Raw genomic sequence first — 57671 nt, 5'->3', positions numbered from 1 at the left:
GATGAAATGACGGTCGATCTTGACGAAGTCCGGCTGCACCGACGACCACAGCTTGAGGCTGGCATAGCCCTCCCCGAGGTCATCCAGCGCGATGGCGAAGCCCATCGATTGATAATGGCTGACAGCTTCCCGCATCAGCGCCGAATCCAGCCCCGGTGTCTGCTCGGTGAGCTCGATCACCACCTGATGCGGACGCAGGCCGAAGCGCCGCAGCAGGCGTCGCGTCAGGCCGGGCGAGTGGGCGCCATCCAGCAGCACATCGGGTGACACGTTGATGAACAGCCGCTCCGTCAGGCCCAGCGTCGACCATTGCTCGAGCGCACGCTCGCGACACAGGCTGTCGAGCTCCACCAGTCGGCCGTGTTCGCGCGCCGCCGAGAACATCGTCAGCGGTGAGGCCAGTGGCCCTGCGGCACTCCCGCGCGCCAGCGCCTCATAGGCGAAGACCTCACGGCCATTGGATGACACGATGGGCTGGAAATGCATGCTCACCTGGCGCAGACGCAGCAACGCCTCCAGTGCATGACGGGATTCGACGACAGGCTGGCCATGAGCGGCTTGCAGGGACGGGGATGGGAGCATGTCAGAATCTGAACATGCTGATATGACAGAGGGATGACAAAGGTGACGCGCGGCGCATGAGGCGCCTCATCCGGCAGAGGGGATGCCAGACGCCAGTTCGACTAACTCGATGTGCCGACTATCTCGACGTACCGCCTATCTCGATCAAAACAGGATCACGCCATGTCGGCCTGGCAGCCGGCATGGCGTGATCCTCATGCGCCAGGGTGACGCTTACAGCGAGTTGGGGTCGATGGCCTTGCCGAGGGAGTTGCGGTCGATCCACTTGCCCGCCTTGGTCTCCTTGTAGCGGAAGACGACCATATCACCGGCCACCACCGGCACTTCGCTGTCTTCGGTCTGGTAGCTGTAGCTCTCACCTTCCACGACCAGCGTGAAGCGGTAGAGGTCCGGCATGCCCAGCCATTCCTTGAAGGGTCCTTCACGCTCCAGGCTCTCCAGCGTGCCGCGGCCCTGCAGCTTGGGGGTACGTGCGCGTCCGCGCCCAAATCCACCTGCCATGCTATCTCCTCCCCGTCAGTGCGGGTCTTGCGAGGCAACGGCGATGCCGCCGCCCGGGTACATGATTGACGCGCGTACGCATCACGTTATTCAGCGAAGGCCTGGCCATAACTGTCGGGCGCCAGGTCCTCGAAACGGGTGTACTTGCCGATGAAGGCCATGTGAACGGTACCGATGGGGCCGTTACGCTGCTTGCCGATGATCAGCTCGGCCAGTCCCTTGTTGTCGGGATTGTCCTTGTTGTAGACCTCATCACGGTAGACGAAGGCGATGACATCGGCATCCTGCTCGATGGCGCCGGATTCACGCAGATCCGACATCACCGGACGCTTGTTGGGGCGCTGCTCAAGCGAGCGGTTCAGCTGCGAGAGCGCCACGACCGGGCAGGCGAACTCCTTGGCCAGGCCCTTCAGCGAGCGCGAGATCTCGGAGATCTCGGCGGTACGGTTCTCGGAAAGCCCCGGCACCTGCATCAGCTGAAGGTAATCGATCATGATCAGGCCGATGCCGCCGTGCTCACGCGCCATGCGTCGACAGCGCGAGCGCATCTCGTTGGGCGACAGCGCCGCGGTGTCATCGACGAACAGCTGTTTGTCCTTGAGCAGGTTGACCGCCGAGGTCAGACGCGGCCAGTCCTCGTCTTCCAGCTGGCCGGTACGCACCTTGGTCTGGTCGATGCGGCCCAGCGAGGAGATCATGCGCAACATCAGCGATTCGGCGGGCATCTCCATCGAGAACACGGCGACCGGCTTGTCGCCGGAGACCACGGCATGCTCGACCAGGTTCATGGCGAAGGTGGTCTTGCCCATCGAGGGACGGCCGGCAATGATCACCAGATCCGACGGCTGCAGACCGGAGGTCATGTCATCGAGATCGCGGAAGCCGGTCGACAGGCCCGTCATCTGGCCCTTGAGATTGAACAGCTCATCGATGCGGTCCACCGCGCCGGTCAGCAGCTGACTCATGCCCTTGGGGCCGCCGCTCTTGGGCCGCGACTCGCTGATCTGGAACACCAGGCGTTCGGCCTCGTTGACCAGCTCATCGGCATCACGACCCTGCGGGCTGAAGGAGCTCTCGGCGATCTGGTTGGCCGCCTGGATGAGCTTGCGCAGCGTGGCGCGCTCGCGAACGATGTCGGCATAGGCCTTGATGTTGCTGGCCGAGGGCGTGTTGCGCGCCAGCTCGGCGAGGGTCGCCAGCCCGCCGACCGACTCGAGCTGGTCACGACTTTCCAGCAGCTCGGACAGCGTCACCACATCCAGCGGGCGACTGCCGCCGACCAGCTGAGACATGGCGTTGTAGATGAGACGATGCTCATAGCGATAGAAGTCGTCGGCCACCAGCCGCTCGGAGACGGTGTCCCAGGCGCTGTTGTCCAGCATCAAGCCGCCAAGCACCGACTGCTCGGCCTCCAGCGAATTGGGCGGCACCTTGAGCGCTGCCGTCTCGCGATCCTGATCCTGAATCTCGCTCATGCCTGGCTGACTCCTGCTGATGACTGACATGCCCGCGGGGGCTTCTAGTTTCACGCATTGACGCAAGCCTGCCAACCGCCGCGCCCACGCCGAAGCCTCTTCCTGACGGGGGCAGGCATTCTACCGGATTTTGTGCGTCATCGCCTCGCCGGCGACCAGGCAAATGCCACAGCGATGACAAATCGCGCCCATGAAAAAACCGCCTTCGCATCGAGGATGCAAAGGCGGCTTGGGTACCGCAGCAGTCGCTACACCGGATCACCGGCCAGCCACTGCAAATCAGCGATTACTCGCCGACCACGACCACACGGACAGTGGCAGTCACTTCAGCGTGCAGCTGCAGCACGATGTCGTATTCGCCAGTGTTGCGCAGCGGGCCTTCCGGCATGCGGACTTCGCTCTTGGCGATGTCGATGCCAGACTGGGCGATAGCTTCGGCCAGATCACGCGGACCGATGGAACCGAACAGCTTGCCTTCTTCGCCAGCTTTGGCGACCAGGGACAGTTCGATTTCGTTCAGCTGAGCGGCACGCGCTTCAGCTTCGGTCTTGCGCTCTGCAACCTGTGCTTCCAGCTCAGCGCGCTGAGCTTCGAAAGCTGCCTGGTTTTCAGCAGTGGCCGGAACTGCCAGGCCGTACGGCAGCAGGTAGTTGCGACCGAAGCCAGCCTTGACGGAAACCTGGTCACCCAGGTTGCCCAGCTTGCCAATCTTGTCGAGCAGAATGACTTGCATCTCGTAAACCTCTTATCGATGACTGCCGGCGAGACGTGCGCGAAAATCCGCAAAGACGTCCACAAGCGCCAACAGCAGCAAAATCAGAATCGTGGGCCAGGTGGTCAGCATCATGAAATAGACGCCGACGAGCCATAACCCGCTCATCCCCTTTAACCCGATGTAACCATGTACCAGGGCAATGCCCGCCACCAGCAGCGGTATCCAGATCAGCAGGAGCACTGCAGGCACATTGAGCAGTACGCCAATGATCCCGCAGGCTGCCAGTATCAGGATTTCGGGCAAACTCAGCCGAAAGGCATGGAATTCACTGCGAAACCCACCCGGATTGTAGAGCCCGGACTGCCAACTGCGCGCCAGGGCCAGACAGCCCGTGGCGGCCAGCAGGACCACCAACCCGGTAATACCACCGATGACCAGCCCTGCGAGCTGTTCAGTCGGCACACCTTGAGCGGCAAAGTCGTTCAAGCGTGCGTCAAGCTCAGGGGCATTCTTGCGAATGCTCTCAAGCAGTGGACCGGCTCCGCCTGGTGGCAGGAATATCCCGGACTGCACCATCAGTGCCGCCGTCAGGCTGGCGCCTATCAGCGCCTCACCCCATCGCACGCGAGCGCGCAACAGGGTTGCCATCAGGGTGACCAGCAATACGGTTGCCAGAGGCACCGGATCGCCTTGTACCCACCACCAACCGGCCGGAACGGCGGCGGCGATGACTACGGGTGCGGCAGGCGCAAGGCCACGCCGAAGCGTGACCAGCGCACTGATGGCGGCACTGAACCAGAAGAACCAGGGCACGATTCCCGTCAGCAATGCAATCGCGATGCATTGCAGGGGGCCGCGCATGGCCCAGCGTGCCAGTGCCAGCATCATGGTGTCGCCTTACTGGTGGCTGTCGCTGTACGGCAGCAGAGCCAGGTAGCGAGCACGCTTGATGGCAGTCGCCAGCTGACGCTGGTAGCGTGCCTTGGTGCCAGTGATACGGCTCGGGACGATCTTGCCGGTCTCGGTGATGTAAGACTTCAGGACTTCGATGTCCTTGTAGTCGATCTGCTTCACGCCTTCAGCGGTGAAGCGGCAGAACTTGCGACGACGGAAAAAACGTGCCATTGCAATGACCTCCTGGGGGTGCGGTATCAGTTAGCGTCTTGAGCTTCGGATTCGTCACGCTTGTCTTCGCGACGCGGACGCTTCTCTTCAGCCGGCTTCATCATCGGAGACGGCTCGATGGCCGCTTCCTTTGAACGCACAACCAGGTTACGGATGACGGCGTCGTTGAAACGGAAGATGGTTTCGAGTTCTTCGACCACCTCACCGGTAGTTTCGACGTTCATCAGCACGTAGTGGGCCTTGTGAATCTTGTTGATCGGGTAGGCCAGGTGACGGCGGCCCCAATCTTCCAGACGATGCACAGTACCACCGGCTTCGGTCACGATGGAGGTGTAACGCTCGATCATGGCCGGAACCTGTTCGCTCTGGTCCGGGTGGACCATGAACACGATCTCGTAGTGACGCATGGCTTGGCTCCTTTCGGTTTGACAGCCCCCACGGCGCGTCTCGGGCCGGGAAGCAAGGAGTGGAGTGATTACTACGGTTGTGCCATTCAGACCCGAAGGCCACGAAAGACGCGCGCGGGCGAGGACAGGTGCCCCCATGCCGCGCATTCACTGCAGACTGCACTTCACAGAACCGCAGTATTGTAGAGAGGAGTCAAGGGCTTGGCAAGCGGCCCGTGAAAGACAGCCGGCCCAGTTCCGCCGACCGTCTCTCTCTTGCCACTCTCTTGCCTCTACCCTGACTATCCCCTGCCGACAATTGCCTCAGCCGCGGCGCTGACGCACGGCCTCGAACAGGCAGATGCCCGCGGCAACCGAGACATTGAGGCTGGAGACGCTGCCCGCCATCGGCAGCTTGATCAGGCTGTCGCAATGCTCGCGGGTCAGACGGCGCATGCCCTTGCCCTCGGCGCCCATCACGATGGCGACCGGGCCGGTGAAGTCGGCTTCGAAGGCCATGGATTCGGCTTCGCCCGCCGTGCCCAGCACCCAGACACCGGCTCCCTTCATGGCGTCCAGCGTGCGGACCAGGTTGGTGACCTGATAGACCGGCACCACTTCCGCGGCCCCACAGGCCACCTTGCGCACGGTCGCGTTCAGTGAGGCCGACTTGTCCTTGGGCACGATGACACCATGGGCGCCCGCGGCATCGGCACTGCGCAGGCAGGCACCGAGGTTGTGCGGATCCGTGACGGAGTCCAGCACCAGAAACAGCGGAGCTTCTGCGTGGGACCAGCCATCGAGACGCAGCTTGAGGCCGGTCTCGTTCTCGGTGGCCAGCGGCGCGCACAGCGCGACCAGCCCCTGATGGGCGCCACCGCCGACGGCCAGTGCATCCAGCTCCTCGCGCCCCTTGAGGGTGACGCGCGAGCCGGCGGCACGCGCCTGCTCGATGATCTCGCTCAGGCGCAGCTCGGCCTCACCCGCCTGCACCCACAGCTCGCTGGGTGCGCGGTCACGTGCCAGCAAGGCTTCCACGGCGTGCACGCCATAGACGGCTTCCAGGCCACCGGGAATCTTCGGTGCGGCGGCGCGAGCGCCACCCTTGCGCGCCCCGCCACGCTCATGACGCTGAGCGCCGCTGCGCTCGCCTCGGGATTGCTCACTTCTGGCGTGGCTAGCACGCTCGCCGGCGGGCTTGCCGCGGCCGGGCTTGCGCCCCTTGTCCTGACTCATTGTGCCTTCCTGACTGATGACCCGACGGGCCCTGTCACATTGACGGAAACTGAGCTGCCGCCGACGCGACAGCCTTGAAATCGTGCAGCCTGACGACTGCCCAACGCATCAGCCCCGACCGGAGCCGGGGCTGATGCAGTGACGCGCGAGGAGCAGAGCCGAAATCAGCTACGGCCGTTACCGCGACGCCCGCGCGAGCGCGAACCCCGCTTGCGCGACGGGTCGTCCTTGCCTGCGACACCCATCGGCGCGACCGGCGCGAACGGGCTGTCGGCGGCTTCCGGACCACTCGGCACGGCTGGACGCGCCGCAGCGGGCGCCTCTGCGGTGGGCTGCTGCTCATTGCCAGCGGCGGCCTTGCGCTCTCCACGGCCCGAGCGATCACTGCGCTCACCGCGCGGCTTGCGCGGCGGACGCTCACCTGCCGGCTTTTCGGCCGCAGCCGCGTTGCCATTGCCTTCCTGACTGACTTCCTCGGTCAGGGACTTGAGGCGTTCGCGCTCACGCTTGCCGGGACGCCCCTTGGCAGCGGCTTCCTTGCTGGCGGCGGAACCGCTCTTGCCGGCTGTCGGCTTGTCGCCCTCGCTGCTGCGTGCCTTGCGCGGCTTGCGCTTGGGACGCGGCGTCGGGTCGCTGAGCATGAAGTCGATCTTGCGCTCATCCATGTCGACACGGGCCACCTGGACGGTGACGCCATCGCCGAGACCATAGCTGACGCCGGCACGCTCACCCTTGAGGCGATGCTTCTCGGCCTCGTAGTGATAGTAGTCGGACGGCAGCGAGGAGATGTGCAGCAGGCCTTCGACGTAGTAGGCATCCAGACGCACGAACAGGCCGAACTGGGTGACTGCTGCGACGGTGCCTTCCAGCACTTCCCCGACCTTGTCCTTCATGAACTCGCACTTGAGCCAGTCGTTGACGTCACGCGTCGCCTCATCGGCGCGGCGCTCGGTCATCGAGCAGTGCTCACCCAGCTCGAGCATCTGCTCGAAGGTGTACGGGCACCACTTGGTCGGGCGTTCGGTCACGGCATCTTCAGCACGCAGCACGGTGTCGGTCTTGCGCGGACCACGGATGACGGAGCGAATCGCACGGTGCACCAGCAGATCCGGATAACGACGGATCGGCGAGGTGAAGTGCGCGTAGGCATCGTAGGCCAGACCGAAGTGACCTTCGTTCTGCGGCGAGTAGACCGCCTGGGTCATGCTGCGCAGCATCACGGTCTGGATGATGTCGAGGTCCGGTCGCTCGGCGATCGAGGCACGCAGTGCCTGGAAGTCCTTGGGTGCCGGCTCGTCGCCACCTTCCAGCGTCAGACCCAGCTCGCCCAGGAAGGCGCGCAGGTTGTTCAGACGCTCCGGTGCCGGCTGCTTGTGGACACGATAGAGGGCCGGGAGATCGTGCTCATCCAGGAAGCGTGCCGTCGCGACGTTGGCCGCCAGCATGCATTCCTCGATCAGCTTGTGCGCATCGTTGCGGGTACGCGGCACGATCTGCTCGATCTTGCGCTCATCGTTGAACAGGATCTGCGTTTCGGTGGTCTCGAAGTCGATGGCACCGCGCTTGTCACGCGCCTTGCGCAGCACGCCGTACAGCGCGTGCAGGTTGTGCAGCGACGGCAGCAGTTCGTTGTACTGCTGGCACAGTGCCTGACCTTCCTCACTTTCCGGGTCGGTCAGCATGGTGCCGACCTTCTCGTAGGTCAGGCGAGCATGTGAACGGATCACGGCTTCAAAGAAGCGATAGTCGAGCATCTCGCCACTGCTGGCAGAGATGGTCAGCTCACAGACCAGCGTCAGACGATCGACATGCGGGTTGAGCGAGCACAGACCGTTGGAGAGCAGCTCCGGCAGCATCGGCACGACCTGACCCGGGAAATACACCGAGTTGCCGCGCACATAGCCTTCCTGATCCAGCGGGCTGCCGCCACGCACGTAGTGGGAGACGTCGGCGATGGCGACCAGCAGCTTCCAGTTGCCATTGTCGTCCTGCCAGGCACAGACGGCGTCATCGAAGTCCTTCGCGTCTTCGCCATCGATGGTGACCAGCGGCGTCTCGCGCAGGTCGATGCGGCCCTTCTTGTCTTCTTCCAGCACCTCGGCGGAAATGGTCGAGATCTGGTCTTCGACTTCCGGCGGGAATTCACTGGGGATATCGTGGGAACGGATCGCGATATCGATTTCCATGCCCGGGTCCATGCGCTCACCGAGCACCTCGACCACTTCACCCACCGGCTGCACGCGTGTGGCGGGCTGCTGAGTGATGCGTACGGACACCACCTGACCGTCCTTGGCACCATTGGCCACGCGGTTGGGGATGATGACTTCCTGCGCGATGCGCGAGTTCTCGGGAATCAGCACACCGAAGTCCGGCTCGGACTGACGATAGATGCCGACCAGGGTCTGGGTATTGCGCGCCAGCACCTCGACGATGGTGATCTCGTCGCGGCCACGACGATCACGGCCGCTGACGCGAGCCAGCACCTGATCGCCATGGAAGACGCGACGCATCTGGCGCGGCGGCACGGCGAGGTCCGGCTTGACGCCATCTTCGCGCGCCAGGAAGCCGAAGCCATCGCGGTGACCGACGACGCGGCCACGGATCAGGTCCAGCTTGTCGATCAGGGCATAGGCACCGCGACGATTGCGCAGCACCTGACCATCACGCTCCATGGCATTGAGGCGACGGCGCACAGCTTCCTGTTGCTCCTCGTCCTCGAAACCGAGCATGCGGCTCATGTTCTCGTGGGTAATGGGCTTGCCATACTCTTCCAGCTTGTCGAGCAAGAACTCTCGGCTGGGGATGGGCTTGTCGTACTTATGGGCTTCGCGTTCCGCGTGCGGGTCGTCGCTGAGCGTCCATTGGGTCATTAATCAGGATTCCTTGACGATGAATTCGAGACGGGCAGCGATCGCGGCACGGAATGACAGGTTGTCTCTCATCCGCGCATTATAGCCTCTACCCTTGGGCCGACCCAACCATTCCCCGCCACTCATCACGGCGGAGGGGCCATTCAGTGCTCTCAATGGCGGCCCGGGGCCAGACTCTCAAGTCTGAAAGCTCGTCAATTGATGAGCTTCACCTGTCTGTCCTCTGCCTGTCTTCTGTCTGTCCTCATCAAGCGAGAGAGGCTTTCTGCGGCTAGCTCAGCAAGACATGAAAGAAAAAGCTTGCATTCCCGCAGTACATCCGTATTATTCGGCACCACTTGCCCAGATGGCGGAATTGGTAGACGCGCTAGCTTCAGGTGCTAGTGTCCGTATGGACGTGGAGGTTCAAGTCCTCTTCTGGGCACCAATTTCAGGTTTCATGTTGGCGTAACACACGTTAAGATGGATACCAGAAAACGGGTAAAGCATTTAAGTTTCAACAACTTGACTGCTGATCCGGGTCTGCGGACCGAAACGAGTTCTGATGTCTGCCCAGGTGGCGGAATTGGTAGACGCGCTAGCTTCAGGTGCTAGTATCCGTAAGGATGTGGAGGTTCAAGTCCTCTCCTGGGCACCACGGACGTCAGACTCACAACGAACGACCCCTGTATCGCGCTTCGCCCAGATGGCGGAATTGGTAGACGCGCTAGCTTCAGGTGCTAGTATCCGTAAGGATGTGGAGGTTCAAGTCCTCTTCTGGGCACCACGATGCGCACTCGAACAGGGAACATGGCATCCACTACCAAGGATTTCATGCTCGTTCAGCTGCAAGACTCAGCTCTTGAGACTTCAGCACACAACTTGATGCCCAGATGGCGGAATTGGTAGACGCGCTAGCTTCAGGTGCTAGTGTCCGTATGGACGTGGAGGTTCAAGTCCTCTTCTGGGCACCATCAAGTTGATATCCGATGCATCCTCGCAGCGCCTGCTGCTCACATCGCGATACTCCCTCTCGCAATATCCTGACTGACTTACCCTCTTGTTTTGCCCAGACCCACAGCGCCCTGCGTTGTCTTTCGCATGTCTCAAAGAAAATACCGCTCGCCTCATACGCAACTTGTCCACACCCATTACTACGCCTGGCATTGTGGATAACTCTTTTCAGCTGCACCCCTTCAGTCGGCACCTGTCCGCCGAACTCCTTCAGTACATTCCTGTCAGTCGGACCTTGGCTATACGCTCAATAACGTGATGGCGTACGACTGAAACTGTCGACCTGCCAGCCATCGCGCACGACTTGCGCCTCGAGGCGCTGCTCGACGTCATCGGGGAGCTCATGGAAGAAGTCCAGCCCTGTCAGAGACTCGATGCGATCGATGCTGACCAGAAAACGATCCAGCGGCTCATCTCCCCTCACCTGCTGCGGGAAGAGAAATGCCAGCGCGCGCGGTGCCTGCCGACCCGAGCCGGGCGAGATGATGATCTTGTAGAAGGCATCGGGAATCTCGATCAGATTGGGCAGCCGCTCGATACTGCCGCTGAAGACCGGCCCTGCCGTGATCCACAGCGCGCCTTCGCGCGGCAGGATGCTGTCCATGATGGCGGCTTCCAGACGTTGCCAGAGCTTGCGATTGAGCGCCGGTGTCTGTGGCGAGATATTCGTCATGCGAAAGGTCTGATGCTGCGCCTTGACGCCGTAGATCTTGCCGATGGCGTAGTTGGGCGCCAGGTGCCCACGGTCGTAGCCACTGTTGCGATAGCTATCCGGCGTGACGGGCCACAGCGAGCGCCAGTCGCGCTCGAACTCGTCAGGACGCTCCCCCAGCCGCGACCCTTGAGTATTCTCGAGCCGCCATGTCACCCACAGCGGGTTGGCGCGCAGATCAGACCAGCCCACCAGATAGGCATCGCTGCGCAAGCCGCGCGCCAGCGTCTTCCAATCCAGTGCACGCGCCTGCGGCACGCCCTGCCAGACGTAGAATTGCTGGTAGTCGCGCTCCTGCCACCACCAGAGCCCACCCCCTACCAGTGCAAACACCACGCTGACCCCGAAGCCCCGCCACAGCTTGCGGCCGGCCGAGCGAATATCGTCCATCACATCCAGCATCCCGCCATTTCCTTCTTGTCGTTGCAGTTACCTCGGCAAGGCATGCATCCATCATTTCGCCATGGCTCGCGGGCCACAGCGACGTCATTCACGTTCCTGCGTCGATTCCATCATGCCAGAGTTCTGCCAGCGAGGCTGACGGTTGCCCCAACTCAAGCCACAATAAGCAGGTAGCACCCGCTTGATGCACCATCGGCGAGCAGATACCTCCTGACAAATCTGCCCGAACACCGATGGCGCAGAACCTGACCACATGTTCAGTATCTGGCATGCCACCTGCATCCATGAATGCCAGCAAGCGGTCAGCAATGTCACGCAGAGCACCCATCAAGGTGCCGGTGGCACCCGCGACACTGCAACGACTGACATGCAAGCGCCTCCTGACAGGCGAGCCGTGACCGCAGCACATCCCGACGGTTGTGCTCCATTGATGAGAAGGAATCCGACCATGGCCAATCAGAGCCGCCGTAACTTCATGCGCAATAGCCTGCTGGGGCTCGCTGCCCTGCCGCTGGGCGCCGCCATACTCTCACCCCGCGCCCTTGCCGCCGACCTGCCGCGACTGGATACCTCCAATCCGCAAGCCAAGGCGCTCAACTACGTGGAAGTCGCCAGTGAAGCCAAGGACCACCCCGCCTTCAAGCCGGGTTCGGACTGCGCCAACTGCATGTTCTACAAGCCCGAGAACGAAGGCTGCCAGCTTTTCCCAAGCCATAGCGTCGAGCCGAAGGGCTGGTGTCAGTCCTGGACCAAGCGCCCGGCCTGAGACGCTCAACTGGAACCCTCTGGCTGAGAGCACGAGCACGAGCACGAGAGACGATTGAGACAAGAAAACCGCCGCGAGGGTATCCTCACGGCGGTTTTTTCATGCCTGCCTTTTGGCGATTGCGCGCCGATCAGGTCAGGCATCCTTCGACACCTACTCGATCCGCCATGAGCGTCACCTGACGCCCTGTCAGCCGGGATTGGCGTCCTCCGGCAGTGGCCACTGGTAGCGCCTTGCCACCTCATCGTTCTCCATCGACTCCAGATGGACAGGGAAGCCCCACAGCTGATGCAGATAGCGCATCACGGGGTAGACGCTGCGCGCCAGCGGGCGCCGATCATCCTGCACATGGCGCAGGGTCAGCGAGCGATCACCGCGAATGTTGGCGGCCCACACCTGGATATTCGGCTCACGGTGGCTCAGTGCGTATTGCACGCACAGCGCCTCACGAATGCGCTTGTAACCACGACTGTCGTGAATGGCGTCGATGACGAGATGCTCATCGCTGTCGTCATCGACCAGCGAGAACAGCTTGAGATCCCGGATCACCTTGGGCGACAGGAATTGCTGGATGAAGGACTCATCCTTGAAGTTGCGCATCGCGAAGTGCACCGTTTCCAGCCAGTCGCTGCCGGCGATATCCGGGAACCACTCACGATCCTCATCGTCGGGGTGCTCACAGATACGCTTGATATCGGTGAACATCGCGAAGCCCAGCGCATAGGGGTTGATGCCGTTGTAGTGCGGGTGATCGAAGCCGGGCTGCTGCACCACCGAGGTATGCGACTGCAGGAACTCGAGAATCACGCCCTCGCCGATCAACCCCTCATCGTAGAGCTGATTCATGATGGTGTAGTGCCAGAAACACGCCCAGCCCTCATTCATCACCTGCGTCTGGCGCTGCGGGTAGAAGTACTGTGCCAGCTTGCGCACGATACGCACCAGCTCGCGCTGCCAGGGCTCCAGCAACGGGGCATTCTTCTCGATGAAATAGAGCAGGTTCTCCTGCGGTTCCGGCGGATAGCGGCCGCGACGATGCAGACCGAGAGGATCATTGACCTCATCGACCACCTCATCCTCTTCGCCCGCCTGGGGAATCGTGGTCCACAGCGCATTCACCTGGGCCTGCAGGTAGGCTTCACGCTCCTGCTGACGCTGGACCTCCTCTTCCGGCGAGATGGCTGAAGGACGCTTGTAGCGATCCACGCCATAGTTCTGCAGCGCATGGCAGGCATCGAGCAGCTGCTCGACGGCGTCCACGCCATGACGCTCCTCGCACTCGGACACGTATTTCCGCGCGAAGACGAGGTAGTCGATGATCGCCGAGGCATCCGTCCAGGTGCGGAACAGATAATTGCCCTTGAAGAAGCTGTTGTGGCCATAGCAGGCATGCGCCATGACCAGAATCTGCATCATCAGGGTGTTCTCTTCCATCAGATAGGCGATGCACGGGTCGGAGTTGATCACCAGCTCATAGGCCAGCCCCATCTGCCCTCGCCGATACGCCTGCTCCACCGACAGGAACTGCTTGCCGAACGACCAGTGATGATAGCCGACCGGCATGCCGATGCTGGCGTAGGCATCCATCATCTGCTCGGACGTGATCACCTCGATCTGGTTGGGGTAGATTTCCAGCTTGTACTGCGCGGCGATGCGCGCGATCTCGCTTTCGAAATGCTCGAGCAATTCGAAGGTCCAATCCGACCCGCTGGCCGGCTGGGTATCTTCCAGCCGGCTATCGATGCGCTTGCTCATTCGGTCATCAAGACCGCCATCAAGACCATGACTCATGAGGCCTCCTGGCCCGGCGCGACTGCCGGGCACGTCGCATGATGTGATCAGGCGCTGATGCGGCGCTTGAACAGCTCGCGGAATACCGGGTAGATATCGCCTGCCTCGACGATCTGCTGCATGGCAAAGCGTTCCGGAAATTCCGCCTCGACCCGCTCGTACTCCTCCCATAGCGCCTGATGGGCATGCGGCGTGATCTCCACATAGGCGTAGTACTGCAGGCGCGGCATCAACTTCTTGATCATCAGTTCGCGACAGTTGGTGGAATCGTCGTCCCAGTTGTCGCCATCCGAGGCCTGCGCCACGTAGAGATTCCACTCACCGGCCGGATAGCGTGATTCGATCACCTCATCGAGCAGCGTGAGGGCACTGGACACGATGGTGCCGCCGGTCTCGCGGGAGTAGAAGAACTCCTCCTCGTCGACTTCCTTGGCAGCGGTGTGGTGACGGATGAAGACCAGCTCGACCTTCTCGTAGTTGCGCTCCAGAAACAGATACAGCAACAGGAAGAAACGCTTGCCGATGTCCTTGTGCGCCTGGGTCATCGACCCCGAGACATCCATCACGCAGAACATCACCGCCTTGTTGGACGGCATCGGCTGATTGATGAGGTGGTTGTAGCGCAGATCATAGGTATCGAGGAACGGCACCGCCTTGAGGCGCGCCTCGAGCCGCTCGATTTCCGCCTTGAGCTCACTGATGCGCACCTTGTTGCGCAGCACCGGGTCCTTGCGCTCCTCCTGCTCCAGCGCTTCGACAGCCTCCTTCAGCGCCCGCTTGATCGGGGAGCGCATCGCGATGCGCCGCGCCTGTGCTGAACGCATCGAGCGCACGATGTTGATACGTGCTGGTGTGCCGTCACGCGCGATCCCCGCGCGCACCGGGCGCACCTCTTCCATGTCCGCGATCTGCTTGCGCTCCAGATGCGGCAGCTCCAGCCCGTCGAAGACGAACTCGAGAAATTCCTCACGCGACAGGGTGAAGGCAAAGTCGTCTTCCCCCTCGCCCTGGTTGGAGGCCTGGCCCTCGCCACTGCCGCCTCCCCCACCACCGCCGCTGGGACGGCGCATGCGGTCCCCTTCGACAAATTCCTTGTTGCCGGGATTGATCACACGCCGCTTGCCGCCCTGTCCGTGCTGGAAGACCGGCTCGGAAATGTCACGCGTCGGAATGGAGACTTCCTCGCCGCGCTCCATGTCGGTGATGGAGCGCCGATTGACGGCATCCTCCACCGCCCGCTTGATATGACTGCGATAGCGCCGAATGAAACGCTGTCGATTCACTGCACTCTTGTTGCGTGCATTGCTGCGTCGATCAATGAAATAACTCATTCGCCCTCCTTGCCGGCCCCGCCCTCAGCGGATGGCCGGATGGCAAGTGCCGGCGGCAATCGTGCCCGCCGGCAGGCCTGTCGTCAGTCGGCAGGGCTTACTGCGACTTGCGTACGCGCAGGTACCATTCAGACAACAGGCGCACCTGCTTCTCGGTGTAGCCGCGATCCACCATGCGCGCCACGAAGTCCTCGTGCTTGCGCTGGTCGGATGCCGAGGCCTTGGCATTGAAGGAGATGACCGGCAGCAGCTCTTCGGTATTGGCGAACATCTTCTTCTCGATCACCGCACGCAGCTTCTCGTAGGACTGCCAGCTCGGGTTGGTACCGTTGTTCTGCGCCCGTGCGCGCAGCACGAAGTTGACCACCTCGTGACGGAAATCCTTCGGGTTGGAGATGCCCGCGGGCTTCTCGATCTTCTCCAGCTCCTCGTTGAGTGACTGACGGTCCAGCAGTTCGCCGGTCTCGGGATCGCGATACTCCTGCTCCTGGATCCAGAAGTCGGCATAGGTCACATAGCGATCGAAGATGTTCTGCCCATACTCGGAATAGGACTCGAGATAGGCGGTCTGGATCTCCTTGCCGATGAAGTCGACGTAGCGGGGCGCCAGATATTCCTTGATATAGCGCAGGTAGCGCTCATGGGTTTCCTTGGGCAGCTGCTCCTGATCGAGGCGCTGCTCCAGCACGTAGAGCAGATGGACCGGATTGGCCGCGACCTCACTGGCATCGAAGTTGAAGACCTTGGAGAGAATCTTGAAGGCAAAGCGTGTCGAGAGCCCATCCATCCCCTCATCGACACCGGCGCTGTCGCGGTATTCCTGGATCGACTTGGCGCGCGGATCGGTATCCTTGAGGTTCTCGCCGTCATAGATGCGCATCTTCGAGTAGACGCTGGAATTCTCCGGCTCACGCAGACGTGACAGCACGATGAACTGCGACAGCATGCGCAGCGTATCCGGGGCACAGGGCGCCTGATTCAGCGACGAATGCTCCAGCAGCTTGGCGTAGATCTTGACCTCCTCGGAAGCGCGCAGGCAGTAAGGCACCTTGACGATATAGACGCGATCGAGGAAGGCCTCGTTGTTGCGGTTGTTGCGAAATGCCTGCCACTCGCTTTCGTTGGAGTGCGCCAGCACCACACCATCGAAGGGAATCGCACCCATGCCTTCCGTCGGGTTGTAATTGCCCTCCTGGGTCGCGGTCAGCAGCGGGTGCAGCACCTTGATCGGCGCCTTAAACATCTCGACGAATTCCATCAGCCCCTGGTTGGCCTTGCACAGCCCGCCGGAGAAGCTGTAGGCATCCGGGTCGTCCTGGGCATAGAGCTCCAGCTGACGGATATCGACCTTGCCGACCAGCGCGGAAATGTCCTGGTTGTTGTCATCGCCCGGCTCGGTCTTGGAGATACCGATCTGATTGAGGCGCGAGGGATAGAGCTTGACCACGCGGAACTTGCTGATATCACCGCCATATTCCTTGAGACGCTTGGCGGCCCACGGTGACATGGCACTGCGCATGCAGCGCTGGGGAATGCCGTACTCCTTCTCGATCAGCTCGCCATCTTCCTCCGGCGAGAACAGCCCCAGCGGAGACTCGAAGACCGGCGATCCCTTGATGGCATAGAAGGGAATCTGCTCCATCAGCAGCTTGAGACGCTCCGCCAGAGACGACTTGCCGCCGCCCACCGGACCGAGCAGATACAGGATCTGCTTGCGCTCCTCCAGTCCCTGCGCCGCATGCCGGAAGTAGGAAACGATCTGCTCGATAGCCTCTTCCATGCCATAGAACTCGGCAAAGCTTGGATAACGGCGGATCAGCTTGTTGGAAAAGATACGGGAAAGACTGGGGTCCTTGGCGGTATCGATGACCTCCGGTTCACCGATGGCCGCCAGCATGCGCTCGGCAGCGCTGGCGTAGGCAGTAGTGTCCTGCCGGCACAACTCCAGGTACTCCTGGAGACTCATCTCTTCTTGCTGAATCCGCTCGTAGCGGCTCTGCACGTGATCGAAGATGCTCATGGAAGCCTCCTTGTCGCGACATCAGTCGCTGGGACCATCGCCGGGCCCACTCAGGTAAGACCGCAAAATTCGTTCGTCCGCTCAGCCTGGATAGCGTACGCAGGACGACTGCCTCGGCGTGTTTATCAGCATAGGTCGATATAGGGTGCTGGTGTCCAATACAGTGAATGAATGCATTCAACGAACTTTCCGCCGGCGGAGCCAGTTCTGCCAAGCACCGCAGGATCTACGGCAGCCAGTGGGTCAGCAGACACTACGATGGCGCCTGAACGCCCCTGACAACGCGTTGAAGAAAGCTGCGAAAGACGCGAAAACTCGACCAATGCTTCTGCTGTCGCGGGTGATTCACTCATGCCATGTTGCACCGCAGCACACCTTGAGCATAGGAACAGACTGACGGTTGACGCCAGTCACTCCCACGCCCAGGCGACGCTGCACACCAGCCCACCAAGCAAGAATGGCCGCGGCCACACTCCACACCCGACCACCTCCGCCATGCTTCACGCAGCCTCCTGGCTCACCACAAAGACCATGAAAACAACGACTGGCGACGAAGTGGCTACCAACCTGATCAGACTCTTGCCTCAATCACGCATGACGTTGACAAGACCGGACAACCGGCCACAAAAAAATCCCCACCGCCGGGGCGATGGGGATCTCGAGGGAGGCGCTCACGCCTTCGGGACTGCCTGAATCAAGAGACTCACAGCACGTCGCGAATATCCTTGAGCAAGGCGTCGAGCAACTCGGTGGTGGTATTCCAGGAGCAGACGAAGCGCGCGCCACCCGCACCGATGAAGGTATAGAAGGTCCAGCCACGCTCACGCAGCGCCGCCAGCACATGCTCGGGGAAGCTGGCGAACACGCTGTTGGCCTCGCTGGGGAACAGCAGCTCGATGCCCTCCAGCGCCTCGAGACGCTCGGCCAGATACTGCGCCATGCCGTTCGCATGGCGGGCATTGTTCAGCCAGATATCATTTTCCAGCAGCCCCATCCAGGGCGCCGCGATGAAGCGCATCTTGGAGGCCAGCTGACCGGCCTGCTTGCAGCGATAATCGAAATCGCGCGCCAGCTTGCGATCGAAGAAGATCACCGCCTCCCCCATGGCCAGACCATTCTTGGTGCCGGAGAAGCACAGCACGTCCACACCCGCCTTCCAGGTCAGCTCGGCCGGTGAGACATTCAGCGCGGCGCAGGCATTGGCGAAACGGGCGCCATCCATATGGATCTGCAGATCATGACGGTCCGCCACTTCACGAATCGCCTGCAGCTCTTCCAGGCTGTAGACGGTGCCGACCTCGGTGCACTGGGTCAGGGAGATCACGCGCGGACGCGGATAGTGGATATCGCTGCGCTTGGTGACCAGCTGCTCGATGCCTTCCGGCGTCAGCTTGCCGTCGGGGCCCGGCGCGTTGAGCAACTTGGAACCGTTGGAGAAGAACTCCGGCCCACCGCATTCATCGGTCTCGATATGGGCCAGTTCGTGACAGATGACACTGTGGTAGGACTGGCACAGGTGGGCCAGCGACAGGGAGTTGGCGGCGGTGCCATTGAAGACGAAAAACACCTCGCACTCGGTCTCGAACAGCTGACGGAAGCTGTCGGTGACCTGCTGTGTCCAGCGGTCATTGCCGTAGGCGAGATCGTCATCACGATTGGCCTGCATCATGTACGCCATCGCCTCGGGACAGATACCGGACGTGTTGTCACTGGCCAGAAAGCGTGAAGTGCACGCTTCATCGGCAGCAGAGGTCGCAGCGGGGGTCGGGGCAATGGCATCAGTCGTCATGGGGATTTCCAGAGCGGGACAGGGGATCACCCTATCCGGTGAAACAGACACGGCTCCCGGATGGCAGGAGCCGCTGCAGAAACTCCATCATAACAGCGCTGCACGCCGCCGCCAGTGGCAGGTGAAGGCTGCACGCAAGCCGCTGGATGGCGCCTCACAGGAAGTCACAAGCCAGACGACACTCGCCTCGCCAGCACCCTCAGATGGTCTGCAACGCCGGATAACCTCGCCGCCCCTGCAAGCCACCGCCGTGCAGCACGCGAATGCGCGTACCGCGTGCGATCAGACCATTGGCCAGATGGTGCGCCAGCGCCGCGAACAGCTTGGCGGTGTAGACCGGCTCCACCGCAACGCCGGTCTCGGCCTCGAAGCGCTGAATGAACTGGATCAACCAGTCAGGCGCCTTGGCAAAGCCGCCGGCCTGCGCTCCCAGCCACAGGCCCCACTCCGGCGTCTTCTGCTGGCTGCCGCCACTCTCTGCCAGCAGGCGACGCACACGATGATAGAGCTGATCGCCATGATTCATGGTCGGCACCCCGATGACCCGAAGCCCATCGCGCTCGCCCAGCGCACTCAGCACCCCGGCAAGCGTCGTGCCGCTGCCACAGGCCAGCAGCACCAGCTGCGGCGCAGGTTCGCCCGGCACCGGCTCGGCCAGCGCCTGGGCCAACGGCGCCAGCCCGGCGACGCCCTCCACGCAACCGCCACCCTCGGGAATCCATACTCCCTCGCCATGGCGCCTGGCAAAATCAGGCTGATCGCGCTGCCGGTACTCGGCTCGCGAGACGAAACTCAAGCGCATGCCATTGTCGCGCGCATCGGCGAGCGTGGGCGTCAGCGGCGCTTCGGGATGCCCGCGCACCAGGCCATGCGTCTCGATGCCCAATCTGGCCCCCGCCGCCGCCAGCGCATGCAGATGGTTCGACCAACCACCCCCACAGCTGATGATGCCCCGCTTCTCGCTCAACGCCCTGGCCAGCGGCAGGCGCAACTTCCAGGCCTTGTTGCCGGAAATCTCGCTGTCCAGCGTGTCGGCGCGCAGGCACTCGACGATCACACCGGCCTCATCGGCCAGCGGCCACGCCAGGCGCTCGACCGCTGGCGGCGTGAAGAGATCCAGCAGGCTGTCCAGTGTCTCGGCTACCGGTGGGGAGGCGGCCAGCGATGATGAAGCCCGAGCACCCTCCCTGTGTGGCGGCAAAGGACTGTCCTCGGTGTCCGGCATCAGAGCCTCAGCGGTGGCATGGCGTGAGGCGGCAGCGTGCGGTGACATGAGCAGATCCCATCGTGGCGGCAAGGCAGAGATCAGAGCGCATCGAGCCGCTGGCGCGGCGCCCGAGGCAAACTCTGAAGACGACAAAGCCACCACGAAGGCACATGCAGCAAAGGCACGGCGTCCGCGGTGGCTTCCATCAGTCTAGGCAGTGGTCAGGCTCAGCTCAACGCTGAATATCCCCATGCGTGATCGCGGTCAACTCAAAGCGCAGCGGCCGCCATGGTGCCCTGCGCGATCGCGCGCTTGGCATCCAGCTCTGCCGCCTTGTCGGCGCCACCGATGATATGCAGCTCCACCCCCGCCGCCTCCAGAGGCGCCTTGAGCTCCAGCACCGAATCCTGCCCGGCGCACAGCACGATGCTGTCCAGCGCCAGATGCTGCTCTTCGCCATTGAGGCTGACGATCAGGCCTTCGCTGTCGATCGAGCGATACTCACAGCCGGCGACCATCTTGACGCCACGCTGCTTGAGGGTCGCGCGATGCACCCAGCCAGTGGTCTTGCCCAGCCCCTTGCCGGGCTTGGAAGTCTTGCGCTGCAGCAGCCACACCTCACGAGGCGCCTGCGGCACCACGGGTGCCTTGAGGCCGCCAGGCGTGCTGACCGAGAGATCCACCCCCCACTCCTCGCACCACAGCTCACCATCCAGCGAGGGCGACGGCTCGACGTGAGTCATCAGCTCCGCGACATCGAAGCCGATCCCGCCAGCCCCGATCAACGCCACGCGACGCCCGACCCGATCCGGCGCACTGATCGCCTCGGCATAGCTGAGCACCTGACCCCGCTCGATGCCGGCTTCGACACCCTCGATATCCGGCGTCCGCGCCTTCACGCCCGAGGCCAGAATCACGGCATCGAATTCCGCCAGCATCTCGGCGGTGGCGCGGGTATTGAGGCGCACCTCGACCCCACAACGCACCAGCTTCTCGTTGAAGTAACGCAGCGTCTCGTCGAACTCTTCCTTGCCGGGGATGCGACGCGCGAAATTGAACTGGCCACCTACCTCGGACTGCGCCTCGAACAGCACCACGTCGTGACCACGCTCTGCCGCCGTCACGGCGGCAGACAGTCCCGCAGGACCTGCGCCCACTACTGCCACGCGGCGCTCATGTCGCGCAGGCTCGATCACCATCTCGGTTTCATGGCAGGCACGCGGATTGACCAGGCACGAGGTCAGCTTCATCTGGAAGGTGTGATCGAGACACGCCTGATTGCAGGCGATGCAGGTATTGATGATGGCAGCATCGTCCGCTCTGGCCTTGCTGATCCATTGCGGGTCCGCCAGGAACGGCCGCGCCATCGACACCATGTCGGCATGGCCCTCGGCCAGCACCGACTCGGCAACCTCGGGCATGTTGATGCGATTGGTGGTGATCAGCGGCAGGCTGAGCTCCTGCTTCATGCGCTGGGTCAGCCCCGTGAAGACAGCGCGCGGCACGCTGGTGACGATGGTCGGCACACGCGCCTCATGCCAGCCGATGCCGGTATTGATCAGGCTCGCCCCTGCCTCCTCGATGGCCTTGCCGAGCGCGACCACTTCCTCCCAGGTGCTGCCCTCATCGACCAGATCCAGCATCGAGAGGCGATAGATGATCAGGAAGTCCTCGCCCAGCGCGGCACGGATACCGGCGACGATCTCCACCGCCAGGCGGATGCGATTCTCGAAGCTGCCCCCGTACTCATCCTCGCGCTGATTGGTGCGCCGACAGATGAACTGGTTGATGAAATAGCCTTCCGAGCCCATCACCTCGACGCCGTCATAGCCGGCCTCGCGGGCCAGGCTGGCGCAGCGCACGTAGTCGGCGATCTGCTCCTTGACCTCTGACGTGCTCAGCGCGCGTGGCGTGAAGGGATTGATCGGCGCCTGAATCGCCGAGGGCGCGACCTGATCCGGCGAGTAGGCATAGCGCCCCGCATGCAGAATCTGCAGACAGATGCGCCCATCCTCGGCGTGCACCGCCTCGGTGACCTCGCGATGGTGCTCCGCCTCTTCCGGGGTGGTCAGCTTCGCGGCCCCCTGCATGACAGCCCCTTCCGCGTTCGGCGCGATACCGCCCGTGACGATCAGCGCCACCCCGTGGCGCGCACGCTCACGATAGAACGCCGCCAGGCGCGCGAAGCCATTGGGAGTCTCCTCAAGCCCCGTGTGCATAGAGCCCATCAGCACACGATTCTTGAGCGTGATGTGGCCCAACGTCAGCGGACGGAAGATATTCGGATAGGCAGTCATTGCGGTCTCTCCTTGGCTGTCTCGAGCACCTCGGACAATCATTGTTATATCGCGCCGCCGCCACTCTCATCAGCAACACTCACTCAGTCATGGTCGTCAGTAACAGGTTGTCAGGACATCAACGACTGATGACAGATGGTAAACGGTCGTATGAAACGAGTGATCCCAGTGTAGAGCATCGCGCCATGGGCTCAATACTCCCAAAGGCCACATTGCGAATGACATCAGTGACGACAACAGAGAGGTGAGCAACCGAGCAGGACACCCATCAACGGGCAAGAACGAAATGTCGTGATGTGCCCAGGGAAGACCGACAAGCCTGGAACATGACCAGGTCGAGAAGAGAGAAGAGAAAAGAGAAAAGAGGAAAGGACAGGGGGACAAGCGGGCCGGGCCAGTACTGAAGACTTTCCGACAGCCAGAAACGCAAAAACCCGAGCTCGAAAGCTCGGGTTTCACGAATTCTATGAGATCGAATGGCGGACCGGACGGGACTCGAACCCGCGACCTCCGGCGTGACAGGCCGGCATTCTAACCAACTGAACTACCGGTCCGCATTGGTGGGTGATACTGGATTCGAACCAGTGACCCCAAGCATGTGAAGCTTGTGCTCTAACCAACTGAGCTAATCACCCAACACAAACGATCTTTGCTGCAAGCAGCGATGATATCTCGCGATTCTGATGGCGGACCGGACGGGACTCGAACCCGCGACCTCCGGCGTGACAGGCCGGCATTCTAACCAACTGAACTACCGGTCCACTTCAGAACAACTCAACATCGGGCGCATGACAAACGATAATGGCGGACCGGACGGGACTCGAACCCGCGACCTCCGGCGTGACAGGCCGGCATTCTAACCAACTGAACTACCGGTCCACGACAATCGCTTGCTTCTGCTAACGAACCAGGCCATTTAATCAAGTAACGCTTTGAAAAGCAATGACTTTTTTCAAATGGTGGGTGGTACTGGGTTCGAACCAGTGACCCCCAGCTTGTAAGGCTGGTGCTCTACCAACTGAGCTAACCACCCCTGTCTCGTTGGCGCTGCATTCTACGGAATCCGGCCCATGAGTCAATACTTTTTTTGCGCGCAATTTCAGCAATCGTCCGCGACAGAGTATTGATAAGACAGGACTTTCCCACTGCATCTCGCCTGCAGGCCAGTAAACATCAGCGTTGCGTCATCATTCTGACATGCCGCTGTCGCCGTCGAAGGCCAGGGTAATGCCCCTCGCATGGTAACGATTCACTGCCGTTTTCCGCCCAGCGCCGGGTGATTGGCCAAGGCCTGCGCCGCACGCGAAATCAGTCCTTCACGTGTCTCGCCACTCGCTTTTCGTGGCTTGAAATCATGTTCGCCATCATTCAGCCAAAGCAATGTAAGGCTTTCCGGCAACGGATATGCCGTCACTTCCTCGCGAGTTCCGAAGGGATCGCGGCTGCCCTGACAGATCAAGCCGGCCATCGGGATATCCGGCAGATGGTCGATGCGCAACTTGTCGGGCTTGCCCGTGGGATGAAACGGATAGCCCAGCGCGTACCACCCGACCGGCAACGGCGCATGCGCCGCCCGGGTCAACTCCACCAGCAGATGGGAGGCCACACGACTGCCCATCGACTTGCCGCCGACCAGCCAGGGCAGCGATCGCAAGGAGTCGACGGCCTCCACACACGCCATCAGCGCCTGACACCAGCGCGCCATCTCCTCGATCAGCCCGGGCAGCCGGGGCGGCGGTCGGCGGCGGCTTTCGCAGCGCATCCTGACGAGATAGCCGAAATCGAATGCCAGCCACGCCATGTCTTGCATCAGGCAGGCAGCGCCGAACTGTTGATGGAAGTCGGTCTCACGCCCGGCGCCGGCTCCATGCGCATGCAACAGCAGGGCACGCCCCGGTCGCCCATGGATCTCAAGCGGGCCCAGTTCCGCCAACCAGCCTCGCCACGGCCCTCGCGCGGCCAGCGCGTCGTGGGACATGGTCTGGCGAGCAGCAAGCTCCGCGGCGACGTCGGCCAGGCTGGCGACACGAAAGCCTTCCTCGGCGTAAGGGCTGGGAACCTCAGCCGTATTGGACGCATTGGCATCTTCGTCCGATGATGAAGTGACGGCGGGCAAGCGAAATTCTCCTGTTGATCTCGTACGGCTCGCGCCAGACAACGCTGGAACCGATGAGGGGTAAACGCTGCATTCCAGCGCGAGGGATGGCCTGTCAGTCGGCCATGGTCGCGCGTGATATCGGTCAGCGCCAGCCCTGCCGCCCTGACAGGGGCGTCGATGACATGACCGCTCCCGCAGCGCCGCTTCCAGCACCGTCACCACCAGCACTGCGCTTTCGCCCACTGCCGACGAGGTCGTGATATGCGTACAGCTCTTGAGGCTTCGGCCTGTCATCCCCGCGTGAACCATCATCATCACGTAAGCCATGATTTTTCTCGCATGGCCGTCATCTGGGGCCTGCTCAGCCTCTGTCTGGCAGTGTGGCTCAACCTCATCTGGCTATGGCCATCACTGGGGCCGGAAGTGGCCTGGCTGAGCTACGGCCGCCTCGCTCCCTTGCAACATCACCTGCTGCTCTACGGTCTGGGCGGCTCGGCAGTGATCGCCGGTGGTTACTCCATCGCCATGCACAGCGTCCTGCAACGCGAATCACGCACGGACGCCGAGACGGCGATACCGGATATCGCACTGACTCCCTTCACGCTCAAGCTGATGCATTTCACCTTCCTCGGCTGGCAGGCCGTGGTCGCGCTCGGCGCACTGGCGATTGTCGCAGGCTACTCCTCGGGCCAATACATGGCCGAAGCGCCCTGGCTCGTCGATCTCCTGATGACCCTCGTCTGGCTGACCGTGGCGTGGGTCTTCTTCACGGTGCTGGAACAGCGCACGCTGCGCCGCCTGCCGGTGGCCTGCTGGTACTTCATCGCCGGCCTGATGCTGGTGTTGATTCAGCATGTGCTGATCTCGCTCAGCGTGCCGATCGGCCTGCTGGAATCGATACCGCTCTTCACGGGCAGCCTCGAGGCACTGATTCAGCGCTGGCAGGCAGGACCTCTCCCCGGCGGCATCTTCGCATTCGGCCTCATTGCCTTGCTCCATCACATGGTGACGAGCCGCTCGCGGCTGCCGCTCTACTCGCACCGGCTGGCCACCACCAGCTTCTGGATGCTGGTGCTGCTGGTGACATGGGGAGGTGCTCCGCTGCTGTTCGCGAGCGCCCTGCCGGCCTGGAGCCAGACGCTGGGCATGGCGATGGGCATCCTGCTGCTGGCGCCGGGGCTGGCACTCAGCCTCAATGGCCTGATGACACTCAAGGAGGATTGGCACTCATTGCGCCGGGATCCGCTGATCTGCCTGGTGGCGGCAACTCTGGTCAGCTTCGCCCTGGCGGTACTTGAGTACAGCCTGCTGTCACTGCCGACCCTCAATGCCCTGACCTTCAGTGCCGCCAACAGTCTGTCGCCGGCAGCAAGCCTGGGAGTGGTCGCGACAGTCGCCATCGTGATGGCCTATCACCTGCTGCCCCCGATGCGCTCCCTCGCGCTGCTCAAGACTCACGCCCTGCTGGCCATCATCGGCACCCTGCTGTGCGTTGCCGCCAGCTGGGCGACCACGCTGCTTCAAGGCAGCATGTGGCATGTACTGGCAGATGACGGCAGGCCGCTATACACCTTGAGCGAGGTGCTGGAAGTGGCCCGCATGCCGATGATGATCTCGCTGGGCGGGCTCGCCTGCTGGGCGCTCGGCTTGCTGCTGATGCTCCTCAATGTGACGCGCACCCTGGCTGATCAAAAGAGCGAACGCCAAGCCGCTCATGAGCGCCAGCGCCTGAGCTCCGGCTCGCACAAGGCATCATCAGAACCTGCCATGCACTCTGCGTCCCCCTCTACCACGCCCCCTGCCACATCCTCGGGAGGGCACTACGCATGAGACATGTCCTGCTCGAACGTCACGCCGGCCTGATGACGGCACTATGCCTGCTCACCATGAGCCTCGGCGCCCTTGCCCAGCTGGTGCCGCTCGGGGCTCACCCCAGCCTCGCCAGCGCGCCAGAAGACCTCAAACCGCTGAGCGCCCTGGCGCTGGAGGGCCAGCGCATCTACCAACGCGAGGGCTGTCAGCAGTGCCACACACGCATGGTGCGCGATCTACCTGGCGATACGGCGCGCCACGGCGATGCGACGATCGCCCGGGCGCGCTACTACGACCGTCCCTCGCTGTGGGGCGTCGAGCGTTGGGGGACGGATTTGAGCCAGCTGCCTGCGCAGCATGACGATGCCTGGCAGCGCCTGCATCTGAATGACCCGCGCAGTCAGGTGCCGGGCTCAGCGATGCCCGCCTACCCGTGGCTGTTCGAGCAGGCGTTGAGCGGCGAAGGCATCGCGGCCCGCATGCGAGCCCTGCAAGGCCTGGGCGTGCCCTACGCGGAAGACGAGATTCTCGCCGCCCCCAATGACGTACGTGGCACTGCCGAAATCACGGCTCTGCTCGCCTACCTGCAGCAGGCCGCCCCCGCGAGCGACATCGCTAGCCGTGGCCCATGACAGGACACCGCTCAGGAGACACGACATGAATCTGCTGGAGACAACTGGACTCCCCCTGTTCTGGAATCTCTGGGTGCTGGCCCTCACGCTGGGCAGCCTGGTGCTGTTCGCCATGCTGGCCCTGGGCAGTCTTTCGCGCGCTGCAAGCGCTGACAGCGACGAGCGCGAAGGCGATGGCCCCATGCAGGAACATCGCATCAACGGCGTACGTCAGCCTGACACGCCAGCGCCACGTGCCTGGGGCAGGCTGGCACTGGCGACGCTGGCCGCCGCACTGATCCTGCTGCTCGGCGCAGCTGGCTGAGGCAGGTCGTCGCGGTATGGTCACGCAGGGCCAACCAGGCCTAAAGTTCACACACCTTGCAACGCCCATGGGTTGGGCAGGATAATGAATTAATAAAATCTAATATTATGGCGTCACGAAATTGCACTGCCCCAGCCGATGAGCGCTCAGACCCTGGCCGCTCGACTCACTTCGGCTGGGCGGGGTAGCGGCGGGCGACAAGGCCCCGCCCCACCGTTCGTTGCGCCCGAAAGCCCCCTCCGCTGCCCTGCCCCAGGGGTAGCGGTGACATTCCTCAGGAGAGTCACCATGACGGCCAATGCACAGGCATCACACCGCTTGCGCGCCCATGAAGCCCGCTGCCAGACCTGTTCGCTGAGTTCACTGTGCCTGCCACTGGCACTGAACATGGAAGATATCGACCAGTTTGACGCCATCATCCGCCGTCGCGCGCCACTCAGAAAAGGGGAAGTGCTCTTCACCCAGGGCGATGCCTTCGATTGCGTCTTCACGGTGCGCTCCGGAAGTCTCAAGCAGATCACCAATGAAAACAGCGGCATGGAGCAGCTGACCGGCTTCTACCTGCCCAGCGAGCTGGCCGGGCTCGATGCCATCGACAGCAATTGCTATCCCGGCACCGCGGTGGCGCTGGAGACCACAACCGTCTGCGAGATCCCCTTCGACCGCCTCAATGCGCTCTCGGAGCAGATGCCGGAGCTGAGAACCCAGCTGTTCAAGAGCCTGAGCAAAGAGTTGCACGAAGATCGCCGCATGATGATGCTGCTGTCGCGCAAGACAGCCGATGAGCGGCTGGCGAGCTTCCTGGTCAACCTGTCACAGCGCTTCCGTCGCCGTGGCTATTCGCCGTACAGCTTCCGCCTCTCGATGGCACGCGCCGATATCGGCAACTATCTGGGGCTGGCCGTCGAAACCATCAGCCGTATCCTGACCCGCTTCCAGACCCAGGGGCTGGTCGACATTCGTGCCCGCGAGGTGCATATCCTGCATCTGGATGGCCTGATCGAACTGGCCGAAGGCGAGTGTCAGGGTGGTCGCTGATGACGCCTGCTGACAGCACATCACGCTGAGCGACACTGCGCTGATCCGCCGCCAGGGCGCCATGCCGGCACCACACAAGACAGAAGCCCGCCACGCAATTTGCGTGGCGGGCTTCTTCTTTCTGTCAGGCCAGTCGTCAGTCGTCCTGACAACTCTGACAACCCTGACAGTCCTGACAACAGGGCTTGTCTCGGCCTTCGCTGGCGATCAGCGGTTCTCGAGGCGGTTATAGTCCAGCAGGCCCGCTTCGACAGGGCGATCAGCATAGTTGGTGCGCAGCACGCTGTCGGAGAACTCCCAGAAGCGCGGATCAGTCCGGCGCACCCCGATATCGGCCTGCAGGGCGCGATAGTCCTCTTCGGTCTCGAGTGCCGCCACCCGCTCTGCCAGCCCCGTCAGGGTGTCAGGCGTCAGACGCCAGAAGGCATTCGGGTAATCGCCCGCCACGCCCCGCAAGACATCGAGAGTGTCTTCCTCAGGACGGCGATTTTTCTCTTCATCGAACAGGCTGGTGATGTTGGCGTGGGCGGAATTGCGCAGCACGCTGTAAAGGCGCGGCGAGTCATCAGTGCCATCCTCCAGCGCGACGATCGTCACCTCCGGCATCAGGCTGGCCGAGACTCCCTGCACCGCAGCGAGGGCCTGCAGCTCATGTCGCACGTGCTCGTCCTCGACATTGCTCAGGCTGCGCTCATGGCCGAGTTCCGGCGCGAGGCGCTCCTGCATGCGCCGCATCAGCCCAAGGCGAGCCTGGTTCGGGGATGACAGCTCCTGCGGTGTCCAGACGATGCCACTGGGCGCATCGAACTGCGGCGGCTTCTTGAACAGCAGCTCGACAAGCCCGGGGCTGACGTCGCGATACCAGCTGTCATGCACCGCCTGACGCTCACCTGCCGGCAACAGCACCAGCAGGTTGTTCTCGCCTTCCATGCGCAGGAAGTCCATGTACAGACGGGTGACAAGCTGATGGCCGAGATTGCCGTAGACATCGAAGCCGGCGACCAGCAGGTAGTGGATGCGCTCCAGCATCGGGTAATCGATGATCCAGCCCGTCTTGGGCACGCCACCGACCAGCCCCTTCATCACCGCCGCATTGTCGAAGTGGCGATAGATGGTCAGGGCCGCGTTGGGGTTGCGCCCCTGGCCAGGGCCGTCGGCCCAGCCGCTGCCGTCCCACAGCACTCGCTCATCCAGGCGCAGATCGCCATCGAGATAGGCCTGGGACATCAGGCGCTGCTTGGCCTTGAGGTAGGCGGTCTGCTTGCTCTCGAACTTGACCCAGGAGCTGATCGGCAACGCATTGCTGCTCTGCTCGGCGGGCAGGCTGAGATTCTTTCCTTCCTCGGCCAGGGTGCGTTCCACTTCCGGGTGGCTGAACATCTTCGGGTCAGTGAAACCGACCCAGAAGTGATCATTGATCACATCCACCGCGACCTGCCCGCGACAGACCGGCCCCTTGATGAAGCCCATGATGGTGTTCTGCGACTCATCCAGCATGAAGCGATAGCGTGACTCGGCCGGGATGGCCTCGAAGGTCAGGAAAGGATTCGAGGCCGTCTTGAGGTCGTAATCCGGCAGGTCATCCACCGGGTAATCCGGTGTCAGGAACAGCGCCTGCCAGCGCTTGAAGCGAGCATCATTGAGCGCATAGGGCAGATGATTCTTGGCCAGGATCGTCGCGCGCTCCTGCCACAGACGGTAATAGACCCGCGGGCGCCCGGCGTCATCGTGGGGCAGGCTCGCGCGCTCATCGGCGGTGTAGGAGGCGTAGGGTGCATCGTAGGGGCGGCGCGTGGAGATGCGCTTGATCGGCTCGCCCGGCGGGGTGCTGGAACGCACCAGCTTGAAGAAGATCGGCCGGCCGTCCGCGCCCTTGATGCCCGGGAAATACACATGGCTCAGGAAGAGATGCTCGTAGATGTAGCGATTCATCAGGCGCTGCTTGAGGCTGTCGCCATTGAAGAAGCGCTCGGCCTGCTCGATGTGCGGCATCAGCGCCTGGGGCAACGGCGCCGGACCGGTCATCGCGCCACCCTTGGCCAGCCAGTTCACCAGCGTGCGGTGCTCTTCATCGCTGACCTGTGGCAGGGCGTAGGGCATGCCCCAGTCAGGATGGTCTTCGGCGAACTTGTCGTAGCCCTCGACGGGGGCACACACCTGACTGCGATTGAGCGACAGGTCGAAGCGGTCTTCCGGTAGCAGGCCATCTTCCGTCACCGGCAGCGGCGCCTTGCGCTTCTGGCTGAGCGCACGGAACAGCACACTGCCCTCCAGATTGGCGGCCGGAGAGTCGAAGCGCTCATTGAGCACCGGCGAGAAGTCCATGCTGCGCCACTGCTCGGTGGTGTCCGCGTCCTCGAACATGCGCGTCAGATTGGCCGCCAGCAAGCGCGTGCCATCGTAGACCGGCGCCGGATTCATGCCGCGATCGATCCCCGCGGCCGATGACATCTTGAGCTGACAGGGAGCGTCGTAGCAGCCATGACAGACCACGCAGCGCGTCTCGATCACCGGCTTGACCTCATCCTCCCACTGACGCCCGGCAAGACTGTCGTGTGACACCACCCGCTCACGCGGTGACGCGGGGCCGAAACGCTCATCGAGCTGATGAATCGCGACGGCACTGCAGCCCCCCAACAGTAGAACGAGCACGATGCTCCAGCGCCAGCGCGGTATGCGCCACAGGCGTCGAAGTAGGTCCGGCATGGGGAACTCCAGCAAGAGGAAGGGATATCGGCAATCGGGCAGATGATGGCGAAAGCGTACCATAAGCAGGCTCACTAATTCGGCAAGACTGCCTTTCCAAGCATAGTGAACAATGATGTCAGATTTTTTTGGCGTTTCCGCATCCAACTTTATTTTGATGGCGTATGACGTCATGACCCGCCTGAACGAGCTGTCTGACGCAAGCGGGTGCCACGATGTTCCTGATCCATAATTCAAAAATACGGGCCCTGCCCGATAGGAAGCCATCATGACCATGAAGAAGACCGTTACTGCTGCCACCTTCGCCGCCGCTGCCGCCGCGCTGTTCTCCACTGCCGCCCTGACCTCGCTGCCGGTGCACGCCGGTGACAATGCCGTGAAGTGCTCCGGCATCAACTCCTGCAAGGGCACCTCCGAATGCGCGACCGCCAACAGCGCCTGCAAGGGCCACAACGCCTGCAAGGGCCAGGGCTGGTCGTACACTGCCAGCGCTGAATCCTGTGTCGGCGAAGGTGGTACTGTCGTCGAGGGCTGATCCTCAGGCACGCAGAGGCGTCTGCCCTGGCAGGCGCCTCTGGCGAATTCCCGACGGGAGGACGGCACACCGTCCTCCCGTTCCTGGTTCTGGCTCTAGCTCTGGTTCTGGCTCTGTTTCTGTCCGGGAACCCTGGCGGGTGTCTTTCAGCGCTCCTGACTCGCCCTCTGCCTCGCCCTTTTCCGCACCCTCTGCCTTCGCTCAGAAGAGGATTCACGCATGACGACAGCTGTCACCGCTCGCCTGCCCACGCCCGCCAGCGCCGGCATCGGTCAGGGGCTGGGGCTGCGCCCCGAGTACTACCACGAGATTCTGACGACGCTGCCGGACATCGACTGGTTCGAGGCCATCAGCGAGAACTACATGGGCCACGGCGCCAGCGAATCCGGTGGTCTGAGTACTGGTGGACTGAGTGCCGGCGGCAAGCCACTGCATCATCTCGAGCGAGTCCGCGAGCACTACCCCATCGCCTTGCATGGCGTCTCGCTGTCCATCGGTGGCAGCCATCCCATCGACAGCCATTACCTGCGCGAGCTGCGCGCCTTGTGTGAGCGCATCGAACCGCTGTGGGTTTCCGATCACCTGTGCTGGACGCGTACCGGCGCGCATCAGTTCCACGACCTGCTGCCGCTGCCCTATACCGATGCCACCATCGATCATCTGGCCGAACGCATCGATCAGGTCCAGAACGCGCTCGGCCGTCAGTTATTGCTGGAAAATGTCTCCAGCTATCTGACCTGGCGCCCTGACGAGATGAGCGAATGGGAGTTTCTGGCCGAGGTCAGCCGCCGCGCCGACTGCCTGATCCTGCTCGACCTGAACAACGTCATCGTCTCAAGCCACAATCATGGCTTCGACCCGCTGACCTATCTGGACGCCATGCCGGCAGAGCGCGTCTGGCAGCACCATCTGGCCGGGCATATCCGGCAGGAAGTCTCCGGCGGCGAGCTGTGCATCGACACCCATGACCAGCCCGTCCCGGACGCCGTGTGGTCGCTGTATGACGCCGCGCGGGAGCGCTTCGGCGATGTCGCCACCATGATCGAGCGCGACGACAACTTCCCGCCCTGGTCGGAGTTGATGCAGGAGTACGCCGAACTGCGCCGCCGCAGTGGCCGTCCGCTGACGGATGCCACGCGCGCGAATCAGACGGCAGACCACGGAGGGCTGCGCGCATGACGCAAGCGAGCCCCGCAGGCGGTGCTGATCGCAGTGCCCTGATGCAACTGCAGGAGACCACGGGCGCCTACCTCGCGACGCCGAGCCCTGACACCCGCAGCGCGGCGGCCGAGGCCGTCATCAGTGATCAGCTTGCCAGCGCCGAGGAGCGCCTCGACATCTACGCGATGGCCTATCGGCTGCGGCTCTTCGAGGTCTTCGGCGGGGATTTCGAGGCCGTGCACACCCTGATCGGCGATGACGCCTTCGGGCTGCTGTGTCGTGACTACCTCGCGGCCCACCCGCCGAGTCATTATTCGATTCGCTGGGCAGGCCAGCATTTCCCGGCCTTCGTCGCGGCGCGCGAACCCGAGCGCTCCCTGGTCACCGAGATGGCCGCCTTCGAGTGGGCATTGGGGCTGGCGCTGGATGTGGTGGACAGCGCCCCGCTGAGTGTCGAGGCCCTGCAGACGCTGCCCCCCGAGGAGTGGCCAGAGCTGCCCCTGGCAGCGCATCCGTCCCTCAAGCGCTTCTCGTTCCACTTCGATACGCCGGCCATCTGGAAGGCCATCGACAACGATGAGCCGCCACGCGCGCCGGTCGAGTCCGACACGCCCACGCCCTGGATCGTCTGGCGCCAGCCCACCGCTGGCGCGCCCGAGGTGCACTATCGCTCTCTCGAGCCGCTGGAAGACCTGGCTCTCGGCGCCATCCTCGCGACCGGTGCCGAGGGCCTGAGCTTCGGCCGGCTCGGTGAGCTGCTGACGACGCAGGTGGGGGCAGAGCAAGCCCCGGGCGTGGCGATCAACCTGCTGGTGCAGTGGCTCGCCGCCGGCCTGCTGATCAGGCCCTGACATCAGGCCCTGACATCAGGCAACCGCGCGCCCGACGCCACACCGGACATGACAGCCAGCGGCGAAAGCCGGACAATACACGCCGACCCTCATTGCGATGGTCGGCTTTCGTCTTCCTGCTGCCGTGATGCCCATGCCCTCTTCTCCTGATGCTCCGCACTCCGACGCGCCGACGGCGCCTCAGACACCTGCGCCGATGGCGGACACCACGCCCACGCCTCTCGAGGCCAAGTCTGCCGAGATGACTGAGCCTGTTGAGCTGACTGAACCCGCCGAGCCACTCGACATCCTGTTCCAGGATGAAGTGCTGGTGGTGGTCCACAAGCCATCGGGCCTGCTGGTGCACCGCAGCCCCATCGACAAGCACGAGACCGAGTTTCTGCTTCAGCGCCTGCGCGACCAGATCGGCCAGCATGTCTTCCCCGTGCATCGCCTCGACCGTCCGACCTCAGGCCTGATGGTGTTCGGCCTCTCGCCCCAGGCGGCGCGCAAGCTGAGCACCGCCTTCGAGGAGCAGCAGGTCAGCAAGCGCTATCTGGCGATAGTGCGCGGCGTCGCGCCCGAGCAGCAACGCCTCGATTACGGCCTGCGCAAGGAAGATGGCAAGCTGCCCAAGGCCGAGATGCCGGAGCAGGAAGCCATCACCGACACGCGCCGCCTGGCACAGGTCGAGCTGCCCATCGCCATCGATCGCTATCCGCAGTCGCGCTTCTCGCTGGTCGAGGCCCGTCCGCTGACCGGCCGCCGCCATCAGATTCGCCGTCACCTGTCACGCCGTGGCTACCCGATCATCGGCGACGCCAAGCACGGCAAGGGCAACTACAACCGCTACTTCGCCACGACACTGGAATGCCCCCGCCTGCTGCTGGCGGCTGTCGGGCTTGAGCTTCCTCACCCCGAGGGCGGCTGGCTGAGCCTGTCGTGTCCGCCAGAAGGTGCCTACGCGGCACTGATGGAGCGCTTCGGCTGGCTGGGCCATCTACCCGAACGCTACGCTGAACATCTGGCAGAGCGCCCGACCAGACACTGGCTCGATGCATCCGCCGACGACCTGGCTGACTGAGCGCGCCCCAGCCAACTGCCACCCGTTCCCCCGAGATTCGCGAGCTGCGCATGACCACCTCTTCCGACACCCCGGACTCGACCGACATGAGCCCAGAACAGCAGAGCTCTGAAAGCAAAAGCTCTGAAAGCAAAAGCTCTGAAGAGCAGAGCCCTGACCGCAAGCCCTCAGGCGAGCCGTCGCCCCACGACAGCACGCCCTCCGCCAGCGAACGGATGCTGGAGAGCTTCTTTGCGACCGGCGCTGCCAGCCAGGCCCCCGCAGAAGACGACTACGACTTCCGCTTCGGTGGCATCCGTCGCCTCTACGGCGCCAGCGCCTTCGCTCACTTCCGTCACGCGCATGTCGCGGTGATCGGGGTCGGCGGCGTCGGCAGCTGGAGCGCCGAGGCGCTGGCTCGCTCCGGCATCGGCGAGATGACGCTGATTGATCTCGATGATGTCTGCGTGTCCAACGTCAATCGGCAGCTGCATGCGCTGGATGGCCAGATCGGCCGTCCCAAGGTCGAGGTGCTGGCCGAGCGCTGCCAGCTGATCGCGCCGCAGATGAAGATCCACGCCATCTCGGCCTTCGTCACGCCGGACAATCTCGCCGAGCTGATCCACGACGACCTCGATCACGTCATCGACGCCATCGACAGCGTGCCCGCCAAGACGGCGCTGATCGCCTGGTGCAAGCGGCGCAAGCTGGGCCTGACCGTGACGGGCGGCGCCGGTGGCCAGCTCGACCCGACGCGCATCCAGATCGGTGATCTCGCCCGCACCGAGCAGGACCCGCTGCTGGCGCGCGTTCGCTCACTGCTGCGTCGCGACTACAATTTCAGTCGCAACCTGAAGCGCCGATTCGATGTCGAGTGCGTTTATTCCGACGAGCAGCTGACCTACCCCGGCGCCGACGGCGAGGTGTGTGCCACCAAGCCCGGCGACAGCGCCACGCGCCTGGATTGCGCCGGCGGCTTCGGCGCGGCCACCTTCGTCACCGGCAGCTTCGGCTTCACCGCCGCTGCCCGCGCGCTGGCGCGCATCGCACGCCGCGGTGCCAAGGCCACGCCTGTCGCTGATGCGCCGAACGCTGCCGACTGATACGCCTGCTTTTCGCCACTTGCTGTTGGCTTCTCGCTTCTTGCTTCTCGCTTCACCCTCAAGGAAATCGCCATGACTGACCTGCCTGCCATGCCGCCGCTGCCGGAAAATCGTCCCGTGCCGGGCCTCTACCGCCACTACAAGGGCGCGCAGTACGAAGTGATCGGCACCAGTCGCCACAGCGAGACCGAAGAGCTGCTGGTGGTCTATCGTGCTCTTTATGGTGAATGCGGGCTGTGGGTGCGTCCGCTGAGCATGTTCATGGAGAACGTCGAGATCCAGGGCGAGCCGGTGCCACGCTTCGCGCTGGTCTCGGCGTGGTCCTGCTGATCCGCGGCCTTGCCGCACCCACATCCTGACCGACCAGACAGGTACATGCCGCCTGTCGGTCGCGGTGCTATACTGCGCCGCTTGTTTTTCCAGACATACGCATTGAGCCGCTTGCGGGCATGATCTGCCCGCGCGGCTCGGCCACGCCCACACAGCGCACTGCCCGGCACGTCTGGCAGGCACTGTGAGCTGGTTCATACCACGTCAAGAGCGGAGGAAGCATGAGCGCACTGGTTGGTGTCATCATGGGATCAAAATCGGATTGGGCGACCATGTGCCATACGGTCGAAACCCTGGAAGCGCTGGGGATCGAACACGAGGTCAAGGTCGTCTCTGCCCATCGCACGCCCGACCTGCTGTTCGACTATGCCGATACCGCTGCCGAGCGTGGCCTTGAGGTCATCATCGCCGGTGCCGGCGGCGCGGCGCACCTGCCGGGCATGTGTGCCGCCAAGACCTGGCTGCCGGTGCTGGGCGTGCCGGTGCAGTCCAGCATGCTGTCAGGTGTCGATTCCCTGCTCTCCATCGTGCAGATGCCCGCCGGCATCCCCACCGGCACACTGGCCATCGGCCGCGCCGGCGCCGTGAATGCCGCGCTGCTGGCCGCCAGCCAGCTGGGCAACAAGTACCCGGCCATTCGCACCGCGCTGATCAACTTCCGTGCCGAGCAGACCGACCGTGTGCTCGACAATCCGGACCCGCGCCCCGACGCACCCAGCCTGTCCCACGGAGGCGAGTAAGCCATGAGCCAGCCGTTCCGCTTCGGTATCGTCGGCGGCGGTCAGCTGGGCCGCATGTTGGCTCAGGCCGGCGCCGCCCTGAATGCCCGCTTCACCTTCCTTGATCCTTCCGATTCGCCCTGCGGTCGCGTCCACGGTCATCATCTCTGTGCCGATTGGCAGGATGATGCGGCCCTGACGCAGCTGGTGGCGGCGTCTGACGCCATCACCTTCGAGTTCGAGAACGTGCCGGCGGACGCCGTCGCGCGTCTGGCAGCCGAGCGCCCGACCTTCCCGCCGGCTGGCGCCCTGGATACCGCGCGTGACCGCTGGAGCGAGAAGTCGCTGTTCATGCGCCTGGGCATCGAGGTGCCGCCGCTGGCGCTGGTCGACAGCCAGGCGGACCTTGAAGCGGGTGTCGCGACCATCGGTCTGCCCGCCGTGCTCAAGACACGTACGCTGGGCTATGACGGCAAGGGCCAGAAGGTGCTGCGCGAGATGGCCGACGTCGCCGACACCTTCGCCGAACTCGGCAGCGTGCCGCTGATCCTGGAAGGCTTCATCGCCTTCGATCATGAAGTCTCGGTGATCGCGGTACGCGGTCGCGATGGCGAGACACGCGCCTGGCCGCTGTCGCGCAATGAGCATCGCAACGGCATCCTGCACTGCTCCACACCGCTCGACTCCCACGGCCTGCAGGCCGAAGCCGAGGCGGCTGCCTTCAAGGTGATGCACGAGCTCGACTATGTCGGCGTAATGGCCTTCGAGTTCTTCGTCGTCAAAAACGACGATGGCAGCGAGCGCCTGCTGGCCAACGAGATCGCACCGCGCGTGCACAACTCGGGTCACTGGAGCATCGAAGGCGCCGTCACCAGCCAGTTCGAGAATCACCTGCGTGCCGTCGCCGGCATGCCGCTGGGCGAGACCGCACTGCTCACGCCCTGCGCGATGCTCAACATCATCGGCCGCATGCCGGAACGTGACGCCGTGCTCGCCATTCCCGGCGCGCGTCTGCACGACTACGGCAAGGCGCCACGTGCGGGGCGCAAGATCGGCCATATCACGCTGCTGGCCGCCGACAAGGCGAGCCTCGACGCCCGCATCGCGGCTGTCGAAGCGCTGCTGGTCAATGAACTGGGCAAGTAAGCCGGTTCTGCGCCACTGAAGACAAAACGCCCCCGCTGCCATCGGCAGCGGGGGCGTTTTCGTTTCGGCACGGCTCAGCGAGCCGCCACGGAATCAGTCGATCTCGTGGTGGATCTGCTTCTGCAGGTAGAGCTCGATGCCGACCTTCTCGATCAGGCCCAGCTCGGTCTCCAGGTGATCGATGTGCTCTTCCTCGTCGTCGAGGATCTTGCGGAACAGATCACGCGAGGTGTAATCGCGAACCTGCTCGGCGTAGGCGATCGCTTCCTTCAGATCGCCATGTGCCTGATGCTCCAGCGCCAGATCACACTCGAGCATTTCCTTGGTGTTCTCGCCGATGCGCAGCTTGCCGAGGTCCTGCAGGTTGGGCAGGCCTTCCAGGAACAGGATGCGCTCGATCAGGGTGTCGGCGTGACGCATCTCTTCGATGGACTCGTCGTATTCCCACTTGGCCAGGCGCTTGAGGCCCCAGTCCTTGTACATGCGCGCATGCAGGAAGTACTGATTGATGGCGACCAGTTCGTTGGCCAGTATGGTGTTGAGATGCTCGATGATCTTGGGATCGCCTTTCATGTCGCCATTCCTCTCTTGTCAGGGTTGCTGCTTGCGTCAGGTTCTGTGCTGCGCCTGATGACGGCATGCATCAGCCGCAGCGCGGGCACGTCAGGCGTGCCCTATCGATCAGGTGCGGCAAGTATGGCGCAAAAACATGAACTTTTCGAGACATACCAACAAGTTATCGACTTTTAGGCGCAAATGGGAAGGATTGGTATCCGCGTTGTCATGTGGCGACCGACACTGGATTGCCTGGCGCCCATACGAAAACGCCCGCCACCCGGTCTTGAGACCAGGTGGCGGGCGTCAGGCAAGCGAGCATTTGCCGGGAGTCGACGGGAACAGATCACGCAGCTGGGCAGCGCGGCGACTGGAGTGTCAGTCGCCGACAGGCGAGCCTGGGCTCGAGCCTGCATCACACCGCGTAGGCGAGATCCTCTGCCGGCATCATTTCACGCGCGACCGCTTCGCGAGTGATGGTCTTGGCCATGCAGGCACATTTGCCGCACTGGGTCGCGCATCCGGTCTGCTCACGGACTTCGCGGAAACTGCGCGCTCCCTGTTCCACGACTTCGCGGATCTTGTGGTCTGACACACCTTTGCACAGACAGACGTACATGGCTCACCTCGCTCACTCCAAGTGAGACAAATGTAAATGATTCGCAGAAACATGCGCAACACCTGACTGCAAAAAATTCTCATTCACACGTTATATCAAATACTTAGCGAGGCGATTTCTGGCCGGTTTGCGGTTGCGGAACACACGATGTCATAAGCAGGCCACATCAGCCTCACAAAGCCATTGCCGCGGGGAAAGCCAGCGCCGTATAAAGAATGATGGCTCGTGGCTGACAGAAAGGTAGGGTTGCGATTTCACACGAGACCGCTAGTATGTATAACGATTTTTTATGCAATTCGAAAAACAATCGCACCAAAACATAATGAGTCATCGCTAGCCGATCACTCAGGCGGGTCACTCGAACGCAGCCCAGCTGAACGCAGCCCAGCTCCTCGCTCACGGGAAGCGCCGCGTCACGATGAAGGCAAATGACTGCCACGCCCCGCCAGGCAATCAGGAAAGAACATGAACAGGACACTGCAAGAGATTCCGTCGCTACGCCTCCTCATGGCCATGACCCGCATCGGCATGCCGATGATGGGCGCCATGCTGAAGCCGTGACCGGCCTGAATCCGTCTGCTGTTGCCCTATCTGCCGATTTCCGAACGCCAATCCGCAAGGAGCCCGATATCATGTCAGTACAACTCGCCACCGCCGATCATCACGCCACGTCCCACCTGCCACTTGATCTGGACGCCGTCCGCGACGCCGGCAGCTGCTTCGGTGACCACCACCGTCTGCCGCTGACCCCACTGCTGCGCAATCTCTATCGTGAAGCCCGCCGTGAAGGCCTGGTGGATGAGCATTGCAACGCGCGTGAACTGATGAGCCATATCGCTCTGCCCCATGACCACGTGGTCACCCAGGAAATTTCCGATCGTGTCTGGCGCTACAACGTCGGTTACTCCAACACCGGCGAGAGCGCGGAACAGGGAGACCTGAGCGCGGCGCTGGACTCCCTCAATGAGCGCACCCTGGATGAGCCGCTGCCGGGCGCCCTGCAGCGCCTGTCCGAATCCTGGCTGTACCTGCCGGGCGAGCTGGAAAGCCCGCGTCAGGCCAGCGCCGACGTGCTGTGGCTCGACAAGCAGGGCCGTGCTCGCTACCGCCTGGATCAGGCGCGCCACTGGTTCGCCACCCTGCGCGATGAAGCCGTCGACATCGATGGCTGGCTGGCATGGCGCCTGACGCACCTGCCGCTGACCAGCGCGCCGGTGCTCGATACCGTCAGCGCCTTCACGCGTCTGGCGCGCCTCGATCACGATGGCCAGCGTCCGATCGGTCAGCTGTCCTTCGTGCGCTACCGTGAAGGCGTGCGCCTGGAAGGCATGGGCACCGCGGTGATCGACCTGCCGCGCGAGCTGCCCGAGACGGCGGCACAGGAAGACAGCCTGGTGGTGTCACGCGCCAGCGTGGAGCGCATCATCACGCGTCTGGATGGCCTGCTGGGCGTCTGATCACGCCCTGCACTCGTGGAAAACACAACGCCCCGCCAGTCGATGACTGGCGGGGCGTTTTTTTATCTGATTGAGATCACGTCTGGCTGAGATAACTTCTGGATGAGCTCACTGCTTTCCTGCATGGCGCATGCGCCAGAGGCTCTCTGACGATGCCTCACTCGCGCCGCGGCTTGGGCAGCACCACCACGCGGGTGTCGGAGGCGATGTCCTGCCAGCTGCGCTGTTCAGGGTCCCACAGCTGCCAGACGTACCCCAGCCCGCAGGCACCCAGTGACAGCCCGGCAACCACGAAGCGTATCAGGCACTGCTGCAGCGTCGGGACATGACCCTGTGGCGTCTCGATGCGCAGCCGCCAGGCCTGCATGCCCAGCGTCATGCCACTGCGGCTCCAGCAGCCGCCGAAGAAGGCGAACATCGCCACCAGCAACAGACTGCGGAACAGCGGCGACTGATTGGCCTCACCGCCGTTGACGGCGACGCCGATGAAGCCCAGCACGATCAACAACGCCATCACGAGGAAGGCGTCATAGACCACGCCGCCCAGACGCCGCATCAGGCCCGCAGGGCGCGCTCCCTGCGGGTCGAGACGGCGGCGAGAGTGCGGGGCGCCCCTAGCCACTGCGCCGGATCAGCAGCAGGCCGATCACGTAACAGGCCAGCATCGGTGCCAGCACCGCCCAGATGGGCGCGAAGCCGAACACCACCGAGGCCGGGGCGAGCAGGTCCTGCAGATACTTGAACAGCAAGCCGACCACGATGCCGTAGAAGACCCGTGTCCCCGCCGCCACCGTGCGCAAAGGCCCAAAGACAAAGGAGGCGGCCACCAGTACCAGCGCCGCCAGTGTCAGCGGCTGCAGAATCTTCTGCCAGAAGTAGAGCAGTGGCTGGTTGGCCGACAGCCCCTGGTCCTGCAGGTAGCGGGAATAGCGCCACAGATCGGAGGCTGACTGCTGCTTGGGGTCGCTGATGACCAGCTTGAGCAGGTCCGGCGTCAGCTGGGTGTCCCACTCGCGGGTCTCCTGCTGAGCCACCGTGGTGGCGCTCGGCTCGCCATCCTGAGACTCGAAGGTGGTGGTCTGCACCGCCTCCAGCGTCCAGCCATCGCTCTCCCAGACGGCGCGCCTGGCGTAGAGCGCCTGGGTCAGATGGCGCTCGTCATCGAAGCGATAGCGGGTGACGTTGAGCACCACATCATCGCTGCGAATCGAGCCGAAACGGTAGTAGTCGTTGCCCTCGCGCTGCCAGCCGCCACCTTCCGCGTAGACGGCGCCTGCGCCCTGCTGCTTCTCGGCACGCCAGGCGTCGGCCTGCAGTTCGGTGACGGGGGCGACATATTCTCCGACCGCCATGGTGATGGCGATGACCAGCCCCAGCGGCTTCATCACGCCCCACAGAATGCGCGTCAGTGAACGACCGGCCGCGCGCATGATGGTCAGCTCATTGCTCGAGGCCATGCTGCCCAGCCCGATCAGGGCGCCCAGCAGTACGCCGACCGGCACGAATTCGTAGAAGCGCGACGGCAGACGCATCAGCAGATAGAGGAGCACTTCAAAGGCGCCGTAGTCGCCTTTCACGTCCCCCAGGTCATTGATGTAGGTGATCATCAGGTCGAGCCCGAGAATCAGTACCTGCACCACCAGCATGGCCACCAGCACATTGCGGGCGATGTAACGGTCGAGACGATCAAGCAGCATCAGCGGCCACCTCCGCGGTTGTCGCGCCAGCTCAGCCAGATGCCGAGCGCCAGATAGACGCCGTGAATGGGCCACAGGCCGATGGCGGCCGGGTACTTCTCGGATGCGACGGCATTCTGCGCCGCGATCAACAGGCTGAGATAGGTGATGTGCACGAAGATGGCCGGCAGCAGGCGTGCAAAACGCCCCTGACGCGGATTGACGCGTGCCAGCGGCAGACCGATCAGCATCAGGATCGGCACCATCAACGGCAGCGAGATGCGCCACTGCAGCTGGGCCTTGGCCTCCGGAAGATCGGAAGCCCAGAGCTGCGCCGTGGTCGCAAGCTCGATGTCTTCCTTGAGGGCCGCGGCGTCCTGGCCCTCGGTGATGCGCACGCCGTAGCGATCAAAGCCCAGTCGCTGGGCGATCGCCTTGCCCGGCTCCACCCCGTAGCGCGTACCGTCGCTCAACACCAGATAGCGACTGCCGGTCTCGGGGCTGACTTCCTGGAAGGCACGCTCGGCGCGCACCACCGACTGGCTCGGTTCGCTGTCGGGCGTGCTGGCGGCATTGCTGTCACCTGCCTCGGCGATGAAGACGTTTTCCAGCTCGCTGTTGTCATCGCTCATGCTCTCGGCATAGACGGTGCGATTGCCGATCTCCTGGAAGCGCCCCGCGCCGAGAATCGAGAAGTCGGTCTTCTGCTTCTGCTGCTCGAGCAACAGCTCATTCTTGAGCGCGCCGGCAGGCGTCAGATAGAGGCTGCAGGCCGCGACCAGCGCCGTGATCAACAACGCCGGCAGCAAGGTGACACGCAGCAGGCGCTCCGGACCGACGCCACAGGCGACCAGCACGGTGATCTCGCTGTTCATGTACAGCTGACCGAAGGCCAGCAACACGGCGAGGAAGAAGGACAGCGGCAGCAGCAGTTCGAAGAAACCCGGCAGGTGATAGAGCATCAGGCTGCCGAGAATCGACGCCGGGAAATCCCCCTCCGCCGCATCACTGAAATAGCGGATGAATCGGCTGCCCATGATGACAAGCATCAGCACCCCGGCCACGGCGGCCATGGTGGTGAGTATCTCGCGTGTCAGGTAGCGGAAGATGATCAAGTGGAACTCCTGTTTCCCGCTCGCAAGCGAGCGTGTTGACCAGATCGATGATAGCCGGTGGAGGAATGGTCGTGATCACATGAAGGCATCATCCCCCTCATGCATGGTGCGCAGCCTTTGCGTACACTGGCGGCACGGGCCTGAAGACTGGACGGGAGCGGCTCCCCCTCATGCAGCAGCATTATCCAGAAAGGATGCTGCCTTGTCGCGGCTGCAGGCATTGCACGTGGACAGCCTGACATGATGGACTGCCCTCACTCGTGCATGCCAGCTCAGCTTGTCATGAGCGGTCTGCGCCCCCATCCAGACCATGACCCCGATGTCGCCGCGAGCCGGGCACGCCTGGCCTGACGACATCCTTCATCCTTGTACTGTTCATCTTCGTACCCTCACTCGCGCGCGTGGAGTTGCCATGGAATTTCCTGTAGTCACTGCCAATCCGGCCCAGCTTGAAACCGCCTGCATCGTGGTACCCGTCATCGAGGGCGACCTCACCGGTGCTGCGGCACGACTCGACGATGCCAGCGAGAAGCTGATTTCCCAGCTGATCGAGCGCGGCGACTTCAAGCCCGAGCTCGGCAATACCCTGCTGGTGCCCTTCGCTCCGGGCCTCGGCGCTCAGCGCCTGCTGCTGGCCGGTTTCGGCAGTGAGGAAAAGCTCGACGAAAGCCGTTACAAGCGTGGCCTCGATGCCGCCATGACCGCCCTGCTCAAGCTGCCCATCGAAGACGCGGCCTTCGCTGGTCTCGAGCTGAATCTCGAGCTGCGTGAGGCTGACTGGATGGCGCGCATGATCGCCGAGAGCGCACTGCGCACTGCCTATCGCTTCACCGAGATGAAGAGCAAGCCGGGCGAGCCCGTCTCTCTGACCCGCCTGAGCGTGGTTAGTGCCGACAAGCAGCGTCAGGCCGAACTGGAAGCCGGCCTGCGCGTCGGTGCCGCCATCGGCATGGGCGTCAATGAAGCGCGCACGCTGGGCAATCTGCCGGGCAACATCTGCACGCCGCGCTACCTGGGCGAGCGTGCCGAGCAACTGGGTGCCGCCTCGGATGGCGCCCTGAAAGTGACCGTGCTCGGCGAGGAAGAGCTCGAGGAGCTCGGCGCCCTGTCCCTGCTGTCGGTCGGCCGCGGCAGTGAAGAGCCGAGCCGCCTGATCATGATGGAATACCGCGGCGCGGAAGACGAGAACGAAGCCCCGCACGTGCTGGTCGGCAAGGGCATCACCTTCGATACCGGCGGCATCTCGCTCAAGCCGGGCGCCGGCATGGACGAGATGAAGTACGACATGGGCGGCGCGGCCAGCGTGTTCGGCACCATGCGCACCGTGCTGGAACTCAAGCCCAAGCTCAACGTGGTGGCCATCGTGGCCAGCGCCGAGAACATGCCGGACGGCCGCGCCACCAAGCCGGGCGACATCATCAAGACCCTGAAGGGTCTGACCGTCGAAGTCCTCAACACCGACGCCGAAGGCCGTCTGGTGCTGTGTGATGCGCTGACCTACGCCGAGCGCTTCGAGCCGGCCAGTGTCGTCGACATCGCCACCCTGACCGGCGCCTGCGTCATCGCGCTGGGCAATCACGCCACCGGCCTGATCTCCAACGATGATGACCTGGCGCTCGACCTGCTCGACGCCGGCGAAGAAGCCTGGGACCGTGCCTGGCACATGCCGCTGTGGGACGAGTATCAGACGCAGCTGGATTCCAACTTCGCCGACATCGCCAACATCGGCGGTCGCGAAGCCGGCATGATCACCGCAGGTTGCTTCCTGTCCCGCTTCGCGGACACCTTCCCGTGGGCGCATCTGGACATCGCCGGCACCGCCTGGATGTCCGGCAAGCAGAAAGGCGCCAGCGGCCGTCCGGTGGGCCTTCTGACCCAATACCTGCTGGATCGCGAAGCGGAACTCAGCGCCCCGCAGGAAGAGACCGTCTGAGGCTTCGCATGCTCTCGATAGCGTGCTAGCGTTGAGACACGCGGGTCGCGACGCCACTCGGCACCGCTGACCCGAGAGGTCCTATAAAAATGATTCGACCCCCGGCGTTCCGCGTCGGGGGTCTCGCTGCTACGGAGACACCCACGTGACCAAAGGCTTCGACGTCCGCGCGTCCACGCAACCGGCGGATGCTGCCGTTCGTGACACCATTCTGGCCAATCCCGGCTTCGGCCGTCACTTCAGCGATCACATGGCCCATGTACGCTGGACCGCCGACGGCGGCTGGCACGGCCATGAAGTCCGCCCCTACGGCCCGCTGAGCCTCGACCCCGCCGCCTCGGTACTGCACTACGCCCAGGAAATCTTCGAAGGCATCAAGGCCTACCGTCATGAAGACGGCTCGGTGTGGACCTTCCGCCCCGAGAAGAACGCCGCACGTTTCCGCAACTCCGCCCGCCGTCTGGCACTGCCGGAGCTGTCCGACGAGGACTTCGTCGGCTCGCTCAAGGCCCTGCTCGCGCAGGACAGCGCCTGGGTGCCGACTCCGGCCAGCGTCAGTGACGAATGCAGCCTCTATCTGCGCCCGTTCATGATCGCCAGTGAAGCCTTCCTCGGCGTGCGTCCGTCGCGTGAAGTCGATTACTACGTGATCGCCTCACCGGTGGCGGCCTACTTCAAGGGCGGCATCAAGCCGGTCTCCATCTGGCTGTCCTCGCACTACAACCGTGCGGCCGCCGGCGGTACCGGTTTCGCCAAGTGTGGCGGCAACTACGCGGGCTCACTGGCCGCGCAGAGCGAAGCCTCCGCCAATGGCTGTGACCAGGTCGTGTTCCTGGACGCCGCCGAGAACAAGTGGGTCGAGGAACTGGGCGGCATGAACCTGTTCTTCGTCTTCAAGGACGGCCGTCTGGTCACGCCGCGCCTGACCGGCACCATTCTGGAAGGCGTCACCCGTGACTCCATCCTGACCATGGCGACCGATCTGGGCCTGACGCCGGAAGAGCGCCCGATCAGCATCGACGAGTGGCGTGAAGGCATCGCCTCCGGCGAGATCACCGAGGTGTTCGCCTGCGGTACCGCCGCCGTCATCACCCCGGTGGGCGAGCTGGTCAGTGAAGAAGGTCGCCTCGACCTGACCGCCAACGCCGGTGATGTCGCCATGCGTCTGCGCAGCCAGCTGCTAGATCTGCAATACGGTCGCGCCGAAGACACGCGTGGCTGGATGACACGTCTGGCATGAGTGCGCTGAAATAAGTGCACCGACATGAGTGCACGGAAACAAGTCCTCGAGCCCGCCCCTGTGGCTTGAAGGATGACCAAAACCCCAAGGCCCGCCTCGAAAGAGGCGGGCCTTGGGGTTTCTGGCGCACGGATATCTGGCTGCGGAAAGACATCACGGGAGGCAGGCTGCATCGAAGCCGCGCGGCGAGTGCGGTATCCTGAGCGCTCGAGAATTCCTTGCCCGAGCGGTGCCCATGACCCAGATCGACTTCTACATCCTGCCCGACACCACGCTGGAAGCCCGGCTGGAATTCGCCTGCCGGCTGGCCGAGACCATCCACGCCAAGGGCTTTCGCCTGCATGTGCATGTCGAGGACGAGGCGATGGCACGTCAGTTCGATGAGCATCTGTGGCAGTTCCGCCCGGAAAGCTTCGTGCCCCATGCGCTGGATATCGATCTCGACATGGCCGCCCGCGAGGCCGAACACGCCGATGACGTGCCGCGCCCGCCGGTCACCATCGGCTGGCAGGACGCCCCGGCGCCGGGTATCGAGGCACTGCTCAACCTGCACCCCGAGATCCCCGAGTGGTTCTCACGCTTCGAGCGAGTCGCCGAGATCATCAACCAGCATCAGGATGTGCTGGTGACCAAGCGCGAATGCTGGCGCACCTACAAGTCACGCGGTTATGCCGTGCGCTCGCATCAGCTCAAGGGCGTCAGCTGAGCGACACGCCATGCGTCAGCGGTCCGTATCGCAGGCACGCTGGAAGTTGACCATCAGATGCGTCATCCAGCGCTCGATATCGTCCATGCTCGGCGGACTTTCACCACTGTCGAAGAAGGCCTCGGGCAGGCCGCCTGCGGCCTCGCTGGCGTCACGCTCCCCGATACGCACGGCCCACAACGGCAGTTCGCGCGGCATGCGCTGGATCTCGGCGAACAGCGCCGCCACGTTCATGTCCGGCACATCGCCGAAGATGACCAGACACGGGCTGACATCTCGCACCAGGCGCAACGCCTGGGCCGCACTGCTGGCGATGATGATCTCCAGATTGGCGACGTGACTGCCGATCACCTCGAGGCGCAGACGGTCCTGCGCCCGCGTGCTGATCACCAGCCAGCGACAGGGCACCGGCAGCACCTTCTCCGCCGACCACGCCGCCTGGACGACGCGCTCATGGGCGCTGACATCCGCCAGCGGCAACCAGACCCGGAAGCTGGCGCCCTCGCCCAGCTCGCCCCGCGCCGTGATGTCACCGCCCATGCGGCGGGCGAGCTCCCGCGACAGCGCCAGCCCGAGCCCGGTGCCCTCGATGCCTGAATCTTCACGCCCCAGACGCGAGAACGGCTGGAACAGCTGGACCGCCTGCGCGGAATCAAAGCCGAAGCCGCCATCGGTGATTTCCACCCAGCCCATCTCCACTCCGCTGGCATTGCGCTCCTGGCCGATGGCCAGACGAATCCAGCCCCCCTCGCGGTTGTACTTGATGGCATTGCCCATCAGGTTGCCGAGAATCTGATCCAGTCGCCGCTGGTCGGCATTCAGCCACAGTGACTCGCCTTCCAGCGCCAGCGATAGCGTCAGGTTGGCACTCTCCAGGCGCGGCTGATATTGCCCCGCCAGTCGTATCAGCTTCTGGCCCACCGAGAGGGGCTGGCAATCCAGCGGCAGATCACCGGCTTCCAGACTCGACATCTGCAGCACGTCCTCGATCAGCGCCGACAGCTGTGCCGCCGCATGACTGGCCTCATCCACGTAGCGGCGCTGCTCGCGGGTCAGGTCGGCTTCCTCGCAGAGCAGATCCGTGAAGCCCATGATGGCGTTGAGCGGGGTGCGAATCTCGTGACTGAAACTCGAGAAGAAACGCGACTTGGACTGGCTGGCCTCGGTGGCACTGTCGCGGGCCGCCTCCAGCAGCTTGAGTGACTGCTTGTGGCGCTGGATGTCCAGCGCCAGCCCGGTGGCGCGCTGTGGCCGGCCCTCATGATCACGCCGGGTGATCTGGCCGCGAATCTGCACCCAGACCCAGTGACCACGCGCATGCCGATAGCGCACGTCGCGCGCCTCGGCCCAGCTTTCCCCGTGCATGACCCGCCAGCGCGCCTCGAGCAGGCCGACGAGGTCTTCCGGGTGCGTCATGGCGTCAAGGTCCGCCAGATGCATGCTGGCGCGTACCGGCAGCCCCAGCATCAGGAAGAAATTCTCGTGCAGGTAGAGATCGTCCTGATCGAAGTCATAGCGCCAGGTGGCATCGCCGGAGGCCGCCATCACCATCTCGACGTGCCGCGCACCTTCGGCGCGCTCAAGCTCGATCTGATCACGGCGCTGGGCCGCTTCGCGCAATGCCTCACCGGCCTGGTCCAGCTCCTGCAACTGGAAGCGCTCGCGCACCACGGGCTGACCGCGACCGATGCGCAGCGCCATGTCGCTGAGGCGTGCCAGTGATTCGGACAGGGTGGCCGCCATGGCTTCGGCCCGCCACCGCATCACTACCAGCAGGGCGAAGAAGAACAGGATCAGCCCCACCAACATCACGTAGCCCAGCTGATTGAAGCGCTCATTCCAGATATCGATGCCGCTGTTGACCTGCTGCGCATCCACCACCGCCAGCAACCGCCAGTCGGTGCCCGGCACCGATTGCCAGCCGACCAGCCGCTCACCGGCGAGCAAGGCAACGCTGCGCACGCCCTGCGCCTCATCCGAGATGCTGCGCAGCAGGTGCGCCATGGCCGGGGAGTTCTCGACATCATGCGCCGTATCGAGGAAGCGATCGTGCAGCAGCGGCATCGGCACCACTTCAGGGTCGGGCTGGGGGCCGAAATCCTGCTCGCCGACACGCGGCATGGCCATGACGACATCGTCACTCACCAGAATCAGATAGGCGCCCCAGGGCAGCTCGGCATTCTCGAGCCGCTCGACCAGAGAATCGAGGGTGACGTCGATGCCGACCACGCCTTCGAGGAAGTCGCCGCGATGGACCGGCATCAGCGTCGAGACCAGCCAACCGCTGCCGACCGGGTCCTGGTAGGGCGGCGTGATGACGGCGCCACGACTCGGGTTGTTGCGATCATCCGCCAGGTAGTAGAAGCCGTAGCTGGTGAGGTCGACGCCGGGCGTGAAGATGTTGCGGGTATCGGTCCACGGCAACATGCGGAAGTAGCCGTCGTAGCCAGAGAACCAGATCTGTCGCAGCTCGGGTTGCGTGGCGAGCATGTCCGACACCTGGGCATCCATTGTCGAGAGGCGCACCACCTTGTCGTGGTCCTGCAGATAGCTGGGCACCAGCGAGGAGTAATAGGAGCCGGCGCCACCATCATTCTCGGCGACGTACAGGGTGCCGTCGCCCGCGCTCATGTGGCGCTTTAACTCCTGCTCGCGCTGGCGGGACGTCACGGGGGTGTCCATGTGACGCAGAGTGCTGCGCGCCAGCTGGCGGGCATCGCTGCGCCAGTCGTCCGCCAGCAGGCTGATGTGTTCTGCCTCGTAATGGGTCAGCTGCTCGAGCTGGGTATTCACCAGCTCACTGCGCGTGGAGTCCTGCTGCCCAGAGACCAGCCAGTGCAACACCAGATAGCAGCCCAGCAGCGCCACCTCGAGCACCAGCAATGGCACCAGCGCATGACGCAGCAGTTCATGCCAGACCCAACGACGTGTCGGACGAGGGGCACCGTCCGTGGGGCGAGGCTTGGACATTGCGGCTCCGCGAGCGTGAGAGAATGGGAAGTGTGCGAGGCGGCAAGCCTCGGCTCATGAGGTCGCAACAGGATACGGCATCAGTGCGTGGATGTTGCCTGCTTTGTGAAAACAGCGTCTGCCAGACGCCACGAGGGCCTGCCCGCCAAGACCGAATGACGCCCGTCATCAGCGGCGCTATAATCGAGCCCATTTTCTGCCTGCGCTGACCGCTCCTTGAGCCGGCGCGGGACGCCCCGCCCAACCGGATCAATGCAGACCCATGGACAAGACCTACCAACCGAACGCCATCGAGACGCGCTGGTACGAGCGCTGGGAATCCGACAACCGCTTTGCGCCGTCAGGCCAGGGCGAGAGCTTCTCACTTGTCATCCCGCCGCCCAACGTCACCGGCTCCCTGCACATGGGCCACGCCTTCCAGGATTCCATCATGGACACCCTGGTCCGCTGGCGCCGCATGCAGGGTCGCAACACCCTGTGGCAGGTAGGCACCGATCATGCCGGTATCGCCACCCAGATGCTGGTCGAGCGCAAGGTCGCCGCCGAAGAAGGCAAGACCCGCCATGATCTCGGCCGCGAAGCCTTCACCGACAAGATCTGGGAGTGGAAGGAAGAGTCCGGCGGCAACATCACCCGCCAGCTGCGTCGCATGGGCACCAGCATCGACTGGAAGCGCGAGCGCTTCACCATGGATGACGGCTTCTACAAGGCGGTGCAGGAAGTCTTCGTACGCCTGCACAAGGAAGACCTGATCTACCGCGGCAAGCGTCTGGTCAACTGGGACCCGACCCTGCACACCGCGATTTCCGATCTCGAAGTCGAGAACCGCGATCAGCAGGGCAGCTTCTGGCACTTCCGCTACCCGCTGGCCGATGGCATCAAGACCGCCGATGGCAAGGACTACGTCATCGTCGCCACCACGCGCCCGGAAACCCTGCTGGGTGACACCGGCGTGGCCGTCAATCCCAAGGATGAGCGCTACGCAAGCCTGGTCGGCAAGTTCATCGAGCTGCCGCTGGTCGGCCGTCGCATCCCCATCGTCGCCGATGAACACGCCGACATGGAAAAGGGCTCCGGTTGCGTCAAGATCACCCCGGCCCACGACTTCAATGACTACGAAGTCGGCAAGCGTCAGGGCCATCTGCTGATCAACGTGATGAGCCAGGATGCCACCATCCTGGAGCGCGCCGAGATCTATGACCTCCAGGGCCGTCCGCAGCCCCAGGAAGACGCCAGCCTGCCGGCCGCCTACGCCGGTCTGGATCGCTTCGTCGCGCGCGAGAAGCTGGTCGCCGACATGGACGCGCTGGGCCTGCTGGAGCAGGTCGAGGCCGTCAACAACACCCTGCCGCACGGTGACCGCTCCGGCGATGTCATCGAGCCGCTGCTGACGGACCAGTGGTTCGTGGCCGTCGAGGAGCTGGCGCGTCCGGCCATCGAAGCGGTCGAGAACGGCGACATCGAGTTCGTGCCCAAGAACTACGAGAACATGTACTTCGCGTGGATGCGCGACCTGCAGGACTGGTGCATCTCGCGTCAGCTGTGGTGGGGCCACCGCATTCCGGCCTGGTACGACAACGACGGCAACGTCTACGTCGGCCGCAATGAAGAGGAAGTCCGCGCAGAGAACAACCTGGGTGCCGGCGTCGAACTGCGTCAGGACGAAGACGTCCTCGACACCTGGTTCAGCTCCGCGCTGTGGACCTTCGGCACCCTCGGCTGGCCGGCGGACACGGAAGAACTCAAGACCTTCCACTCCACCGACGTGCTGGTCACCGGCTTCGACATCATCTTCTTCTGGGTGGCGCGGATGATCATGTTCACCCTGAAGTTCAAGGGTGAAGTGCCGTTCCGCAAGGTCTACGTGCATGGTCTGGTGCGTGACAGCCTCGGTCAGAAGATGTCCAAGTCCAAGGGCAACGTGCTCGATCCCATCGACCTGATCGACGGCATCGGCATCGAGGAGCTGGTCGAGAAGCGTACCGGCAACATGATGCAGCCGAAGAAGGCCAAGGCGATCGCCAAGGCCACGCGCAACGAATTCCCGGAAGGCATCGAGCCTCACGGTACCGATGCGCTGCGCTATACCCTGCTGTCACTCGCCTCCACCGGGCGTGACGTGAAGTTCGACATGGGCCGTCTCGATGGCTATCGCAACTTCTGCAACAAGCTGTGGAATGCGGCGCGCTACGTGCTGATGAATGCCGAGGACCAGGATTGCGGCGTCAACGGCGAAGCCGTCGAACTGTCGCTGGCCGATCGCTGGATCATCGCGCGCCTGCAGCAGACCGAGCAGCAGGTCACCCGCGCGCTGGAAGAGTTCCGCTTCGACCACGCCTCCCAGGCGCTCTACGAGTTCATCTGGAACGAGTACTGCGACTGGTATCTGGAGCTGTCCAAGCCGGTTCTGTGGGACGACAACGCCAGCATCGAAGCCAAGCGCGGCACGCGTCGCACCCTGGTGCGCGCCCTCGAGACCATCCTGCGCCTGATCCACCCGATGATGCCGTTCATCTCCGAGGAGATCTGGCAACGTATCGCACCGCACGCCGGCAAGCCGGTGGAAGGCGAGAGCATCATGAGCCAGGCATGGCCGCAGGCCGAAGCCGACCGGATCGATGAGCAGGCCATCCGCGATATCGAGTGGCTGAAAGGCATCATCATCGCCATCCGCAACGTGCGCGGCGAGCTCAACCTGTCACCGGCCAAGCCGCTGGAAGTCTTCCTGCAGAACGGCGCGGCTGGCGATGCCGAGCGCCTGGAAGCCAACCGCCTGTTCCTCTCCAAGCTGGCACGTCTGGAAAGCATCACCTTCCTGGCGGCAGGCGACGAAGCCCCGATGTCCGCCATCCAGCGCGTCGGTGAGCTGGAAGTGCTGGTGCCGATGGCAGGCCTGATCGACAAGGAAGCCGAGCTCAAGCGCATCGACAAGGAGCACGAGAAGCAGCAGAAGGTCATCACCGGCCTCGAGAACAAGCTCGGCAACGAGAAGTTCGTCGGTCGTGCACCGGCTGATGTGGTCGAGAAGGAGCGCGCCAAGCTGGCCGACGCCCAGGCGGAACTTGCGCTGCTGGAAAGCCAGCGCGTCAAGATCGAAGCGCTGTAAGTCACGCTCGCTCTGTACGCAAGCAAAAGCCCCCTGCACCGAACGGTGCAGGGGGCTTTCTCGTTTCTGGCAGCCCGCTCACGAAGCGCCCTCACAAGCGCGCCGAGCAATTACTCGGCGGGGCCTTCCAGCGGCATGAAGGTCGCCAGCAGATAGCCGGTATCATCCATCACGCGCAGCCGAGCGCTCTCCCCGCTGCCGCTGATCTGGTAACTGGCCACATCCTCGAGCATGCGATTGAAGGCGTTGGACTGCTCGGGGTTGGGGCACATCTTCATGGTCGAGGCCAGCGGACCGATATCCAGCGTCTGACGCGACTCATCCAGCACCACCGGCCCCATCAGGCGGTTGCAACCATTGCTGCCGACCAGACGCAGACGGTCATCCTCCTCGTCTGCCAGCTGCTGCTGGCTGGGAGGCTGCAGCAGGAAGTTGGCGGCCTCTTCACTGGCATCCGTGGCGGAGAAACTCCATTGGGTGCCCACCAGAGCAGGAGCAGCGGCTCCCGATGAGGCACTGCCCTGCGGATGCTGTGTCATGGCCGCGCAGCCAGCCAGCAAGGAGATAGCGAACCCCACGGAGGTATAACGCGATAGACGACGCACGGTAACGGACATGGATGACTCCTGTGGCGCCCGCCAGTGGCATTGCCGGCAACGGCAGTCACCCGGCAGACGGAAAGAACGGTGGGTAAGGAACGGACATGACAGCAAGGGTAGCGATCATGCGCACGGCTGTCATGAACGACAGGCCCTCACGCCATGCGCATGAGTGTCACCTGCCGGACTACCGCCGGCTTGCCAACAGCGCGATGGACGCAACCATCTGTCCACCCCGCCGACTTTGAAAACAGTGTTTTCAAAGCGGAGTCTGCTCTAGAATTTCGACCAGATCGCCACTCAGCGTCGCCTGTCTCGAGTCCTCTGGCCACCGGGCCAGCGAGCTACCGACCTGAGTGCGCCTGTCCCGACATGAGCCCCGCAGAGCTGACACGACATGACTCCCGCCGCCCCCGACAGTCCTTCCTTGCACGCCGCTGATACTGCGTCTTCACAGCGAGTCAGTGGTTCGCAGCAGGCCCCGCACGTGCAACCCTCGCCCCCACCCCGCTCGCACAGGTCGCAGACGGGATTCAACCTGCGACGACTGGTGCTCCTGAATGCGCTGGGAGTGGCGCTGCTGGCGTGCTGGTGGATACCGGCGCTGGATTTCTGGCCCACCCTCGACAGCGATGTCTTCTGGGACTTCAACCAGTTCATCACACCGCTCAATCCGCACTGGGACACGCTGCTCGGCATTCTGAACACGCGCGCCTTCGACGCCGTGGCCTTCGCCATGATGGGGGTATTGTTCTGCTGGGCGATGCTCAATGATCAGCAGCCTGCCCGCTATCGCCGCTGGACCAGCATCGGCATCACCATGCTGCTGACGGCGGGTCTGCTCTCGCTGTTCGTGCTGCGCGCCATCAGCTATGGCCATGCCAGCCCGACGCGCTTCTTCAACCACGCACAGCATCTCTCCGAGCTGGTGTCCTTCAAGACCAAGGATTCGGCGTCGAACAGCTTCCCGGGGGATCACGGCCTGATGCTGATGGTATTCGCGAGTTTCATGCTGGCATTCGCACCGCGCCGCATCGCCCTGTGCAGTCTGGCGTTCGTGGTACTGCTGAGCGCTCCGCGGATCATGGTCGGCGCTCACTGGTTCAGCGATGTCTATCTGGGCTCGCTCAGCATTGCACTGATCGCGTTGCCCTGGGTGCTGTGCACACCACTGGCGACCACCGTTGCCCGTGGCATGGAGAACGCGTTGGCCCGATTGAAGCAGCGCTCCTGAAGCAGCATTCGTGAACCTGCACTCAAGAACCTGAACTCAGGTCAGCCGACGAGGGGTGTCCGCGAGAAAGGGCTGGAATCCTTGTGGCGCTGCTTTTCCTGGCGGTCATCCTCCTTGTCGCGAGCGCCCTCCTCCACGGCCTCTGCCTTGCCAAGTCCGCCGCCGTCATTGCCGGGGGGCGGAGGGCTGGCATCGGCCGTGGCAAGGCCTGTCATCTCATGTTCCCCACCGGCCACCACCTGATCACGCCCATTATGCTTGGCGTGATACAGCCGCCTGTCGGCCAGCTGCATCAGCTCATCCAGCGAATCGACCTCATGACTGATGGCAACGCCGATGGAAACCGTGACCGGCACCGGCGTGCCGGCGAAGACCGGAGGAGACTTGGCCAGCAGGGAGGGCATGCGTCCCGCCACGGAAATGGCCTCGGTGCGCCCGATACGCGGCAACAGCACCAGGAACTCCTCGCCACCGACACGCCCGGCGCGATCGCCCTGACGCAGTGTGGCCGTCAGCAGGCGACCCAGATGACGCAGCACTTCATCTCCGACGGCATGGCCATGCAGGTCATTGACGCGCTTGAAGTTGTCCGCATCCAGCATCAAGACCGCACAGGGCACTCCGTCACGCCACCAGTCCTCGGCGTGGCGCAATATCTGGCGGCGATTGAGCAATTCGGTCAACTCATCACGACTGGCATCCTTCAGATACTGGCGCTCGAAGTGTTCGGTAAGCGCCAGCATGCGCCACAGGAAGGTGACCATCATCAGGAAGACCGCGAACAGATTGGTCGATTGCAGCACCCAGGCCGACAGGACGCCGCCCTCATGCAGGACTGGCGAGACCATCAGTGCCGAGACAGCCGCCATGAACAGCATCAGTGTCGTCACCACTCGAACACGCGCCGCCAGCGGGGCCAGGTGAATACCGGCCATCACGATGAAGAAATAGTACTCATAGCCCGCCGAGAGCCCGAAACAGAAAACCGAGAGCCAGGCCATCAGCGTCAAGGCGCTCATCATCAGGGCCAGGCCCAGCGTAAGCTGATGCGCCCGGTGCAGCATCACGCCCAGCACGGACACGAGCGCCATGATGCCGCTGGCGAATGCCAGCCGCGACTCGTTGAAGAGAGTGAAGAAGGGAACCCACACCACGAAGAGGCCCATCAGCATCAGATAGACCCAAAGATAGGCATGGTAGAAACGACGATGCTCCACGGCGAGCAATCGTGGCTCATGACGTAGCCAGGCGCTTATGACTCTCGGCATCAGGCAATCCTTGCCAGCTAGGCAGTGTCCGCGTGGCGGTCCCTCACGCGACTCCAGAAGGTGCAACATCGCGGCAGGCGGGCAGCAAGAGAAAGGAAGAAGGTTTAGCGGCCTGCCGCGATGGCACTCCACAAAGGCCGAGCACGACATGTCACACATCATGCTACGGGGCTTATGAACTTCATTACATCATAAGCCCTGCTGGGCGATGCACCAGTCATGATTCGGCTATTGCGTTGCCTGGATGCGACGCTTACGCACACGTCAACCTGCGGCCTTGCTTGCTTACCAGCTGCCCGTGTTGCTCATGGAGGCCCAGGGTTCCTGCGGCGCAAGGGCGTCACCGGCCTGCAGCAGCTCCAGCGAAATCCCATCCGGGCTCTTCACGAATGCCATGTGGCCGTCACGCGGCGGGCGATTGATGGTCACGCCGTTGTCCATCAGATGCTGACAGGTGGCGTAGATATCCTCGACGCGATAGGCCAGATGGCCGAAGTTGCGCCCACCTTCGTATTCTTCCGGGTCCCAGTTATGGGTCAGTTCCAGCATCGGCGCCTGCATCTCGCGGGCACGTTCGGCATCCTGCGGGGCTGCCAGGAAGATCAGCGTGAAGCGGCCCTTCTCGGAATCCTTGCGCGAGATCTCGACCATGCCGAGCAGGTCACGGAAGAAATGCAGTGAAGCGTCGACATCACGGATACGCAGCATGGTGTGCAGATATTGCATGGATCACTCTCTTGAACGGTGGCTGAGGTAGCACTGAGGACGGAAAAGGCGTGCGCCGAGCGTAGCTGGCTCGGCGCACGGGAATATTCTAGACACACGACTGCCGCGCGACGAGTCTCCTCGCGGCACGGCAGTGTGGTGATGCATGATCCTGCTGCTGGCATCTCGCGCCGTCAGGCGATGCGTGAACTGCGCTCCAGACGTACGGGCACCGCCTTGGAGGATGGCGTGCCGGTATCAGCGCCGTGGCTTTCCAATGCGACCAGCACGTTGGTTTCCGGATAATAGGCCCCGATGCAACCGGCCGGGATGTCGTACTCGACCAGACGGAACTGCGGCGCACGTCGCTCGCTGCCGTCCGGACGCGGCTCGCCGAGCATGTCGACCCAATCACCGTCGGCCAGCCCCAGCCGCGCCAGGTCGTCAGCATTGATGAAGATCACCCGCCGCTGACCCGACACGCCACGATAGCGGTCGTTGTAGCCGTAGACGGTGGTGTTGTACTGATCGTGGCTGCGCATGGTCTGCAGCGTCAGCCAGCCGTCACGCCGCGCCAGCTGTTGATGCATCACCGACTCCGGCAGCGGCATGTGCGAGAACTCGGCCAGGCCGCTGGAGGTCGGGAAGGCAAGCTCGCGTACCGGATTGGCGAGGTGGAAGCCGCGCTTGTGTGCCAGCCGTGCATTGAAGTCCGCGAAGCCGGGAATGACCGCCGCGATCTCGTCACGGATCAGATCATAGTTCTCGCTCAGGGCCTGCCAATCGACCGGATCACTGATACCTCGCGCCGGC

Annotated in this window: 47 protein-coding genes and 9 tRNA genes (2 of these 56 cut by a window edge); 23 read left to right on the top strand and 33 right to left on the bottom strand. The window is 63.2% G+C overall.

What is annotated here, in order from left to right; genetic code table 11:
- From IZU87_RS03680 to rnr, 9 genes are all read right to left on the bottom strand, one after another.
- On the bottom strand, positions 1-582 hold the beginning of the coding sequence (locus IZU87_RS03680) for a bifunctional diguanylate cyclase/phosphodiesterase (RefSeq protein ID WP_213113708.1). Its footprint begins 1293 nt before the window's first position; the window shows 582 of its 1875 coding nt (coding positions 1-582); it begins with the start codon at positions 580-582; its stop codon lies off the left edge, out of view.
- Positions 583-795: 213 nt separating this feature from the next.
- Positions 796-1083 carry a hypothetical protein gene (locus tag IZU87_RS03675; RefSeq protein WP_043334752.1) on the bottom strand — a complete coding sequence of 96 codons (288 nt, stop codon included), beginning with the start codon at positions 1081-1083 and terminating at the stop codon, positions 796-798.
- Positions 1084-1169: 86 nt separating this feature from the next.
- Positions 1170-2558: a replicative DNA helicase gene (dnaB, locus tag IZU87_RS03670; RefSeq protein WP_165873876.1), complete on the bottom strand. Its 1389-nt coding sequence runs from the start codon at positions 2556-2558 to the stop codon at positions 1170-1172.
- Between the two features lie 286 nt (positions 2559-2844).
- Positions 2845-3291: a 50S ribosomal protein L9 gene (gene rplI, locus IZU87_RS03665; RefSeq protein ID WP_043334754.1), complete on the bottom strand. Its 447-nt coding sequence runs from the start codon at positions 3289-3291 to the stop codon at positions 2845-2847.
- Between the two features lie 12 nt (positions 3292-3303).
- Positions 3304-4158 carry a hypothetical protein gene (locus tag IZU87_RS03660; protein WP_043334783.1) on the bottom strand — a complete coding sequence of 285 codons (855 nt, stop codon included), beginning with the start codon at positions 4156-4158 and terminating at the stop codon, positions 3304-3306.
- Between the two features lie 12 nt (positions 4159-4170).
- Entirely contained in the window at positions 4171-4398 is a 228-nt protein-coding gene (gene rpsR / locus IZU87_RS03655; protein ID WP_024952281.1) for a 30S ribosomal protein S18, read from the bottom strand.
- A gap of 26 nt (positions 4399-4424) precedes the next feature.
- Positions 4425-4805, bottom strand: a complete 381-nt coding sequence (rpsF, locus tag IZU87_RS03650) for a 30S ribosomal protein S6 (protein WP_043334756.1) — start codon at positions 4803-4805, stop codon at positions 4425-4427.
- 303 nt (positions 4806-5108) lie between these two features.
- The gene (gene rlmB, locus IZU87_RS03645) at positions 5109-6020 is read right to left on the bottom strand and encodes a 23S rRNA (guanosine(2251)-2'-O)-methyltransferase RlmB (protein ID WP_213113707.1); all 912 of its coding nucleotides are present in this window, start codon (positions 6018-6020) and stop codon (positions 5109-5111) included.
- Between the two features lie 164 nt (positions 6021-6184).
- Positions 6185-8890 (bottom strand): ribonuclease R, encoded by a 2706-nt coding sequence (gene rnr / locus IZU87_RS03640; protein ID WP_249330418.1) that lies wholly within the window; start codon positions 8888-8890, stop codon positions 6185-6187.
- A gap of 340 nt (positions 8891-9230) precedes the next feature.
- Between rnr and IZU87_RS03635 the strand changes: the two genes are divergently transcribed.
- From IZU87_RS03635 to IZU87_RS03620, 4 genes are all read left to right on the top strand, one after another.
- Positions 9231-9317: transfer RNA gene (locus tag IZU87_RS03635), tRNA-Leu, on the top strand.
- A 123-nt stretch (positions 9318-9440) separates the two neighbouring features.
- A tRNA-Leu gene (locus IZU87_RS03630) sits at positions 9441-9527 on the top strand.
- A gap of 42 nt (positions 9528-9569) precedes the next feature.
- Positions 9570-9656 (top strand) — tRNA-Leu (locus IZU87_RS03625).
- Positions 9657-9756: 100 nt separating this feature from the next.
- Positions 9757-9843 (top strand) — tRNA-Leu (locus IZU87_RS03620).
- A gap of 287 nt (positions 9844-10130) precedes the next feature.
- Here IZU87_RS03620 and IZU87_RS03615 read toward each other — a convergent pair.
- Positions 10131-10997 (bottom strand): DNA/RNA non-specific endonuclease, encoded by an 867-nt coding sequence (locus IZU87_RS03615; protein ID WP_225347493.1) that lies wholly within the window; start codon positions 10995-10997, stop codon positions 10131-10133.
- Between the two features lie 448 nt (positions 10998-11445).
- Here IZU87_RS03615 and IZU87_RS03610 point away from each other — a divergent pair, with 448 nt between their 5' ends.
- Positions 11446-11763, top strand: a complete 318-nt coding sequence (locus tag IZU87_RS03610) for a high-potential iron-sulfur protein (protein WP_043334757.1) — start codon at positions 11446-11448, stop codon at positions 11761-11763.
- A gap of 189 nt (positions 11764-11952) precedes the next feature.
- Here the strand turns inward: IZU87_RS03610 and IZU87_RS03605 are convergent, their stop codons facing one another.
- From IZU87_RS03605 to IZU87_RS17610, 12 genes are all read right to left on the bottom strand, one after another.
- The gene (locus IZU87_RS03605; RefSeq protein WP_213113756.1) at positions 11953-13518 is read right to left on the bottom strand and encodes a SpoVR family protein; all 1566 of its coding nucleotides are present in this window, start codon (positions 13516-13518) and stop codon (positions 11953-11955) included.
- Positions 13519-13601: 83 nt separating this feature from the next.
- On the bottom strand, positions 13602-14885 hold the full coding sequence (locus IZU87_RS03600) for a YeaH/YhbH family protein (RefSeq protein ID WP_043334759.1): 1284 nt from the start codon (positions 14883-14885) through the stop codon (positions 13602-13604).
- A gap of 97 nt (positions 14886-14982) precedes the next feature.
- Positions 14983-16905, bottom strand: coding sequence for a PrkA family serine protein kinase (locus tag IZU87_RS03595; RefSeq protein ID WP_043334761.1), 1923 nt, complete (start codon positions 16903-16905; stop codon positions 14983-14985).
- A 703-nt stretch (positions 16906-17608) separates the two neighbouring features.
- A complete protein-coding gene (locus tag IZU87_RS03590; RefSeq protein WP_213113706.1) occupies positions 17609-18694 on the bottom strand; it encodes a threonine aldolase family protein in 1086 nt (361 codons plus the stop codon).
- 199 nt (positions 18695-18893) lie between these two features.
- The gene (locus IZU87_RS03585) at positions 18894-19967 is read right to left on the bottom strand and encodes a 1-aminocyclopropane-1-carboxylate deaminase/D-cysteine desulfhydrase (RefSeq protein ID WP_213113705.1); all 1074 of its coding nucleotides are present in this window, start codon (positions 19965-19967) and stop codon (positions 18894-18896) included.
- 203 nt (positions 19968-20170) lie between these two features.
- On the bottom strand, positions 20171-22198 hold the full coding sequence (locus IZU87_RS03580) for an NADPH-dependent 2,4-dienoyl-CoA reductase (RefSeq protein ID WP_213113704.1): 2028 nt from the start codon (positions 22196-22198) through the stop codon (positions 20171-20173).
- A 477-nt stretch (positions 22199-22675) separates the two neighbouring features.
- Positions 22676-22752: transfer RNA gene (locus IZU87_RS03575), tRNA-Asp, on the bottom strand.
- 4 nt (positions 22753-22756) lie between these two features.
- Positions 22757-22833 (bottom strand) — tRNA-Val (locus IZU87_RS03570).
- Positions 22834-22882: 49 nt separating this feature from the next.
- Positions 22883-22959: transfer RNA gene (locus IZU87_RS03565), tRNA-Asp, on the bottom strand.
- Positions 22960-23000: 41 nt separating this feature from the next.
- Positions 23001-23077, bottom strand: a tRNA-Asp gene (locus IZU87_RS03560).
- 78 nt (positions 23078-23155) lie between these two features.
- Positions 23156-23231: transfer RNA gene (locus IZU87_RS03555), tRNA-Val, on the bottom strand.
- A gap of 216 nt (positions 23232-23447) precedes the next feature.
- Entirely contained in the window at positions 23448-24623 is a 1176-nt protein-coding gene (locus IZU87_RS17610) for an alpha/beta family hydrolase (protein WP_249330417.1), read from the bottom strand.
- A 12-nt stretch (positions 24624-24635) separates the two neighbouring features.
- Here IZU87_RS17610 and IZU87_RS03545 point away from each other — a divergent pair, with 12 nt between their 5' ends.
- The 4 genes from IZU87_RS03545 to fnr all read left to right on the top strand — a co-directional run bounded on the left by IZU87_RS03545 (position 24636) and on the right by fnr (position 28082).
- The gene (locus IZU87_RS03545; protein WP_213113703.1) at positions 24636-26126 is read left to right on the top strand and encodes a cbb3-type cytochrome c oxidase subunit I; all 1491 of its coding nucleotides are present in this window, start codon (positions 24636-24638) and stop codon (positions 26124-26126) included.
- A complete protein-coding gene (locus IZU87_RS03540; protein WP_213113702.1) occupies positions 26123-26740 on the top strand; it encodes a cbb3-type cytochrome c oxidase subunit II in 618 nt (205 codons plus the stop codon). The genes IZU87_RS03545 and IZU87_RS03540 overlap by 4 nt, the downstream gene beginning before the upstream one ends.
- Positions 26741-26765: 25 nt before the next feature.
- Positions 26766-27044: a hypothetical protein gene (locus tag IZU87_RS03535; protein ID WP_213113701.1), complete on the top strand. Its 279-nt coding sequence runs from the start codon at positions 26766-26768 to the stop codon at positions 27042-27044.
- Positions 27045-27332: 288 nt separating this feature from the next.
- Complete coding sequence (fnr, locus tag IZU87_RS03530) at positions 27333-28082, top strand: fumarate/nitrate reduction transcriptional regulator Fnr (RefSeq protein ID WP_043333190.1); 750 nt, start codon at positions 27333-27335, stop codon at positions 28080-28082.
- A gap of 207 nt (positions 28083-28289) precedes the next feature.
- Here fnr and IZU87_RS03525 read toward each other — a convergent pair whose 3' ends face one another.
- Positions 28290-30788, bottom strand: coding sequence for a fatty acid cis/trans isomerase (locus IZU87_RS03525; protein WP_213113700.1), 2499 nt, complete (start codon positions 30786-30788; stop codon positions 28290-28292).
- 268 nt (positions 30789-31056) lie between these two features.
- Between IZU87_RS03525 and bufA2 the strand changes: the two genes are divergently transcribed.
- From bufA2 to IZU87_RS03485, 8 genes are all read left to right on the top strand, one after another.
- The gene (gene bufA2, locus IZU87_RS03520; RefSeq protein WP_197738697.1) at positions 31057-31323 is read left to right on the top strand and encodes a BufA2 family periplasmic bufferin-type metallophore; all 267 of its coding nucleotides are present in this window, start codon (positions 31057-31059) and stop codon (positions 31321-31323) included.
- 219 nt (positions 31324-31542) lie between these two features.
- Positions 31543-32502, top strand: a complete 960-nt coding sequence (bufB, locus tag IZU87_RS03515) for an MNIO family bufferin maturase (RefSeq protein WP_213113699.1) — start codon at positions 31543-31545, stop codon at positions 32500-32502.
- A complete protein-coding gene (locus tag IZU87_RS03510) occupies positions 32499-33335 on the top strand; it encodes an HvfC/BufC N-terminal domain-containing protein (protein ID WP_213113698.1) in 837 nt (278 codons plus the stop codon). The genes bufB and IZU87_RS03510 overlap by 4 nt, the downstream gene beginning before the upstream one ends.
- Before the next feature lie 241 nt (positions 33336-33576).
- Complete coding sequence (locus IZU87_RS03505; RefSeq protein ID WP_213113754.1) at positions 33577-34398, top strand: pseudouridine synthase; 822 nt, start codon at positions 33577-33579, stop codon at positions 34396-34398.
- A gap of 215 nt (positions 34399-34613) precedes the next feature.
- Positions 34614-35480: a tRNA cyclic N6-threonylcarbamoyladenosine(37) synthase TcdA gene (gene tcdA / locus IZU87_RS03500; RefSeq protein WP_213113753.1), complete on the top strand. Its 867-nt coding sequence runs from the start codon at positions 34614-34616 to the stop codon at positions 35478-35480.
- A 72-nt stretch (positions 35481-35552) separates the two neighbouring features.
- Complete coding sequence (locus IZU87_RS03495) at positions 35553-35810, top strand: DUF1653 domain-containing protein (RefSeq protein WP_225996526.1); 258 nt, start codon at positions 35553-35555, stop codon at positions 35808-35810.
- A gap of 221 nt (positions 35811-36031) precedes the next feature.
- A complete protein-coding gene (gene purE, locus IZU87_RS03490; RefSeq protein WP_213113697.1) occupies positions 36032-36550 on the top strand; it encodes a 5-(carboxyamino)imidazole ribonucleotide mutase in 519 nt (172 codons plus the stop codon).
- 3 nt (positions 36551-36553) lie between these two features.
- Positions 36554-37675, top strand: a complete 1122-nt coding sequence (locus tag IZU87_RS03485) for a 5-(carboxyamino)imidazole ribonucleotide synthase (protein ID WP_213113696.1) — start codon at positions 36554-36556, stop codon at positions 37673-37675.
- A 93-nt stretch (positions 37676-37768) separates the two neighbouring features.
- Here the strand turns inward: IZU87_RS03485 and bfr are convergent, their stop codons facing one another.
- Together bfr and IZU87_RS03475 are read right to left on the bottom strand one after the other, a co-directional pair.
- Positions 37769-38248: a bacterioferritin gene (bfr, locus tag IZU87_RS03480; RefSeq protein WP_043333195.1), complete on the bottom strand. Its 480-nt coding sequence runs from the start codon at positions 38246-38248 to the stop codon at positions 37769-37771.
- 397 nt (positions 38249-38645) lie between these two features.
- Entirely contained in the window at positions 38646-38849 is a 204-nt protein-coding gene (locus IZU87_RS03475; RefSeq protein ID WP_043333196.1) for a bacterioferritin-associated ferredoxin, read from the bottom strand.
- Positions 38850-39481: 632 nt separating this feature from the next.
- Here IZU87_RS03475 and IZU87_RS03470 point away from each other — a divergent pair.
- Positions 39482-40306 (top strand): hypothetical protein, encoded by an 825-nt coding sequence (locus IZU87_RS03470; protein ID WP_213113695.1) that lies wholly within the window; start codon positions 39482-39484, stop codon positions 40304-40306.
- A 157-nt stretch (positions 40307-40463) separates the two neighbouring features.
- On the opposite strand, the gene IZU87_RS03465 is transcribed toward IZU87_RS03470, so the two are convergent.
- The 3 genes from IZU87_RS03465 to lptF are packed head-to-tail and all read right to left on the bottom strand — an operon-like array spanning position 40464 to position 43097.
- Positions 40464-40928, bottom strand: a complete 465-nt coding sequence (locus IZU87_RS03465) for an RDD family protein (RefSeq protein WP_339927253.1) — start codon at positions 40926-40928, stop codon at positions 40464-40466.
- Positions 40921-42003: an LPS export ABC transporter permease LptG gene (gene lptG, locus IZU87_RS03460; protein WP_213113694.1), complete on the bottom strand. Its 1083-nt coding sequence runs from the start codon at positions 42001-42003 to the stop codon at positions 40921-40923. Before lptG ends, IZU87_RS03465 begins: the two co-directional genes overlap by 8 nt.
- Positions 42003-43097, bottom strand: a complete 1095-nt coding sequence (gene lptF, locus IZU87_RS03455) for an LPS export ABC transporter permease LptF (protein ID WP_082388186.1) — start codon at positions 43095-43097, stop codon at positions 42003-42005. Before lptF ends, lptG begins: the two co-directional genes overlap by 1 nt.
- 412 nt (positions 43098-43509) lie before the next feature.
- On the opposite strand from lptF, the gene IZU87_RS03450 reads away from it, so the two are divergent.
- The 3 genes from IZU87_RS03450 to IZU87_RS03440 all read left to right on the top strand — a co-directional run bounded on the left by IZU87_RS03450 (position 43510) and on the right by IZU87_RS03440 (position 46976).
- Positions 43510-45030 (top strand): leucyl aminopeptidase, encoded by a 1521-nt coding sequence (locus tag IZU87_RS03450; protein WP_213113693.1) that lies wholly within the window; start codon positions 43510-43512, stop codon positions 45028-45030.
- Positions 45031-45175: 145 nt separating this feature from the next.
- Positions 45176-46270 carry a branched-chain amino acid aminotransferase gene (locus IZU87_RS03445; RefSeq protein ID WP_043333205.1) on the top strand — a complete coding sequence of 365 codons (1095 nt, stop codon included), beginning with the start codon at positions 45176-45178 and terminating at the stop codon, positions 46268-46270.
- 235 nt (positions 46271-46505) lie between these two features.
- Positions 46506-46976: a DNA polymerase III subunit chi gene (locus tag IZU87_RS03440; protein WP_043333207.1), complete on the top strand. Its 471-nt coding sequence runs from the start codon at positions 46506-46508 to the stop codon at positions 46974-46976.
- Positions 46977-46991: 15 nt separating this feature from the next.
- On the opposite strand, the gene IZU87_RS03435 is transcribed toward IZU87_RS03440, so the two are convergent.
- Positions 46992-49946: a cache domain-containing sensor histidine kinase gene (locus IZU87_RS03435; RefSeq protein WP_213113692.1), complete on the bottom strand. Its 2955-nt coding sequence runs from the start codon at positions 49944-49946 to the stop codon at positions 46992-46994.
- Between the two features lie 262 nt (positions 49947-50208).
- On the opposite strand from IZU87_RS03435, the gene IZU87_RS03430 reads away from it, so the two are divergent.
- Entirely contained in the window at positions 50209-53052 is a 2844-nt protein-coding gene (locus IZU87_RS03430) for a valine--tRNA ligase (RefSeq protein WP_213113691.1), read from the top strand.
- Positions 53053-53162: 110 nt separating this feature from the next.
- Here IZU87_RS03430 and IZU87_RS03425 read toward each other — a convergent pair whose 3' ends face one another.
- Entirely contained in the window at positions 53163-53669 is a 507-nt protein-coding gene (locus IZU87_RS03425; RefSeq protein WP_213113690.1) for an META domain-containing protein, read from the bottom strand.
- A 532-nt stretch (positions 53670-54201) separates the two neighbouring features.
- On the opposite strand from IZU87_RS03425, the gene IZU87_RS03420 reads away from it, so the two are divergent.
- Complete coding sequence (locus IZU87_RS03420) at positions 54202-54885, top strand: phosphatase PAP2 family protein (protein WP_339927070.1); 684 nt, start codon at positions 54202-54204, stop codon at positions 54883-54885.
- Between the two features lie 41 nt (positions 54886-54926).
- Here the strand turns inward: IZU87_RS03420 and IZU87_RS03415 are convergent, their stop codons facing one another.
- The 3 genes from IZU87_RS03415 to IZU87_RS03405 all read right to left on the bottom strand — a co-directional run.
- Complete coding sequence (locus IZU87_RS03415; RefSeq protein ID WP_213113688.1) at positions 54927-56153, bottom strand: GGDEF domain-containing protein; 1227 nt, start codon at positions 56151-56153, stop codon at positions 54927-54929.
- Between the two features lie 285 nt (positions 56154-56438).
- Positions 56439-56879 (bottom strand): VOC family protein, encoded by a 441-nt coding sequence (locus IZU87_RS03410; protein WP_043333215.1) that lies wholly within the window; start codon positions 56877-56879, stop codon positions 56439-56441.
- Positions 56880-57052: 173 nt separating this feature from the next.
- A protein-coding gene (locus tag IZU87_RS03405) for an FdhF/YdeP family oxidoreductase (RefSeq protein ID WP_213113687.1) crosses the window boundary here: on the bottom strand, positions 57053-57671 show its 3' end. Its footprint extends 1769 nt past the window's final position; the window shows 619 of its 2388 coding nt (coding positions 1770-2388); the start codon falls outside the window, past its right edge; its stop codon occupies positions 57053-57055.

The sequence above is a fragment of the Cobetia sp. MC34 genome (assembly GCF_018340035.1).
In the GTDB taxonomy this organism is placed as follows: domain Bacteria; phylum Pseudomonadota; class Gammaproteobacteria; order Pseudomonadales; family Halomonadaceae; genus Cobetia; species Cobetia amphilecti.
Note: the sequence above shows the minus strand (reverse complement) of the source record. Positions and strands in the feature narration are given on the sequence as shown.

Excerpts from the sequence above, each read along its gene's own strand:
- IZU87_RS03610 (WP_043334757.1), top strand. The coding sequence starts at position 11,446 with ATGGCCAATCAGAGCCGCCGTAACTTCATGCGCAATAGCCTGCTGGGG.
- rplI (WP_043334754.1), bottom strand. The coding sequence starts at position 3,291 with ATGCAAGTCATTCTGCTCGACAAGATTGGCAAGCTGGGCAACCTGGGT.
- IZU87_RS03435 (WP_213113692.1), bottom strand. The coding sequence starts at position 49,946 with ATGTCCAAGCCTCGCCCCACGGACGGTGCCCCTCGTCCGACACGTCGT.
- rpsF (WP_043334756.1), bottom strand. The coding sequence starts at position 4,805 with ATGCGTCACTACGAGATCGTGTTCATGGTCCACCCGGACCAGAGCGAA.
- rpsR (WP_024952281.1), bottom strand. The coding sequence starts at position 4,398 with ATGGCACGTTTTTTCCGTCGTCGCAAGTTCTGCCGCTTCACCGCTGAA.
- bufA2 (WP_197738697.1), top strand. The coding sequence starts at position 31,057 with ATGACCATGAAGAAGACCGTTACTGCTGCCACCTTCGCCGCCGCTGCC.
- IZU87_RS03430 (WP_213113691.1), top strand. The coding sequence starts at position 50,209 with ATGGACAAGACCTACCAACCGAACGCCATCGAGACGCGCTGGTACGAG.
- IZU87_RS03600 (WP_043334759.1), bottom strand. The coding sequence starts at position 14,885 with ATGAGTTATTTCATTGATCGACGCAGCAATGCACGCAACAAGAGTGCA.
- IZU87_RS03615 (WP_225347493.1), bottom strand. The coding sequence starts at position 10,997 with ATGCTGGATGTGATGGACGATATTCGCTCGGCCGGCCGCAAGCTGTGG.
- IZU87_RS03415 (WP_213113688.1), bottom strand. The coding sequence starts at position 56,153 with ATGCCGAGAGTCATAAGCGCCTGGCTACGTCATGAGCCACGATTGCTC.
- fnr (WP_043333190.1), top strand. The coding sequence starts at position 27,333 with ATGACGGCCAATGCACAGGCATCACACCGCTTGCGCGCCCATGAAGCC.
- rlmB (WP_213113707.1), bottom strand. The coding sequence starts at position 6,020 with ATGAGTCAGGACAAGGGGCGCAAGCCCGGCCGCGGCAAGCCCGCCGGC.
- dnaB (WP_165873876.1), bottom strand. The coding sequence starts at position 2,558 with ATGAGCGAGATTCAGGATCAGGATCGCGAGACGGCAGCGCTCAAGGTG.
- IZU87_RS03590 (WP_213113706.1), bottom strand. The coding sequence starts at position 18,694 with ATGACGACTGATGCCATTGCCCCGACCCCCGCTGCGACCTCTGCTGCC.
- purE (WP_213113697.1), top strand. The coding sequence starts at position 36,032 with ATGAGCGCACTGGTTGGTGTCATCATGGGATCAAAATCGGATTGGGCG.
- rnr (WP_249330418.1), bottom strand. The coding sequence starts at position 8,890 with ATGACCCAATGGACGCTCAGCGACGACCCGCACGCGGAACGCGAAGCC.
- IZU87_RS03585 (WP_213113705.1), bottom strand. The coding sequence starts at position 19,967 with ATGTCACCGCACGCTGCCGCCTCACGCCATGCCACCGCTGAGGCTCTG.
- lptG (WP_213113694.1), bottom strand. The coding sequence starts at position 42,003 with ATGCTGCTTGATCGTCTCGACCGTTACATCGCCCGCAATGTGCTGGTG.
- IZU87_RS03595 (WP_043334761.1), bottom strand. The coding sequence starts at position 16,905 with ATGAGCATCTTCGATCACGTGCAGAGCCGCTACGAGCGGATTCAGCAA.
- IZU87_RS03605 (WP_213113756.1), bottom strand. The coding sequence starts at position 13,518 with ATGAGCAAGCGCATCGATAGCCGGCTGGAAGATACCCAGCCGGCCAGC.
- IZU87_RS03510 (WP_213113698.1), top strand. The coding sequence starts at position 32,499 with ATGACGCAAGCGAGCCCCGCAGGCGGTGCTGATCGCAGTGCCCTGATG.
- IZU87_RS03485 (WP_213113696.1), top strand. The coding sequence starts at position 36,554 with ATGAGCCAGCCGTTCCGCTTCGGTATCGTCGGCGGCGGTCAGCTGGGC.
- IZU87_RS17610 (WP_249330417.1), bottom strand. The coding sequence starts at position 24,623 with ATGGCTTACGTGATGATGATGGTTCACGCGGGGATGACAGGCCGAAGC.
- IZU87_RS03545 (WP_213113703.1), top strand. The coding sequence starts at position 24,636 with ATGGCCGTCATCTGGGGCCTGCTCAGCCTCTGTCTGGCAGTGTGGCTC.
- IZU87_RS03440 (WP_043333207.1), top strand. The coding sequence starts at position 46,506 with ATGACCCAGATCGACTTCTACATCCTGCCCGACACCACGCTGGAAGCC.
- IZU87_RS03505 (WP_213113754.1), top strand. The coding sequence starts at position 33,577 with ATGACTGAGCCTGTTGAGCTGACTGAACCCGCCGAGCCACTCGACATC.
- IZU87_RS03425 (WP_213113690.1), bottom strand. The coding sequence starts at position 53,669 with ATGTCCGTTACCGTGCGTCGTCTATCGCGTTATACCTCCGTGGGGTTC.
- IZU87_RS03525 (WP_213113700.1), bottom strand. The coding sequence starts at position 30,788 with ATGCCGGACCTACTTCGACGCCTGTGGCGCATACCGCGCTGGCGCTGG.
- tcdA (WP_213113753.1), top strand. The coding sequence starts at position 34,614 with ATGCTGGAGAGCTTCTTTGCGACCGGCGCTGCCAGCCAGGCCCCCGCA.
- bfr (WP_043333195.1), bottom strand. The coding sequence starts at position 38,248 with ATGAAAGGCGATCCCAAGATCATCGAGCATCTCAACACCATACTGGCC.
- IZU87_RS03580 (WP_213113704.1), bottom strand. The coding sequence starts at position 22,198 with ATGACTGCCTATCCGAATATCTTCCGTCCGCTGACGTTGGGCCACATC.
- IZU87_RS03675 (WP_043334752.1), bottom strand. The coding sequence starts at position 1,083 with ATGGCAGGTGGATTTGGGCGCGGACGCGCACGTACCCCCAAGCTGCAG.
- IZU87_RS03535 (WP_213113701.1), top strand. The coding sequence starts at position 26,766 with ATGAATCTGCTGGAGACAACTGGACTCCCCCTGTTCTGGAATCTCTGG.
- IZU87_RS03475 (WP_043333196.1), bottom strand. The coding sequence starts at position 38,849 with ATGTACGTCTGTCTGTGCAAAGGTGTGTCAGACCACAAGATCCGCGAA.
- IZU87_RS03660 (WP_043334783.1), bottom strand. The coding sequence starts at position 4,158 with ATGCTGGCACTGGCACGCTGGGCCATGCGCGGCCCCCTGCAATGCATC.
- IZU87_RS03540 (WP_213113702.1), top strand. The coding sequence starts at position 26,123 with ATGAGACATGTCCTGCTCGAACGTCACGCCGGCCTGATGACGGCACTA.
- IZU87_RS03470 (WP_213113695.1), top strand. The coding sequence starts at position 39,482 with ATGTCAGTACAACTCGCCACCGCCGATCATCACGCCACGTCCCACCTG.
- IZU87_RS03410 (WP_043333215.1), bottom strand. The coding sequence starts at position 56,879 with ATGCAATATCTGCACACCATGCTGCGTATCCGTGATGTCGACGCTTCA.
- bufB (WP_213113699.1), top strand. The coding sequence starts at position 31,543 with ATGACGACAGCTGTCACCGCTCGCCTGCCCACGCCCGCCAGCGCCGGC.
- IZU87_RS03450 (WP_213113693.1), top strand. The coding sequence starts at position 43,510 with ATGGAATTTCCTGTAGTCACTGCCAATCCGGCCCAGCTTGAAACCGCC.
- IZU87_RS03495 (WP_225996526.1), top strand. The coding sequence starts at position 35,553 with ATGACTGACCTGCCTGCCATGCCGCCGCTGCCGGAAAATCGTCCCGTG.